Here is a 42148-nt window from a genome sequence, read left to right on the forward strand (position 1 = left end):
CCAACTCCTAGCAGACACAAGAATCCGTCTTTAGCCTTGTACCCTAACGTCATAGAGGTTGATACCTAAAAGACAGCAGCTGGGGGCTGCCTGGTCACTCATACAGTGACCGGGCAGCCCCCAGCTCTCTCTTACCCCCTATCCCCTCATCCCTTTGGACTTCAGCGCTCACCGGTGTTATCGGAGGTAAACCTATTTCCACTTCTCCATATAGTCAGCACAGGTTAGTTCTATATTGGCAAGTAGCTAAAACAGCATTAGAGCAGCTGATTGAAGCACCGGCGAAGGTGCCCCTCCAGCTCTCACGGCACACATTAGCAACCAGACAATACCTAGATGGCGGCATTACTCCAACACATCAGAAGTCATTGAAGGGCAATTACAAGACCTGACATAACCAAGAATCTCGTTACTACGGGAAAACTGCAGACCCTTCATTGAATTTTTGGATCATAGCTGTGGGAGTCAAAGCGCTACCTCCCGAAAGCGTATTTACCTCAAACTGCCGTTAACGTTCCACCTAGTCCCGCGCCCGCCAGCGCACCCCCGCCGCCGTGTCGGGCGCTCCAGGTAGGGTTCGTGAGGGGCAGCAGGAGCGCGATATGAGCATCCCAGCACCGGCGCGTAAATTCGATAGGCACCCCATCCGCCCGCTATGCTCAAAAGATGCCTTCCAACAAGCACAACACCCAGATCACCACCCTCACCCGCCGCGCCGCCCTCACCCTCGGCGGCATGTTCCTCTTCACCGCCTGCGGATCCGCCGCAACCGAACAGAAACACCCCGAAGGTTCCGCAAGCCCCACCGGCAGTGCAACCGGCAGCCCCACCGGCACCGCCGAGGTGACCGCCTCCGCAACCCCGAGCGCCACCCCGACCCTCGCACCCGCACTGCCCGAAGCGGAACAGGAACAGCTACGTGCCGCCCTCACCGCGCTCTTCGCGGACGGCACCTACCCGCAGTACAGCCTGCTCGTCACCGGCATGGACGGCAACCTGCCCAGCATCAAGGCGGCCACCGCGCCCGCAGACCTGTACGCCGCCAACGCCGACACCGCGCGCGTGCCCGCCTCCACTTTTAAGGTGCTGACCCTGTTCGCGCTCAACCACTACGCGAACCTGCAGGCGCGCCTGCGCACCCGCGTCACCCGCGACGCTGCCGGAGTGTACCTCATGGCAGGCGGCGACACCCTGCTCAGTGCGGGCGCCTCCAACCCGAAGCAGATTGTGGGACACGCAGGCCTGGGCACCCTCGCTGAGCTGACCGTGAAGGCGCTCCTTCAGGGTGAGAAGCCGACCGCGGCACTGCCCGTCTACTTTGACGGCACCTTCTTCAGTGGCCCCGGCGTGAACCCCGGCTGGGATGACGCCGACGTGGCATCCGGCCAGATCACGCCCATTCACCCGATTGCGCTCGAATCGCACACGGTGCCGGGCAAGTCCACCGCAAGCAACCCGGTACGCCCGGATGATGCGGCGGTTGCCGCCCAGCAGGCGTTCGTGGATGCGCTCAACACCGCCGGCAAGGAATCCGGCATGAGCTTCACCCTCGCGGAGCGCCGCACCGCCCCCGCGGAAGCGGTTGAAATCGCCGCGGTCGAATCGGCAACCCTGCTGGAGCAGGCGCAGCACATGATGCTCGAATCCGACAACGTCCTCGCCGAGGTGCTCGGCCGTTGCGCCGCCGTTGCCGCCGGTAAGGAAGGCAGCGGCGAGGCGGCACAGCAGACCGTGCGCCAGGCGCTCGTGGATGCCGGCGTGAACATTGAAAACCTGGTGCAGGCAGACGTGTGCGGCATGTCGTTGACGGACCGCGTGACCGCCCGAACCCTCGTGCAGGTTGTGGCTCTGCTGAATGCTGATGAGCATGCGGAGCAGCTGATGAGCACGTTCCCGGTCGCGGGCGTGAGCGGCACTCTGTCCGGTCGTTTTGGTGCGGCGAACGCCGTGCACGCACGCACTTTTGTGCAGGCGAAGACCGGCACCCTGTACACGGTGTCTTCGCTGTGCGGTGTGGCGACCCGACCCGACGGCACCCGCCTGATTTTCGCGATTATTCTGAACGATTTGGGCGGTGCGGATGCACTGCCCGCCGCGAAGGAACGCGTGGACGCTGCCGCGGCGGCGATTGCGAACCGTTCGACCGCGCCGAGTGCTTCGGAGGCGGCTTCGGCACCCGCTTCGGAAGCGGCTTCGGCGGCAGTTTCTACCGCGGCTGCGGCGGGTGCAGCCTCCTAGCGTGTGTGCCCGGATAACCCCGAAAGCCCCTAAATCATCCCGTGCAGGTTGATTTTCTGTAGTGTTTCACGTGAAACCTGAAAATCAACCTCTCTGGGTGAGGGGTGGCACGGAGTGCTCCTGCTTCTCTCAAGTGGGGCTCGTCCCCACCCCCTGCGGCGGGGCTTCGCACCCGTCTTGTTTCTCTCTCCTCCAGCAGAAAAGTCACCATGGACCTTACCTTCACCCTCGCTGATCTGACCGCAACCTCCGCCTGCGAGCTGCGGCTCTACACCGAGCTTCAGGAACGTGCGCAGAAGCAGTCTGCCCACCCGGCCCCCGAGAAGTCCGAGCGCGCCCGTGAGGCATACCGCGAGTGCCTGCGAGTACTGACCGAGGGCGGAATGGTCGGCAGTGGGGTGGTCACCGGTGAGCATGCGGGCGGTAAGGCGCGCCCGGTGCCCCTGGCGGCAACCTCCGCGGCGGGGCTGACCTACACGGTGGAGCTCGACCGTCTGGAGTACTCGCCTGAGAACAGCACCTCCGAGAGCAATACCGCCCGAATCGTCTGCACCCCGCACCTGGGTGAGGCGGCGCATCGGGCGTTGCTGCGCGGTGCCCTGGCGGCGCACCTGCTGGCCGCCGGGGTCGCCAAGAGCGCCGAGAACGCGGTGCGCCTCGACCTGGAGCACGGCACTGAGGGATACGGCGCTGAGGAGTACGGTGCAGAGTCCGAATCGGCGACCCCGGAGCACCACTCCCTCGTTCCTCAACCTCACCGGGTTGATTCGGTGCGTATTCTGCCGCTGATTCGCCTGCAGGAGCAGCGACTCCTCCTGCTCACCCAGGCGCTGAACGAGGGCACGGAACCGGCGGAACTTGCCGAGCGCATCCCGCATTTTCTGACCTGCGGCGAGTGCCCGGCATGCCTGAACGCACACCTGAACACAGCGGCATCTCTTGCCCTCGCAACCGAAGCCCCGGAACTCGTCACCGAAGACGCTGCAGACGCCGCCGAAGACCCCGAAATCGAAGAGCATCCGGTCATGTACAGGGTGCCCGCCGCGGTGGAGAACGACAGCGAACAGTACCGCCTGCAGTGCCTGCTAGATGCCCAGCTCGCATCCCTGGAGGAGCACGCGGCGGAGCACGGCTGGGGTACCGGTGAGCTTGAGGCGGCGATGCTGCTGTCCATGACGAATTATCACCGCCGCGAGCGTGCCCCGTTCTGGCGTGAGCACATTCGCCGTCTGGAGGACGGCCCGACGGCGTGGGTGGCGAGCCGCGATTATGCGTACCTTGATCGGGTGCAGGTGCTTTCGGTGGAGCATGCGCATGCTCTTCTGAATACCCCCGCAGACCTGGAGGCGCTTGCCGCCGCCATGAAGGAGCCCGCCGAGGTCGAAGATGCCCCCGGCTGGTATCGTGTGCGCGGCGCGCAGGTGCGCCTGTTGCGTGCGCGAATTGAGGCTGACCCGAGCCTGGTGATTGCGCCCTCTGACCGTGCGGTTTTTTGTGCGTATGAGGCGGGGTTGAGCCCGCAGATTGCGCTGGACCGTATGGAGTCGCAGGTGAATTATTTCCGTGCGTCGAATCCGGGTGAGCGTGTGCCTGCCGAGTTGACGGCGACGGGTTTCTTTGGCTTGCGTGTGCTGGCTGTGACGCAGGGCGGTTTCGGTGCCGGTTCCGTGGATTCCGCAGATTCTGCAGATCCCGAAGAGGCTGCCGCAGAGTCCGGCAAGTCGACCGGCGAATCGGCTGGCGAGTTCTTGGAGGTGCTTCTGCAGGAGCGCATCCGCGTGAAGGATGAACCGCACGGTGCCCTGCCTTCGGGTATTGGTCCTGGCGATCCGGTGTCTACGGCGACGATTGAGGCGGCTCTGCAGGCCGATGTGCACGGGCTGCTGTTCAACGGCACCCTCATGCCGAGCGACCCCGTGCTTAATGGCCCCGTGCCCGGCGAGGGTTCCGAAGCTTTCAGCGAGTCCTCCGAGACTCCTGACCCGCCCCGCGCCCTGCCGAGCGTACTCGATGCGGCGGCTTCGCTGACGGGGGTGGAGAGTGCCTCCGCGGATTTGCTGTTCCGCCGCGCACCGCGCCTCAAGAGGAGCGCATCTAACGCCAAAAATGCAGAAAATCTACCCCGTGAGGTTGATTTTTCCGGCTCTAACCTGCCCACGGTGGATGCCGTGCACGCGGCGGTTCGCGCTCTCGATCATTCCTATGTGGCGGTTCAGGGCCCTCCGGGTGCGGGTAAGACCTTCCTCGCCTCGCACGTGATTGCGCGTCTGGTGGCTGAGGGCGCAAAGGTGGGCGTGGTGGCTCAGTCGCATGCGGTGATTGAGAATCTCATATTGGCGTGCTGTGCCCGTGATGGTTTTGATGTTTCGCGTGCGGTGCGTCTGCGCGGCAAGTCGGTGACCCCGGACGCCCCGTGGTCCGAGGTGTCTGATGCTGAGCTGGTGGAGCTGATTTCCGGTGAGGGCGGTCTGCTGTTTGGCGGCACGGTGTGGGATTACGTGAGTGAGCGTCGCGTGCCCGCCGGGTCGCTGGATGTGCTGGTGGTTGATGAGGCTGGCCAGTTCTCGTTGACGAATACGGTGGCGGCGGCTCGTGCGGCGCGTTCGGTGCTGCTGCTGGGCGATCCGCAGCAGTTGCCGCAGGTGTCGACGGGTGTGCATCCGTACCCGGTGGATGTTTCGGCACTGGGCTGGTTGTCTGATGGTGCGGCGGCGCTGGATCCTCGTTTTGGCTATTTCTTGGGTGAGTCGTGGCGCATGGATTCGGCGTTGTGCGAGCGGGTTTCGTGGCTGTCGTATGATGGCGCGTTGGCGAGCGCGGCGGCGACCGCCGGTCGTGCCCTGCAGGGCGTTGAGCCGGGTCTGGTGTCGTATCCGGTGGAGCATGTGGGCTGTTCGGTGCGTTCTGTGCAGGAGGCGCAGGCGGTGGTGGATTGCGTGCGCGAGTTGTTGGGCAGTGAGTGGGTTCCGGCGGCTGGTGCTGAGCCGCGCCCGTTGGCGGCGGAGGATTGCATTGTGGTGGCGGCGTATAACGCGCAGGTTGATTGTGTGCGTGAGGCGCTGATTGCTGCTGGTTTGGCGGATTCTTCAGGTGCTGGCGTGCGTGTGGGTACGGTGGATAAGTTCCAGGGTCAGGAGGCTGCGGTGGTGTTGGTGTCGTTGGCATCGTCGCGGGTTGATTCTGGGCGCGGTGCCGGGTTTGTGCTGTCGCCGAATCGTTTGAATGTGGCGGTGTCGCGCGGTCAGTGGCAGGCGGTGTTGGTGCATTCGCCGTGGGTGGCGCGTTCGGTGCCGCAGGATGTTGAGGAGGTGCTGGCTCTGTCGGGCTTCGCGGGCCTGGTGGAGTAGCACCCCTAGTGCGGCCCTTATTCTGCGCTCTTCTACACTCCCCCACCCGCTGCGTTGCGGGGCTGACTGTAACAGGGTCTGGCGGTGTGGATTGGCGGAGCCTGGTTGCGGGCGTCTTTGGTGTGCCCGGAATCGGGTCAGCCGGGTTTAGTCAGGGCTCAGCCGGGCGGAAGCACCAAGAATGAATTATAGTCAAACTAACCCTAATGTCAATACTCAAAATGAGGAAAGTTTTTCAACCAGCGTTCATGTATATGATTAACATCTCTTATAGAATCTAAAGTATCGCGCGACACACTTCTTGTGCGGGGGTGGCTCCCGATGAGCCGCCCAGTGCATCCTCAACCACCCCGTGATGACCGGCGGGCCCGTCATGACCGGCGGGCACAGGCGAAAACAAGCGAATACAGGCAGGCACAGCCGGCTGTCGGGGTATTCACTCATACGATTGCGCGCTACGAATTGCGCACAATGAACTACGCACGACGGACTGCACGCCGCGCGACACCCAACCCCATCGTGGAGGTCCCCCATGAGTGTCAACACCGAGCTACTCAAGAATAGAGATTTTCGAAATACTCTCTTTGCCATTGGAGCCAACCAGCTCTCAGACTCGATGAGCTATATCACCACGCCCATCATTATTTTGGCGCTGACCGGCTCCCCCGAAGCTGCGAGTATCACCCTCTTCGTCGCGGGTGTTCTCGCCACCTGCGCCGGAGCAATATCTGGAACGTGGGTCGACAGAATCGGCCCCTCAAAGTGCCTGGCACTGTCCTGTATCGGCCAGTCACTGTCCTGGATAGCGATTCTTCTCTACCTCGTTTTCAACGTCACCAATATTTACGTTTTGGTGATCACGATTTCTCTCGCCGCTATCATTTCCACCTTTGACTACCCGAGTGAACAGTCCATCATCACCCGTGTAGTCCCCAAGGAACACCTGGGGTACGCCTCCGGTATGGGTGAGACGCGCGAGTCCACCGCTAACCTGCTGGGCGGCCCGGTCGCCGGTATCATTATCGGCTTCTCGACCGTGCTCATGACCGCAGTTCACGCGGTCGTCAACCTGCTGGCATTCATCGTCGCGCCCAAGAGCTACGGCGCTAGTCGGCAGCCCGCAGAAGAGGAGGAAGGCGAGAAAACCAGCTTCTGGCAGGACTCAAAAGCCGGTTTCGAGTACATCCTGAAGAACAAGGTGCTGGTGTCAATTGCGTTCGTTTCAACGCTTGCGAACTTTGGAACGGTCGGTATTCCGCTCACCTTCATCTACTACTACACCCTGGAGGGCGCACACCCGCTCTTCATCGGTATCTTTGCGAGCGCCTTCGGCGTGGGCGTGCTGCTCGGTTCGTTCCTGGTCGGTCCGCTGACCGAGAAGTTTGCGCTCGGCCCGCTCGGTATCACCTCCCTGGCCATCATGTCGGCGTGCTACCTGTTGCTGCCGGTGGTTCATTCGATGCTGTGGGCGGTGTGCCTGCTGATTGTGCTGGCGGGTATTGTGCTCCCTTCCTTCAATTCGAGCATCATTGCGTACATTAACGCATCCACCCCGGAGCACATGATCGGTCGCGTGCACTCGGTGCAGGGCATCCCGAATATGGCGCTGACCCCGCTGGCTGTTCTGCTGGCAGGCTTCCTCATTGTTGATTGGGGTATTACGTACACGGCGCTGTTCTACGCGGTGTTCATTTTCCTGTCGCTGGTGGTGATGGTATTCCAGAAGCCGCTGCGTCAGCTGCCGCATATCTCGCAGGTAACGAACGCACAGTAGTTCCGCGGTAGCCCCGTCTATCAACTCCACTCAACGCCCCCGAAAGCGAATAATTCAACGTGCACTTGCATGAAAATTATTTTCCTTTCGGGGGTGTTCTACGTCCTTTCGAGGATTTCTGCACACAGTGCATGCTCACGATAATTCCCCTTATCAATGCGCATTTTTAGGGGTTTAAATGTTGCCGGTATTACGGCGAACCTTACGCCGCTTGTTGAAGGTTTTACGGCATAATAGGAAGGTGTTCGTTCTAACCTTTATTCAACGTTCCGCACAGCACTCACTCACTGCACTGTCGGACGAACTCGCAAAGCTCAACCCGCGTGTTGCCTTCGCCCAGACATACCCTGACGAAATTCAGGGCGCCTTCGACCGCGCCAGCGACGCACTCCACGCGGCGCTCATTGCCGCGCGCGATAACGGCTTCTGGGTCGGCATCGGAATCGGCGAGCTCAACATCCCCCGATTCGCAGGCGCACTCGGCGCCGTCAGCACCACCGACTGCACCGGCGACGCCCTCGAATTCTCACGCCTCGCCGTCGAAGAAGCACAGGGAGGCGCACCCGTACGCTGCATCAGCGTCAGCGCCGACAACCGCCATCTCGCCGACCTCGCCGCAGGCTCCGCACGCCTGCTCTACCGCGTATGCGCCGACCGCACCGACGCCGAATGGCGCGTAGTAAACCTGCTCGTACCCGGCGTACGCGGCCAGCAGAAGGCCGCCGCAACCGCACTCGGCATCACCACCCAGGCGGTCAGCCGCACCCTCGTCCGCTCCCTCTGGCATGAGGAGCAGGCGGCACGCGGTGCGCTCATCGAGCTGCTGACCCGTATTGACCGTTCGCGCCGCCGCGCCACCTAACCGCCGCCGCGCCCCCCTCATTCTTTCGCGCCTGTCAGCCTTCGTACCTGGTACCTGCCAGCCTTTAGTGCCTGCCAGCGCGGAACCGAACACCTGATCCCGCCCGTGATGGTCGCCCCCTGCCAGGGGTGAACTATCCGGGCGGGACGCTTTTTAAACCCGCGCTGAATACCCTGCAGCTCGACGGGCAAAACCAGAGAAAAGGTAGACTTATCTTTATGCCTCTCTCAGAACTTTCCGTCAGCACCCAGAACTATCTCAAGGAAATCTGGAGCCTCGAAGAATGGACCAAAACCCCTGCCACCGCATCCGCCCTGGCAGAACGCATGGGTCTGCGCATTTCTTCGGTATCTGACGGCCTCAAGCGCCTCGCCGCCGCCGACCTGATTGAGCATCAGCCCTACGGCGCTATTGAGCTCACTGAAACCGGCCGCTCCTACGCGCTGGCGATGATTCGCCGCCACCGCCTCATTGAGACGTTCCTCGTGGAGACCCTCGGCTACACCTGGGACCGTGTGCACGACGAGGCGGAGGTTCTGGAGCACGCGGTATCCGACTTCATGGTGGACCGCATCGACACCCTGCTGGGGCACCCGACCCGCGACCCGCACGGCGACCCGATCCCGGACTCTTCGGGGCATATTAGTTTTCCGCAGACCGTGCCGCTGAGCCAGTGCGAACCCGGCGAAACAGTCGTGCTCGAACGCATCAACGATGACGACCCGCGCCTGCTGCGCTACCTGCAGGGCCACGGTTTTGTGCCCGGCGTGCGCCTGCACATTGAGGAGGGTGCGCCCTTCTCGGAGGCGGTGAACGTGAGCGTGGTCGGTGCCGGTTCCGGCAACCTGCACGAGACGGACGCGGCCGGTGCGGTGAAGCCCGGCGGTACCATTATTCCGTTGGGTGCGGAGGCGACCGCCTCCCTGTTCGTGTCCCGCACGGTGCGCTAGATACAGGGCGGTAGCGGCACCCTAGAATTTCAGAAAATAGCGCTAGGCGGAGGTCCCATGAAGGGCCTCCGCCTAGCGCTGTATTGAGTTAGTTTTAGGAAGCTGAGGGCTCAGTTTTCGTTGCGGCAGTGCTGAGTCGGCGGGCGCGCATCCTGCCCAGCAGACCGTAGCGCGGGGCGAATACGTACGCCAGGGCGAACAGTATGCCCTGCGTGACGACCACGGCACCACCGGGGGATACGTCCGCGTAGTAGCTGGCGTACAAGCCGGTCAGCGTGCCCACCAGGGAGACTCCCACGCTCACCGCGAGCATCGGCACGAACCGGTCCGTGATGAGGCGCGCGGTGGAGCCGGGGATGACGAGCATCGCCACGACCAGCACCACACCCACGATCTGCAGTGCCACCACGGAGGTTAGCGCCAGCATAATGAGCAGCAGCGCGCCGAGCAGACGCGGACGCAACCCCACCGCCTGCGCAAAGCCCGGGTCGAAGGCGTACAGCACGAAGTCGCGGCGCTTGACCAGCAGCACGGCGGCAACAATCACCGCGAGGATGGCGACCTGCCAGACGTCCGACCAGGACACGCCCAGCACGTTACCGAAGAGAATATGGTTCAGGTCGGTATTCGACGGCGTAACCGAAATCAGCACCAGACCGAACGCAAACATGGTCGTGAACACGATGCCGATCGCGGCGTCCTCGCGCACGCGGCCGCTGCGCCGCACCCCGCCGATAAGAGTTACCGCCACGAGGGCGGCAACCACCGCACCCACTGCGAAGGGCGCACCAAAAATATAGGCGAGCACCACACCGGGTAGCACCGCGTGCGAAATGGCATCCCCCATAAGTGACCAGCCGAGCAGCACGAGCCAGCAGGAGAGCAGAGCGCAGACGGCGGCGGCAAGCACGGTGACCACGAATGCGCGGAGCATGAAGGGCAGGGTCAGCGGCTCCACCAGAAAGTTGAGGATGTCCATTTAGTTCTTCCCTTCCACAGAGCTGATCGTAGTAGTGCCGGAGGTAGCAGCGCCGGTAGCGACCGACGCGCCGGCGTCCACTTCCATGCCGAAGGCACGCACCAGGTTCTCGGGGGCGAGCACCTTCTCGGGGGTGTCGTGCATCAGAATATCGCCGCGTAGCAGTAGCGCCTCGTCGGCGAACTGGCGCAGGCTCGCCAAGTCGTGCGTGGAAACCAGCACGGTCGCGCCCTCGTCACGCAGCTGTTCGATGACCTGAATGAGCATCGCTTCGCTACGCTTGTCCACGCCGGCGAAAGGCTCATCCAGCAGCAGCAGCTGGGCGCCCTGAGCGATAGCGCGTGCCACGAAGGCGCGCTTACGCTGACCGCCCGAAAGCGCCCCAATCTGACGGTCGGCAAGGTCGGTCAGTTCCACGCGGGCGAGCGCCTCATCCACGGCGGCACGGTCTGCGGCACGCAGGCGGCGGGTGATGCCGAGGTTGCGGTAGCGTCCCATGCTGACCACCTCGCGCACGGAGATGGGGAAGGTCCAGTCGATTTCTTCGCTCTGCGGCACGTAGCTGACGAGCCCGGCGCGGTGATGGTGCGCGTTCTTGCCGCGGCTGCCACGGTTACCGCCGACGGGCTGCCCGTCGAGGGTGATGCTGCCGGCGTGCATGGGTACGACCCCCATGATGGCTTTGAAAAGGGTGGATTTGCCGGAGCCGTTCATGCCGATCAGGCCGCAGATACGCCCGGTGTCCAGGGTGAAGGATGCGCCAGTGAGGGCGCGGACTGGCCCGTAGTTCACGTGCACATTTTCGCAGCTGAGAAGAGTGCTCATTCCTTGTGTTCTTTCTGGTGGTCACCGTATGCGTGGGGCGGGTGTACTTGCTTGCGTGTTGCTGAGTGGGTGCTGTGTGAGCGAGTGTTAACGGCGTGGGAGGAGCGGAGCCAAGAAGGCGACGCCCCTCCTATCCTATCGGGGGTTTGGGGTTTACCCAGGGTTTTCGATGCCGGGGTTGGCCCGGGTTTATGCCGGGTTTATTCGGGGTTTATGCCGGGTTTAGGAGTTGCCCTTGAGGCCCGCAACGATGGTACGTGCGTCGTAGCGGATCATGTCCAGGTAGGTGGGCACGGGGCCGTTCGCCTCGGAGAGCGAGTCCACGTAGAGCACGCCGCCGAATCGTGCGCCGGTGGCGTCTGCGACCTGGCGCATCGGGTTATCAGAGACGGTGGATTCGCAGAACACGGCGGGAACCTGGTTCTCGCGCACGTAATCGATCGCGGAGGAAATCTGCGAGGGGGTCGCCTGCTGTTCGGAGTTGACCGCCCAAATGTACTTTTCCTTCAGGCCCGCGTCTGCCGCCAGGTAGGAGAAGGCGCCTTCGCAGGTGACCAGTGCGCGCTGGTTCTCGGGCAGGGTAGAGATTTCCTTGACGAGCTCGTCACGCACGCCCTGCAGCTGCTTCTTGTAGGCTTCACCGCGGGACTTGTAGTCGGCGGCGTGGCTCGGGTCGAGGGCGCTAAATTCGCGAATCATCACGTCCACGTACTTCTGTACGTTGCTGGGGCTCATCCAGGCGTGGGGGTTGGGCTTGCCCTCGTAGGCATCCTCGGTAATGGAGATGGGCGTGACCCCCTCGGAGACGGTCACGTGCTTAGCATGGGATTCTTCAACGAACTTCGCGAACCAGGATTCGAGGTTCAGGCCGTTGTCGAGCACCAGGTCGGCGGCGTGCGCCTTCTTCAGGTCGGAGGGGGTGGGCTCGTACTCGTGAATCTCGGCGCCGGGCTTGGTGAGGGATTCGACATTCAGGTCGTCGCCTGCCACGTTGCGGGCGATGTCTGCGAGCACGGTGAAGGTGGTGAGCACGGTCTTCTTGCCGCTGCTGCTCTTAGCGCCTTCGGTGGTGCTGGCGGTGCTACCGCAGCCGGTGAGTACGAGTAGCAGGGTGAGTGCGAGGGCGGCGCAGAGCGCCTGGATGAGGCGGCGTGCGTTGCTGCCTGCGGGGGTGAGAGCGTTCATGAGGCATCCTTCATTGGAAGTCACGGGTTTGAGTATGTGGTTGATGTGTGGAATTTGCCGCGCCGGGACGCTAGGGACACGGTTGTGTCTGCGCAGGCATCATAATGCGCTTTTGCCTGTCGTCCCGGGCGGAATTTAACAATAGTTCGGCTAGCCGAACTTTTCAACTAAGCCACACAGAAAACCTTGAAATATTGGCAGAAACCCAGGGGCAGGCACGCAGAAACACAGGGCAGAAGCACCAGCAGATACAGCAAGGAGGCGAGGGACCCCTCCCCCGCTTCCTTACTGCACGCGGTTCTACGGCAAGCTATACGCTCCGTTTAGTCGGCAATCTCAACCACGACCGGCGTGTGGTCGCTTGCGCCTTCACCGGCGCGCTCCACCTTATCGATCCAGGCACGTTCCACGCGTGCGGCAAGCGCAGGCGAGAACAGCTGAAAGTCAATGCGCATGCCCTCATCCTTGGTGAAGCGGCCCGCCTGGTAGTCCCAGTAGGTGTACTCGCCCGGAGTGTGCGGGCGTACTACATCCACCATGCCCTCTTCGAGTAGGGCGGCGAAGGCGCGGCGTTCGGGTGCGGAAACGTGAGTCATTTCGTTGCGCAGGAAGTAGTCAATATCCCACACGTCGGCGTCTTCGGGGGCGACGTTCCAGTCACCGACCAGGGCGAGCTGCGACTGCGGGTTAGCAGCCAGTTCGTTGTGCACGTTCTGACGCAGCGCCTCCATCCAGCGGAGCTTGTAGTCCATATGCGGGTCGGTCAGGCCGCGGCCGTTGGGCACGTAGAGGCTCCAGACGCGCACGCCGCCGCAGGTCGCACCGATCGCGCGCGCCTCCAGCACCTCGGGTTCGCCGGGCTTACCGAAGTGCGGCTGATTATCGAAGCCGCGCTGCACATCTTCGAGGCCAACTCGGGAGGCGATTGCCACGCCATTCCACTGATTCAGGCCGAAGTGCGCAACCTCGTAACCCATGAATTCGAAGAGGTCGAAGGGGAAGGTTTCGTCCTTGGTTTTGGTTTCTTGCAGGGCGAGCACGTCAACGTCGTGTTCGTCGAGCCAGTCTTCGACGCGGTTCTCACGGGCGCGGATTGAGTTGATGTTCCAGGTGGCAATCTTCATGCCTTCTAGCTTAGCGGGTGCAGAGCAGGCGCCTCTCATTGCGCGGAGGCGATTGCGCGGCGGCATGGGCGCTCGCAATCAACCAGAACAGCACACCGCCCGCCTGCGTAACCCATTGGGTCGCACCGGCGGGCGGTGAATATATGCGCTAGTCAGCGCTGAATCTAGTTAGCACTGAATCTGGTCGGTATTACTCCTAGTCAACGGCGGGAGTGCCCACAACCTTCAGGCCCTTATCGCCGTACGCCTTGAGCATGTACAGGGCGTCGGAGAAGTACAGGGGGCTGGCGGGGTCCACCACGTCTGCCGCGCCGTCACCGTCGCGGTCCACTTCGGGGTAGGCGCCGAGCGTGCGGGCTGCCCAGCGGTTTTCGGTCTTGAACTGCTCAGTCTTCTTGACTTCGGCACGTAGCGGACGGCGGATCTGGCGCAGGCGCGCGGCACCGTCGGGGCTACCTGCGGCGCGATAGAGGAACGCGGCGAGGGTGTGGCGGGTGGCGTAGTCGTCCGGGTGGAAGAGCCCGTCATCCCAGCCGGAGGTGATGCCCGCGTCCGCCGCCCAGATGTAGGCGGGGTAGTCCGGGTCGGTGGTTGCCACATCCTTGTAGGGGGAGGTCTTGGGCAGGTTCTTGACGGTCGGCGATCCCGCCATGCGGTAGAGCATGCGCACCAGCTGGCCGCGGGTGACGGTTGCGGTGCTGTGGCGGCGAGTGACGGTGTATTCTTCGCTGTCGAGGTAGCCGTGGCAGACCGCCCACACGCCGGGGGTGGCACTCATGGTGCCAAGGAAGTTGGCGACGCATTCTACGTAGCTGGGATCGTCCTTGGGCTGCTCTGTCTTGATGACGAGCTGCAGGTTCACTGCGGGTTCTGCAGCGTGGGCGGCAGGCTGTGCGCTCACCGCGGAGGTGACGGGTACGGCACCGAGGGCGAGGGCGAGGGCGAGAGCGAAGGTGCGGCGTGCGCGAGTGGTGGGTGTGAGTGCTCGGGAGATAACCGGAAGCATGGGCTGTCCTTATGTAATTGTGGTTGGGAACCGGCCGGAAGGAACCGATTTTTGGGTCGACCGCGGGGTCGCCAATGGAGCGAATAAGAAAAGGGGAAAGGAGTGCGTTGAGGAATAGTGAGAAGCGGCAATGAATAGGGGCTGACGTGCGGCGATACGCGGTTTTGGTGTGCACCAATGATGTGCGTGTTCCACATACTGTCGCACGGCTATGGCGGTGCACAGTGAATGGACTGTTTTACACCGCCATAGAAAGTTTAAAGTACATATTAATATTTTATTCAATATTTAATTGAGACTTTTATCAACTAAAAATTAAACATTGTTCTAAACGACAAAGCAGCTGCGAATGGTATGTATTCCATTCACAGCTGCTTTGATTTTTAGCTGATATATAGCGGTATAACGCGCCCACTAGGGCACACGCGCCTCCCTCACGATTCACAGGAAAGTCCCGAACCGGTTCGGGCGTGTCTAGTAGCGACCGTCAGCCTCTACTAGCCGCGCATCACGTTATAAGCTTCCTTGGTGAGCTGACCGGCGGGCGAGGTGGAGTGGCGCAGTTCCTCAACCTCAATGACCACGTTCGCGCCAATCTCGCCGGTGATGTACACGCGGCGGCCGAGCATATTACCCTCACCGATGCGGTCGTCCTTGGCGGTACCTTCAGTGATGCGCAGGTCGTAAATCTTGTTTTCAATGTAGAAGCCGTACAGGGAGGCAGGCTTCTCCGGCGGGTTGTAGGAGACGGGCGCGACCATGCGGGTACCGCGCGCGTTACGGCTGATGTACCAGTTGGCGGCCTCGTCGGCACCGGCGGCACCGCTGACGGTGCCAGCCCAGCTGGAGCCTTCCGCTTCGCATCCGATGAAGACGTTGTGCGCCCACTCAACGATCCAGCCGTGACCCGCGTTGGAGCGGGCGGTGCAGCCGATGAACATGTTGCGTTCACCCTGCACGATCCAGCCTGCGCCGGCGTGGCGGGTGGCGGGCTCGTAGAGGGCGTACTTGTTGCTGGTGCGGTGGTTGCTGTTGCTGGAGCAGTTCTCGAACTTAGCCTGCGCCGCGTACACCTCGATACCGGCGTAGGAGCCGCCGCTGAGATTCGCCTCGGCAACGTCGATACCGCGCAGCTTATTGTCTGCCGCGCCGGAGTTCTGGCCTTCGTTGGGGCGGCGGGGGTGACCGGCGGGCTTGCCGAGCAGCAGGCCCTGGTTGAGGGTGCGGCGGATGGTCACGTCGTCAATTTTCATGCCCTGGTCATCCAGACCGAGCACGGCAACGCCGATGGCGGTGTCCCAGACTTCCACACCGGCGATAACGGGCACGATGTCCGGTTCGTTGAGCAGGTCGCCGGTCAGGTGGGTGTGGAAGATGACGCCGGCGACGTTATTCAGCGGGGCAGTGTGCGCATCGAGCGGGTAGCTACTGATGGGGGTATTTGCGGCGTTGGTGCGGATGTGCAGGTTGCGTACGCCCATACGCATGGGCTTGTTGGCGTTGTAGTTGCCGTAGACGGGGGTGGTGTAGCTGCCGACGTGGAACACGCCGGTGTATTCGGTGTGGCCGTTGGCGGTGGTGGGGATGGCGCGGTCGGAGTGCGCGATGACGACGGTTGAGGAGCCGTAGCCGAAGATTTCGACGCGGTGCTTGATGTCGATGAAGGGGTAGGAGACGCGGTAGATGCCGCGGGGTAGTTCTACGGATCCGCCGCCGCGTGCGGCGACAGCGTCGACGGCACGCTGGATGGCTACGGTGGAGTCTTTGGCACCGGTGGGGTCTGCGCCGTAGTTGATGGCGTTGATGCTCATGGGCGTATCGGGCATGAGGGGCTCAATTCTTTCGATGGATACCGCGTTCGGTGCTGAAGGCGGCGTGGTGAGTGAATTGAGTGAATACGGCAGTATGCGGTGAATACGGTGCTGCGTGGGTGCAGTGTTGAGTTTGTGTGGTGCGGTGTGTTGGGCGCATTTCTGCGGGTGTGTTGGCGTGTGCGAGTCTGTGCACCGGCAGACCTGCCTTCTGCTCAAGGGTACCGCATTGGGCGTGTGGAGGCGATGACCGGGCACTGTGATGCCCACTCCTCTGCCGCCTCACGCGGCTCTCGCCAGCGCCCTCTGCCGCCGCATCGTGCGGGGCATTAAACGCCGAGGGGCGGGGATTACTCCCCGCCCCTCAGGCGTATGCGTTTTAAGATTTTGTAATCACGAGCCTCAGCCCGCGTAGCTCAACCCGCGAGGGTTAGCCCATGAACACGCCGTTGCCGCGCTTCTCCAGCTGCTTCGGCGCGAAAGTCGCGTGGCGAATATGATCCACCTCGATGAGCACGTTATCGCCCATAGCACCGGTCACGTGAACACGGCGGCCAATCATGTTGTTCTCACCAATACGGTCATCCTTCGCGGACGCAGTCGTAATGTGCATATCGCGAATGTTGTTCTCAATGTAGAAGCCGTACAGGGAAGCCTTCGCCCAGCTGTAAGGGTTGTGCGAGCGAGGAGCCACGAAGCGGCTACCGCGTGCGTTACGGCCAATGTACCAGTTCGCTGCCTCGTCGCCTCGAGCAGCGCCGGTAACAGCATCCTGGAAGCTGGAGGACTCGCCCAGGCAGCCAATGAACTGGTTGTTGCCCCACTCCACGAGCCAGCCGTGACCGGCGTTCTCCTGGGCGGTGCAGCCAATGAACATGTTGCGGGTGCCCTGAATGAACCAGCCTGCACCCACGTGGCGGGTCTTCACTTCGTACAGGGCGTTCTTACCCTGGTTACGCTTGTTGAACCAGCTGGTGGACGCCTCGAACTTGGACTGAGAAGTGTAAATCTCGATGCCCGCGTAGGTGCCGAAGCTCATGTTTGCGTCAGAAACGTCAATCATGGAGAACTTGTTATCTGCCGCACCGGGGGTGTCACCCTCACGGGGGCGCAGCGGGTGGCCGACGGGCTTACCGACCAGCAGGCCCTGACGCAGGGTCTGACGGATGCGCAGCTTGTCAATCTTCATGCCCTGGTCGTCCAGGCCCAGGATCGCAACGCCAATGGCGGTGTCCCAGATTTCGATGTTGGACAGGGTGGGCACTGCGTCCGGCTCACCGGGGTTAGCGTCCGCAATGCGGGTGTGGAAGATGACGCCTGCAACGTTGTCGACGGGCTGGGTGTGCTTCTCCAGGAAAATCTGGTTGCTCTTGGAGTCCAGCGGCAGGTTGTACTTGTTGGTGCGGATGAACAGGTCACGCACGCCCATACGCATGGGCTTGTTCTGGTTGGTGCCACCGCTCATGGGGGTGGTGTAGCTACCGGTGTGGAAAACGCCGGTGCATTCGTAGCTACCGTTCTTGGTGGAGGGAATACCCTTGTCGGTGAAAGCGACGATTCGGGTTGCCTGACCGTGGCCGAAGATCTCGACGCGGTGCTTCATTTCGATGAAGGGGTAGGAGACGCGGTACATGCCGCCGGGAATCTCCACAGAGCCGCCGCCCTGCGCAGCAACATCATCGATAGCCTTCTGGATAGCACTAGTGGAGTCTCGTACGCCGGTGGGGTCAGCGTTGTACTTGGAATCGCATACGTTCACGCTCATGATGGTAGCCATGGAGTGTCCTCTTTCTTGGCGGATACAGACAGCGATTAGCGCATAGATAGAATCTAAGCGCGTCATTAAGCTGAGTGTATCCAGTTGTGTTTGAGTGAATAAATGGTTTTGAGCTTCCTTCCGGTTGAGGGAGTGAGTCTCTTCCGGTGTGGGATGCGGGCGGGGAGTGAATCCGCTGCATCAATGCTCGTGGGCGGTGTGAGGGAGTGAATCTCAACCATTCCCATGTGAGTCATAAATTCTTGCATACAGGATGCAAATCTGTCTAACCCATCGACAAAATATTCTAGGGCAAAATTGGGGCTTTTTCGCCGCTCAACACCCGATAGTGTTGATTGTCTCGCCGGTCACTTTGATGCAATAGAGTGCACATAACCCACAGAAAACCAACTGACCAGTACAAATACCATATTTTGCACACAAATGCACTAGTCAGAGAGTTTTTCGATGAATGCGCGCTATATCACTTCATAGACAGGTCATCCAGTCCCAAAGAACCCATTAAAACCCCTCATCAGAGGCTTATCTCACAGGCTCAGAGGCCCCCAATAGCACCCGCCGAGCACCCCGGCAGATAGGGTTCAAGCCCCTACTGAACTTCCTTCGCGGAGGCGGCACCCACCACATCCAAGCGCGCATAGCGGCCCGCAAGCCAGGTACAAATCATCAACTGAACCTGATGGAAAATCATGATTGGCAGCATCATCAGACCCAGCGAGCCCGCACCAAAAATAATGATTGCCATCGGCAGGCCAGCCGCCAGCGACTTCTTCGAACCGCAGAACTGAATCGTAATGCGGTCGGCACGGTTGAACCCCAGGCGCTTAGCCAGCTGGTCGGTCAGCCACAGCATGAACACCACAATAATCGCCATGAGCACAACCAGCAGCACAATCTGCCACCACGCCACGCGCGTCCACACACCCTGCACCACCGAGGCAGAGAACGCCGAATACACAATCATCATGACCGAGAACTTATCCAACCACTTGGTGGTCGGCTTCTTGGCGAACTCCCCCACCCAGCGGCGCGTCAGCTGACCGAGCACAAACGGCAGGAACAGCTGAATGGCAATGTCCAGGAAGACCGTTCCGGAGAACTCAATATGGCCCGTGTTCATCAGCATCATGGCGAGCAGCGGGGTCGCCACCACACCCACAATCGAAGAGAGCGAGGCGCTCACAATCGCCGCCGCCACGTTACCGCCGGCAATCGAGGTGAACGCAATCGACGCCTGCACGGTCGAGGGCACAAAGGTCAAGAACAGAATGCCCATGTACAACCCATCACCGAGCACAAGACGTAGCGGTGAAAGCGCCAAACCGACCAGGGGGAACAGCACGAACGTGCAGCTCAGAATCATCAGGTGCAGACGCCAGTGGGTCAGGCCGCGAATAGCCTCCGCGGTGGAGAGGCGAGCGCCGTACAGGTAGAACAGCAGGGCGACCGCGAACTTCGTTCCGGTGCTGAACCATTCGGCGAAGTCGCCGCGCGCCGGCACAATAATTGCGAGGATGACCGCGCTAATGAGCATGGTCAGCAGCGGGTCGAGTTTGATGGAGCGAAGTGATGAAAGCATGCTGTCCATTCTAGACCTGCGCCTATGTGAAGGTGCCGGGGTGCCGGGTACATCTCAGCTACAGGGCGGGGCGGAGGTGAAGGTTACGGGCGGCTGTAGCAACCTACTGCGAGCCTGTGAGGAGGCGGTTAACAACCGAACCCACCGGAGCGCCTAGGCACCCCGACGGGTTCGTGAAGGTTATTGAGCTGTGCGGCCCAGATGAGGCGCTTAGAGAGCGCCCGGGCGGCTACTAGCTACTTCTTATCGCCGTCGAAGCCATAACCGTACGAGCCACCCTCAGAGGAGCCGCTACCGTACTGGCCGTAACCGTACTGCTCAGGAGCAGACTGGCCATTAGAAGACTGTCCGTTAGGCTGACCATTAGAGGACTGCTCAGGGGCGGGCTGGCCTGCACCGTTCTGGGCCGCACCATTCTGACCTGCGGCAGGCTGACCGAAGCCGGGCTGCTGACCGTAGGCAGGCTGATTAGGTGCGGGCTGACCCGGTGCGGGCATCTGCGGGCCACCGGGAGCACCCGGTGCCGGCACGCCACCGGCGGCAGCGTACGCATCCCAACGCTGACCGTGGAAGGCACGAGCCTGCTCGGTGAGCCAGCCAGCAAACAGCGTAGAGTTCGCATCAAACTCGGGGGCGTTCTCGGGCTTGGAGTACACGTCCACGGTTTCCAGGGTGTGGTCAGCCCAGGTGTCCTGGTGCTCACGCATGAACTCGGTGGACTGAATCGGGTCAGGCCACATGTGCACCGGCTCCGCCGCCGGAATCAGGACAGGAACGCGCGGTGCGGCGTCCTTGACCGGGTTCTCAGTCGGGCGCCAGAACAGGCGGCCGGGCTGGGTGCGGTCACGCAGCGCATGCGCACGCCAGGTGAGGATGGGGTGGCTTGCCAGGAGGTTCACGTACCAGACGGCAAGGCCGCGGTCGGTGACGGCACGGTCGGCAAGCTCATCGAAGTTGACCTGCTTGTTCAGGTACTTACCTGCCGCAAGCACCTTGACAGCACCCTCAGCACCCTCGGGGCAGAAGCGGTAGCCGAAGTTGTCGGCGGTGTACTCCTGCGAGCGGGACAGCGCACTCGACAGCACCGGAATCTGGTTGAACAGCGTGGTGAAAATCAGACGGAAATAACCGACGTGACCTGCGGCGATGTGGCCCACCTCGTGGCCAATGATGAAGCGCAGCGCCTGCGGGTCACGGGACTTACCGCCGATCTCGAACAGGTCAGAGTACAGGCAGATGTAGCGGCGGAAGCCGTGACCTGCCGCGAAAGCGTTCATCACGCCGTTACCGAGGATGACGTACGCATCCGGCACGCGGCGCAGGCCTGCCGCCTCAGCTGCTTCGGCGAGCATCTGGTACGCCTCAGGGAACTGGGTCGGGGTGATGCGCACACCGCGAACACGCTGCTGCGCGTAGTAGATTGCACGAACAATGAAGATGGCAATCGGGCCCAGGATGAGCAGACCAACCGTCTGGAAAATCAGGTCTTCCAGGCTTGCGGAGGTGCTACCGGAAGGTACTCGAACCGAGCCTTCACCGGTTGAGCTGAAGACGTAACGCATCATCGAGCTAAACAGGTCAGCCAGCGCCATGAACAGCACAATGTAGCCGACCGCGGTGACCGCGTAGGCGGCGACCAGCCACGGAATTTCGGAGGGGTGACGCAGCGCGTGCAGCACCTTCGGCGGCAGCATCGACTGGTAGGCGAAGAGCTTCGGCTGGGGCAGGGGACTGACCGGCTTCTGGCGCTCGTCTTCGGGGAGCCAGCCGGCGGAGAGGTCCTGCGGGAGGGGCTCACCGGGGGCGTGGAATGCCTGCTGGCCGGGCTGGGCGTTGAACTGCCCGCCGGGCTGCTGGTGGTTTTCAGGGGGTTGAGTCATGTCTCGTCCGCTTCGTATCGAGTGTTATCTGATTCCACTCTATCGTTTTTGGGCACTTACTAGTGAATGTGAATGCGCTTTTTCTCATAGAATGCCCATTCGCGACGCTACAGCACGCCCCAGCACCGGAATACACAGTATCGGAATACACAGCGCCGGGGCGCACAGTGCAGAGACTCCGGGACACACAGTGCAGGGGGCGCACCGCCTTGCGGGCATAAGAAATCCGCCGCAGCACCCATATGACGGGACGCTACGGCGGATTACTTTACGCTGAGCCGCCTACACGGCGGGGTGCGTGGGGCTTAGAGGCTCTTGACGAGTTCCTCGGTAGCCTCAGCGATAGCCTTCTCCTCGTTGGTGGGGATGACCAGCACCTTGATAGCGGAATCCTCGGTGGAAATCACGCGCGGCTCGGGGGAACGCTTAGCGTTCTCTTCCTCGTTGTACTTGATGCCGAGAGCGCCGAGGCGGTCCAGGACCAGCTTGCGGAAGTCGCCGGAGTTCTCACCGATACCTGCGGTGAAGATCAGTGCCTGCGCGCCGCCAACAACCAGGTTGTAGCCGCCAATGTACTTCATCAGGCGGTAGGAGGTCATGTCCAGTGCGAGCTGTGCACGCTCGTCGCCGGACTGTGCAGCCTCAACGACCTTACGCATGTCGTTGGAGCCAGCCAGTGCGAGCAGACCGGACTCCTTGTTCAGGATGGTGTCCAGGCGTTCACCGTCGATGCCTTCACGGGACAGGATGGTGGTCAGTGCCGAGGGGTCGATATCGCCGGAGCGGGTACCCATGATCAGGCCAGCCAGCGGGGTGTAGCCCATGGAGGTGTCGACGGACTTGCCGCCCTTCACAGCGGTCACGGACGCGCCGTTACCGAGGTGAGCAACGATGCCGTTGAACTCGTCGCGTGCAATGCCGAGCATGTCAGCTGCAACGTGGGAGACGTACTCGTGGCTGGTGCCGTGGAAGCCGTAGCGGCGGATGCTGTACTTGTCAGCCAGGTCGTAGGGGATTGCGTAGCGCCATGCTTCTTCGGGCATGGTGGAGTGGAACGCGGTGTCGAAGATTGCAACCTGCGGCAGGGAGGGCCACTTGTGCATTGCTGCGCGCATGCCCTGAGCGTGTGCGGGGTTGTGCAGCGGTGCCAGCGGGGAGAGGTCGTCGATCTGCTGGACAACTTCCTCGGTGAGCAGGGCGGGGTGGGTGAACTTCTCTGCACCCTGCACCACGCGGTGGCCGACTGCCTGCAGCTCACGACCGTGCAGGACGGGCTCGAGCTTCTCGGACATGATGTCGAATGCGACCTCGTGGTTGGGCACGTCGGTGCCGATGTTTTCGACGAGGCCGGAGGTCAGCATCTGCTCTGCCTCGGGCAGGGAGGTGTCACGCACCTGGTACTTCAGGGAGGAAGAACCGGCGTTCACAACGAGAATAAGCATGAAAGTATCTTCTTTCGTAGTTTTCTTTTCTGCTCCATTCTCGCACTTTTCGAGCCTGCGTGCGAGACGGCCCCGACCGCGTTTTTAACGGGGGTTTTTGTCGCGGGCAGTATCGGGGCATTATCGGGGGCAGGAGGGGCGGGTGTGCACAGTGTGGCGCCGTACTCGTTCAGAACTGCCACCGACGAATCGGTCCAGGCTATAGGTTTGGCCCTATAGATTCGCGTTTCGTCCTCGATAGTTCTTGGAGAAAAACGTAGTACTTGGGTCAGCTCACGCATCTAAATTCACCACTTCTTTGAAACGATCAAGGTTAGAGCGCGAGTGAAGGACAATCACAACCTGCTTGTCACTGCCCTCGATAGCGCACGCCATCGATTCGAGCTCAGCGCGCTCCTCTGACGGAGTGAGACTCTTCAAGGTCTCATCAAGCAACACAAGCCGGGCAGCGCCGTCACGTAACACGGAACGCGCAAGCATGAGCCCGCTCGAATTCGATGCTTCAGATGCGAACGGATCGATATCTGGTACGATTACCACTTCGCCTTGGGGATACCGGCGGTATAGAGCATCAAGCATGACGGACTTCCCCGCGCCAGTTGGTCCAATCAAGGCAACCATAGAACACCCAGAGTCAAGAACGCTCTCAAGCAGAGCCAGGTCAGCAGACCGCACGGGCGGATAAGAACGGTCGGCCCGGTACTCTTCAAGCATCCGAACACGCTCCGCAGTCAAGCTGACTACACCAACCTGTTGCAGCGTCTCCACCGTAGATTGGATGCCAGATGACAGAGTTACTGCAAAATATATTACGACCGCGGGAGCAACCACTGAGTTCGATCCTTCGACCATCAGTGCCAATACCGCTGCAGAAACATTCAGTGACAACACAAGCGACTGAATCAGTCCCGTACGCAGTGCGTAGGCGTTCGCCAACTGAATCGAGCTGCTGACGTATGCAGCCTCCGAATGAGCGTAGGCTTCTTCTCCAGCCCGACGCAGCCCTGCACTGACGGGCACAGCGTGTAAGCCAGCCTGGGCACCAACCACCCCGATGAAGTCACCTCGGCGATTGGCAGCCGTCGTCGAGGCAGGGAGAATCCACTTTGAACCCTGACGCATAGCAAGCATCGCTAGGGGTGCTACCGCCAACACAACGATTATGAACAGCGGGGCGCCAGCCACTGCGCCTCCGATGAGCATAAAGGTCTGTAGAATGACCATAAATACCGAACCCAGGGCGCTAGGCACCGACATCTGAAGGTCGGAGAAGTCTTCACCCATCCGCCCCATGACCGCACCGCTTGTTCTAGGACTAGCGAATCGATCGAGCCTCCGTATAATCCGGTCGTGCAAATCGCTCAGCCTAGCGATGGGAGCCCAGTAGAGCGGGCCAAAGAACATGACGGACCCAACAATTGCTGCCAGTGCGCAAGCAGCTGACACTCCAGCAACCTGAGCAGACAGCCCATCACTGTGAGCAATCGTCAATGCAAAAGCAACTTCGGATCCGCTCAAGAGTAGGGCGCCACACGTAATCCACACCAAATGCGGTCCAAACAACAACAGGGCCGATCGTCGGAATGTGGCACGCTTCGGCTCAGGGTCAGGAAGGTCCTGTCCCTCGCTCACATCCGTCGAACCAGCATCTGCCTCCTTAGCTGCCCCGGGGCTATGAGCCTGCAACTCAAGAGGGTCTACCCTCGCATCATTGCCGGAGGTGAAGGCACTCGGTACGTACTCCTCCGAGCTTGCCAGAAGTGTGCACGTTGGCACGCACTCTAAGATCCTCTCGGCAACCACTTCTCGTGTTACAGGATCAAGCGCTGCGAACGTATCGTCCAAAATTAGCCAGTCCGGTTTGTCTGCCAAAACGATAGCGACAGCAGCACGGTGTCTCTCTCCTGACGACAAGGTTGTTGCGTCTTGCCAGAACCGCCCGATCACATCCTCAGTGAGCCCCATACCTAAAGCGAGGCTAGTGAACCGGGATACCTGATGTGGCGAAGCAGAAGCTCGCCACGCTGACAACACCGAATGGGACACTTCCGGGTTGCGTGGTACGAAAGCAGAATCGGGGGTGGTCACGGATGTGCGCAATGCTTCAGCGCGCTCAGACGTAGATGCAAGCACCTCTCTAGAATTTGAAGGCTGCCCCACCAAGTCCTGCTGTTTAACCGTGCAATTTGGAGACGACTCGAGCTTGTCGAGCTCACGCATCATTGGCACAGCGAGCCGAATAACCCGATAGTTTACGATGTTGTTCTGCACCGCTGCGTACAGGTAGCGGGCTGCCAAAATAATTCCAATACCAAAATGAGCGGATGGCCAGAGCCACGCGCCGAGAACCGCAACCACAGCGAGCACCGCAGTTAGTGCTCCCCGTTCAAGGAATCCATTCAGGACCTGCAACGGGACCCGTCTGCGCAGAAGCTGCTCTTCGGTGTTTCGGATGCTAGCGACCTTGTCCAGGGCGGTACCCCAGCTGGGGATGCTTCGCCCTCGAGGCAACGCGTTTGCTACACGCTGGATCCACTGCCTACGCTCTCCCTCTAGAGCGACGTACTGTTCCCATAGTCGGCCCACCAAGTTGATGAGACGGACGCTGACGAATACCAATCCAGTGATGAGCAACGTAGCGATGGCGCCGCTTGCACCATATAGCGCGAGCGAAGCCGCGAGAAAGGCAATAATCTGAACGGTTGAAACGGCGAAATCAACAACGAAGGCAAACTGGCTGATCTGTCCTGGGTATGTGAGAACATGCCCGTGAGCTTCCGGCGGATGGGATGACCTACTAAAGATGTCCCGGAAACGGCGGTATGTGAGCTGTCGAACCGCGATCGTGAGAATAAGCTCTTGGCGTTCCTTCACCCAGTACCCTAGGCTTTCAGCCAGGAAAGCGAAGATGAGTAACCAAATAGCACTGCCTGGGGTCCTCTCACCTGACGTTACCTGGCCGATACCTGCCGTAATCATCAGAGCCCCTGCAACATTCAGTAGGCCAGCGGTGAAGACGGTGAAACTCGTGCTCGTTGGCGCGAATACCAAAGCAAGCCAGCGGATCCGTCTCGGCAGGTTCCGCGCTATCCTTTGATAGCGTACATACAAGTGCTCGATGGGCATGTCTCTCAGATGCAGGCTAGGAGCGCTCTGTGCTTCGCCCCGTCGCTTGTGATTAATCACCATTACATTTCCAGTCATTCGGTATTCGAGTTCAGGTGTACGGCCTCGTTAATAAGTTCGTCGTTCGGAAAACGGGCTTGGAGGTCGTTGAGAGCTACCTGGACATCTATGCTCGGTTCGAGCTCAACCGTGCGTCCTGCCTCTACCGCTGCTTCCTCAAAACGGCCCATATCGCTCAAGAACGACGCGAAATCCTGGTGGTATTCGGCGAACTCTGGGTCCATCGCGATGGCCTCTCTGAACAGTCGCTCCGCCTCTTGAAGATCCCCCATTGACTTCACAACTCGAGCCAAATTCGATGTAAGCACTGTGTGATGCAGTCTATAATGAACAGCCAACGTCGGCTGAGATGCTGCCTTCTCGGGCATGCACCGAAATTGGGTACGGGACAAATATACAATAATGTGACCAAAATCCAACATATAAGCGTGTCTGTCGGGCTCATCCCCGCGCATACGGGGAACGCGGGGAGGCTCAGATTAGGCGGCTTGATGGAATGGGCTCACCCCCGCGCATACAGGGAAAACCCACCGCCTTACCAATAAGGTGGCGGACATCCGCGCTTTAATGCCCTCATCGGGCATCTGCCCGAGGTGTATTAGTGGCCTGACTACGCGTCACACGGCACAGTAATGATGCCGAACAGCTGATGCAGCTCCTCCGGATGCACCTCAAAATACCCGCGATCCGGGCCGCTAAACATCGAACTCTGGTTCCAGCCGCGGCGGCCAGCACGCGCATAATCAAACCGGAAATTACTACGCGCCGCCACATGATCCATAAAAATGCGGGTCGCGCGGCCGTTCCCCTCGCGGAAAGGGTGCGCCTGGTTCAGGTGCGCAAAAATCGCGGCGGCAACCTCCACAAACTCCTGATGGTTCAGGCTCGCCCAGTCAGTCGCGCGGCTAGTGGCGAAAACGTAGTCGAGGTACCGGTCAATACTCAAGGGCCCGCGCTGAACGCTCGCGAAAGCACTCACACCCTTGGACATGTCCACGGTGCGGTACTCCCCCGCCCAGTCGTACACGTCCTGGAAGAGATAGCGGTGAATGGCCTTGAGGTGCTCGGCGTCGAAGGTGCGGGCGATAAGCTCGGGGTTCTTGGTGAGCTCGTAGCCTCGTCGGGTGATGATACGGTGCTCGTAGAGCGAAAGTGCCGCGGGGTCCTTGATACCCGGCTTGTTCCGCATGACGTGCTGGTAGGGTTCGGGGTAGAAGTACGCCACCCAGTTCTGCTGATGATTCACGGTTTATTCGCCCTCCTCTGCGTGCTGGTCCACGTTTTGGCTTGTCAGCACCTGGTAAGCGAGCGCCTTCGCTAGTGCCTGCCAGTCGTATTCTTCCGCGGTGATTCGCCCGAGCTCGTAGTCGATGAGTAGCGTGACGTCTTCGCGGGTGGGGTTGTCGCCCTCAAGCCAGGATGAGGCGAGGGGCTGCATGATGTTGCGGCGCTGCTCTTCGGTGAGCGGCTCGAATAGTTCGGGGTAGCGCAGGTGCAGGTCAAAACGATCTGACACTGTATGTTCTCCTCGCAGGTGGGGTTGGTGATTGTCTGTCAGCAGGAGCCGCCCACTACCCCGTGGGCGGGATCCCTCTACGTTTTTCTTGTGGGATTTTAGACGCGGCGGTTACGCTTTCGGGCGCGGTGCGCCGCCGTTTCAATTCCGAAAGCCAGGATGAAGACCGCGCAAATCGGCAGGCACGCGGCAGGGGCAAGGGGTGAGCACACTACGACAACGGCAAAGATACCAAGATACCAGGCGTTACTCTTCAGGTAGGTCACGACTACTACTTACGTCTAGGATTGAAGGTACCCCGCTTTCAAGATACTAGGGTTATTGTGAAGGCGGGGTGTTTCAGCGACATCCATGTGCCGAAGCCCCCTCCCAAGCGTTGCGAGGCACCTCGTATATTCCAGCCTAACCCAGGTGCCGAAAACAGGCACTGCCCGCGGTCATTCTGGGGAGGGCACCGCCAAAATGACCGTATGCGGTGGCGGCGGGTTTGCGTGATGAGTTCGTGGAGGCGCGTTTTGAGGGTCAGGACACCGGCAGGAGTGCACGCCTTGCCGAGGTGCTGGCGACTGCAAAGATAGATTCCACGACTCTGCCAGCTATGCGCGAGATGCGTTCCCGATTAAGGAACCGCCAGCGGGTCTCTTCGACATGCTGAATTAACCAGCAGAAAGGCGCGCCCCACGGGGTGCGCCTTTTCTTGTCTCGCGCTCTCTTCATGAGAGAATGACCGTCCGCTCAGCGCCCTGACGGTAGGCATGCTAGGGTATCTTTTGACGCTCATATGAGAGCACCCAGTAGCCGGTGATTCCGCTTCCTAAGGCGGCACCTCACATGGGGATGCTCTACTGTCTCCACTCACTCTCAACCAGTAAACACCGCCCCCAGCGCCGAGGGGCTGGCTCAGTCTATAACCCACCGCCGGGAAGATACGATTGGAGACTCGTGAAAACATATAACACCGCATCAGGTCCAGCCATTCCCCGCGCGCTCATCGGGTTCTTCTACATCATTGGCCTGCTACTCCTCGGGCTCACCCTCCTGTGGGTGCCGCGAGGAGGCGCCTCCCCCAACGAAACCCTAGAAGCTAAACCCGGCGTCGTGATTGAGCCCGGCACGTGCGGTGCTGGAGCATCCGCAGACAAGACCGTCCTGAAAACCGCCCCGAAAGACACCCAGTGGGTGACCACCGAGTCGGGGTGGACCGGACCCGTCTCGCAGACCGCCGGCCCCGTTGTAGAGTCCCCTATTCGCAGCTGTTTTGAGCACTCTGCGCAGGGTGCCCTGTACGCAGCCGCGTGGGCGGTCATCCATGTTAATGACAGCCCGGAGGCGTACATGCCGACCGTCATCGGACCCGGCGCTGAGCAAATCACCAAGGAACGTCTGCAGGACACGAAGACCCGCACCGTGGTTCGTATCATGGGGTATCGCTACATGTCGTACACCCCGGAACGCGCAGTCATCCGCATTCTCTTTCAGACCCCGTCAGGTACCTACCGTTACTTTGAGACGACCCTGGAATGGCACAACGGCGACTGGGCTCTGTGGGTTCCCGCCGAGCAGCCGCAGGTGACTGACGAATATGACAAGGGCAAGTACGTCACCTGGAAAGCCGCCTAGTCAGAGCTGAAACCGCCGCACCGGCTGAATAAAACACCGATTCACACTACGAAAAGGGCACACCAATGTCGCAGACCCCCATGTCGTCCAGTAGTCCCACCCCCATCCCGGCACCATCCACTCATTCCCCGATTCCGCAGGAGCAGATGCATCAGCGTCAGGACCTGCTGGAACACCTCCGCCAGGTCAAGCAGCTGGTGGATCGCGCAGCACCCTGGGCGGCTTCTTTGAAGAGCGCCCAGGAGTCGTACGTTACCGCTGTGCCTAACCCGCCTCGCATCAAAATCACTAAGCTCTTTGTAGCTTTCGTGAAGGTCCTCGCCTGGACGTACCTTATTAGTGCCCTCATCATGATGGTGACGTACCTGCGGTATCTTGTCGCTAACCCGCAGATTCACTCCAGCGACATTCCGTGGCACACCATCCACGTCCCGGCGTTGGTTTCTGCCGCTGCTATCGCGGTTGCCTGGTGGCTGTGGAAGTACTTCGGCATCTACCCGCTGGCAATGATGAGTGTGGAGCGAGAGAACCTGAAACGCCAGGCACACAACGAATCTGTGTGGCGCGAGTATGAGGACCCGGCACGTGCGGAACTATCGAAGGTACATAAGGAGTACATGGAGCGTTTCTCCCACTGGTACCCGGAAGACTACCTGTACCCGTACGCCTCGGACAGCCTGTACAAGTACGTGCGGCAGGGTCGGTCCTTCACCCTGCAGGATGCGCTGAACCTGTTCGAGAAGGAGAAGCACGAGCTGTGGGTTCGCCTCAGCATGGAGCAGCAGGCTGAGGAGCAGCGAATCCATAACGCTATTGTGGAGGACCTGATGAATCAGCAGCTGTATGAACAGCGCAAGGCGAACGTTCTGCTTACCGGCATTCTGGCAGCGACTACAGCTACCGCGGTGGCTGCCTCGACTCCTCGTTATCACTATCACTACCACTACTAGGAGTTACGGGAAACAACAGTTTTTAGGGGAGGGGACGCACTCCGGTGCGTCCCCTCCCCTGTTTCTTATGCTCGTGGGCTATTCTTCGTCATCATCAACGGCGGGCAAGTCTAGCAGGGCGGTTCCCGCCTCGGTGAGGGACCAGCGCATCGTGCGGCCAGCCTTCACACCCTCAACAAGCCCAAGCCCCTGCAGCAGTTTGAGTCTATCGCGCAGAGTCGGCGCCGTAACACCCAACACCTCCTGTAGCTCGCTTGAGGTGGGGGCGACTGGCGCACGGAAAATCTGCACCTGCCCCAGCAGGTACAGCAGCCGCAGAACATCATCAAGCTTCTTCGAAGTCAGCCCGGGGGTGCCACCCGTCCAGGTGCGGCTGCCCTCCAGCTCAGCGATACGCCTGCCCAGGGCACGCCACGCACGGTCGCGTGACTCCAGTTCGTCTACCAGGTGCTCCTGAGCCTGCTCGATCAGCCCCAGAAAAACATGCAGAAAACCGGTCACCTCACCGTAGTTGAGGGGTTCTTCCGCCGCGCTAAACGCCTTGTAGTAGCGGCTCTTCTGAATGTTGAGCGTGCTCGGCAGGGTGAGGGTCGTCAGCCGGGTGAGCGTCTGCCCCAGGTAGGCTACCAGCAGGTACCTGCCCAGGCGGCCGTTGCCGTCGTAGAAAGGGTGCGTGTACTCCACCATGAAATGCGTGGCGATTGCGGAGAATAGCGCCGGCACGTTCGGGTTGAGGGCGTGGTTGAGTGCAACCTGCACGTTGGCGATGATGGTTGCTTCGCTGTCGGGGGCGCGGTGATTTTCGCGTGTGTTGTCGTGAATAACCACGGGTTTGGTGCGGAATAGAGCCCCGTCTGGGCGGTCTTCTTCCGCGAGGTGCCCTCCGAGTAGCGTGTCGTAGAGGCTGCGCACCTGCTCAACTGTGGAGGGTGGGCGGCCTGCCCCCAGGTCCTTGAGGAGGTTCACGAATTCGACGGCGCGCTTGGCGCGGGGGTCCTCGCTGTCGCCGGAGGTGAGTGCCTCAGAGATGAGCTGGCGTGTGGTGTGCACGCCCTCGATGCGGTCGGACGCCACGATACTGCGTACTGCCAGGTCGAGTAGGTAGCTTTGCATAGCGATGCTGGGCAGTTGGGAGCTCAGCTGTTCGATGTGCCGTTCACGGCGCATGATGCGTTCAAAGGCTGCGAGCGCAGTGCGGTCTGCCAGGTAGAACAGGGGGTGCTCCCCTACCGTGAATTCGTTGAGGAGGTAGGTGGAGTGGCCGTTGCGGCGTGCCTGCAGTTCGGTTTGTGCGGCGGCTTTGCCGCGTTCGTGGAAGATGCTTTTGAGGGTGCGGTACCTTGTGCCGGTGGTGTTCACGTGTACCCTCCTTGATGGTGTAAAAAATCGCGGTTTTTTTCATTATCCTCCTGATTTTCAGGAAATAGTGAAAAAATCCGCGATTTCTTTCATAATCCAGGTCACAAATAGGTAGTTAGGGTGCCGGATGGGCTCCCCCGATTTAGACCCCTGCAGGGGCGCATCCTAGTGGGAAGCCGCACCCACCGCTTATTTGTTCTGTTCCTTCATTCGTTCCTTCACAAAGCTGTTGAAGCCCTGCGGCTCAAGGATATGAGACGCCTTCCACTTGTCGGGCCGCTCCGCGGTACGGTGCAACCGCACATAGTAGGCGGGGCTGATACTTCCTTCGACCTTCACACAAACCGTGAGCCAGTAGGGGTTGTCGCCACCAGGAACCTTCAGGGTCGGGTCATCAACCAGTTCAGCATTGGTGACGGTTCCCTTGAAAATATCAATACGAGAGTTAGGTCCATACTGGTTTTGCAGTTTGGGATCAATCATGGGGTAAAGCTCTTCTGACCATTCCTTGTACGGCTTGCCGCTGGTGTAGGCGGTGACAATTGCTTTCGCGGTTTCAAGCGCGCGACCACGGTCTTCGTCAGTGATGCTATTGAGGGTAGGAACGCTGGAGGGCTGCTGGGGTCCACCACCGGTTCCCGCCAGGGGTGAAGGGTCAAGGCTCACGGTCGGGGTCGGGGTCGCTGCCGCAGTGGTGGATGCCGCGGTGGTGCTTTCCGTCGCGCTCGGGGAGGCGGTCACCTCGGTGACGGTGGGGGTGCGGCCTGCGGTGGTGGTTGCGGGTGCAGGAGTAGTAGAGCTGGGGGTGGGGGTGCTGGTGGCGGTAGAGGTTCCGCTGGTGATGAGGGTTCCGCCCGGTGCGGAGCTATCGGTGCTAGCAGAGCAGCCGGTAGCGAGCAGTGCGAGGGCAGCGGCGGTTGCGGTGATTTTGCGGGTCATGGAGAGGGGCTTTCTCTGATGAACGGTATCTATGTATCGGTGTGATGCGTCTAGGCGGGGCATATGCTGGGCTGTGTAGCGTTGCGACCGCCTGCGGTTGGTGTCTGCGTCGGGCGTTGACGCATAGTGGGTGCACGGTTAGGTACCGGATTAGCGGTATGAATTCGGTTCTTTTTCGTGCAGTCCAGCTCATATCATGGTAGCTCAGGGCGAGCGCCTGCAGGATATCTGTAGGCATGATAGGGTATCTTTTGACACCGATAAATATGTGCCGCCGTGTTTTTGCGTCTTGCAGTCCTCGATGTTGTGTTCTGGCTCAGATGCTTTTCCTGCGGTACCGCATAGTTTCTCATCACTCATTCAATCTCTGCCCTCCTGCTGGGGGTGGGTTTGTCGCGCCCCGAATTGTGGGGTCTACGTATTTTGGAGATTGTTATGGAGAACAAGGGCGGAGTAACTATCCCCCGCTGGGCTTTCGGACTGGCAGCAGCTGTCGTCGCCCTCCTCGTTGTACTGGTCATCGTGCTGATTCCGCGCGGCGGCGATAATTCCAACACCTCCGCTTCGGGCGGCTCGAACGGTGCGGCTCAGTCGAAGGCCACCTCAACGGTAGCGGCAGGCACCTGCGGTGCTGGCGCCTCAGACGACCAGGCGGTACTGGATACCGCCCCCAAGGACACCACGTGGGTAACCACCGATGAGGGTTGGATTGGCCCTGTCTCGAAGACTGCCGGCCCCATGGCAAACTCCCCGATTCGCAACTGCTTTGAACATTCAGCTGAGGGTGCGCTCTACGCTGCTATGTGGGCAACCATCGAGATTAACGAGGCACCAGAAGCCTATATGCCGACTGTCGTTGGTCCGGGTGCTGAAAAAATTCGTGAGGACCGACTGAAAGATACTAAAACCCGCACTGTAGTGCGTATTGCTGGCTACCGCTATATCTCCTACACCCCGGAGCGCGCGACTGTGCGTCTGCTCTTCCAGATTCCCTCAGGCGCATACCGTAGTTGGGATGCAGTCATGGAGTGGCACGACGGTGACTGGCACTACTGGGCTCCCACGACTATTCCTGGAATTAGCAACGTTGACCCCGACGAGTTCATTACCTGGGAAGCCTAAAAACTAAAAACCGGCACAACCGATAAAAACGCGGTGGGGCACGACCTTTCATCAGGTCGTGCCCCACCGCGTTTATACGTTTAGCCCGCTAAAGCACCTCGGGGTGGACCGCCACCTCCACGGCGGCAGGCAGCACACGTGCGCTAATGCGGTACGCCGACGGTGCCGGGTCGCCATCCACCTCAACCGGCTGCGCACCATCCGGGAACTCCAACACCACCTCAGACCCCACCAGGTGGCGAATCACCGGTAGCTCAATGCGCGGCGAACCCAGAATCGTGCGGCGCGTAACCTTCGCCATCAGCAGGCCCCACTCCACCAGGTCACGCGGGGACGCCACAATCACCTCAAGCTTGCCGTCGTGCACATCCGTCATATCCGCCAGGCGAATACCGCCCTGCAAGCGGCCACAATTCGCAATCAGCACCGAACGCATGGGCAGGATGCGGGGCTCCCCACCGTCCACGCTGATGCGCACCGGATGCGACCTGCCCAGCATATGCTTCATGCCGGACTGCACATACGCCACCCAGCCGAACTTCGCCTTAATCTCCTCGTTCGTGTCGTTCATGACGAGCGCGTCGAAGCCGGCACCACTCATCACAAAGAACGTGTGTTCGGTTTCTTCGCCGGTGGTGCCCGTAGTCGTCATCTCAATCGCGTCAACGTCCTGACCCGCGCCGTTGAGCGCAATATTCACGCACGCCGCCACGTCACTCACCGGGATGTACAGGTTGCGCGCCAGCAGGTTGCCGGTGCCCATCGGCAGAATACCCAGGCGCGGCTTGGGCCCCTCGTGATGCGCCAGCGCCGCCGCCACGGCACGCACCGTGCCGTCACCACCTGCGGCAATCAGCAGGTCAACGCCCTCGGCAATCAGCTCGCGGGCGGCCTCTGAGCCGGGCTCGTCCACGCGGGTGGTGCGCACCAGCGCCTTCGGGTGGCCGTTCGCCGCGAGGATACGTTCCAGAATCTCAATAGCCACCGCAACGCCGGGCTTGCTCGGGTTGTACACCACGCCCACGCGACGACTGGGGCCGGTAGGCAGGGTCGGCAGAACGCCGAAGGGCGCACCCAGTTCGATAGCGCGTCGGCGCGCCTTCTTGCGGGCACCAGTGGCGGAGGCGGTCAGCGCCGCCGCCGCAGAAACACCAAGGAGTTTACGGTAAAGAGGCATAGTTCTTAGACTACCTGCCCACGCAAAAACCCGCCCACCGTTTACGCGGTGAGCGGGTTTTTCAGCTGGTTGTGAGATTACTCAGCAGCGACTGCCGGGATAACCTCGGCGCCACCCATATACGGGCGAAGAGCCTCAGGAATCACAACAGAACCATCAGCCTGCTGGTGGGACGGAGGTGGGGGATTCCGAGCGCGCGAGGCACCAAATCCCCCGCCGGAGTGGAGACTCACTCCAGCAGGCATCCCTTATTCAGCGATAGCCGGGATGACCTCAGCGCCGCCCATGTAGGGGCGAAGAGCCTCAGGAATACGTACAGAGCCGTCAGCCTGCTGGTGAGTCTCCAGGATGGCAACCACCCAGCGAGTCGTCGCCAGGGTGCCGTTCAGGGTCGCTACGGAGCGGGTGCGGCCCTTACGCACGTTGCCTGCCTCATCCACGGTATCCGGGGTGCGCTCGCGGATGTTCAGACGGCGCGCCTGGTAGGTGGTGCAGTTCGAGGTGGAGGTCAGCTCGCGGTAGGTGCCCTGGGTGGGGACCCACGCCTCGCAGTCGAACTTGCGGGCTGCGGAGGTGCCCAGGTCGCCTGCGGCGGTGTCAATCACGCGGTATGCGAGGCCGCAGCGCTGCAGCATTTCCTCTTCGAGGGACAGCAGCTTCTCGTGCATCTCTTCTGCCTGCTCGACGGGGCAGTAGACGAACATTTCAGCCTTGTTGAACTGGTGCACGCGAATGATGCCGCGGGTGTCCTTACCTGCGGAGCCTGCCTCACGGCGGTAGCAGGAGGACCAGCCCAGGTACTTCTTCGCGCCCTTCTCGAAGTCAAGAATTTCGTCGGTGTGGTAGCCGGCGAGCGCCACCTCGGAGGTGCCGACCAGGTACAGGTCGTCGCGTTCGAGGCGGTAGATTTCGTCGTCGTGCTTGACGTTGAAGCCGGTGCCGTTCATGATTTCGGGGCGTACCAGGGTGGGGGTGGTCATCATGGTGAAGCCGTGCTCGGTTGCGAGGTCGAGCGCCATCCACATGAGTGCCTGTTCGAGGCGTGCTACCTGGCCCTTGAGGAAGTAGAAGCGTGCGCCGGAGACCTTTGCGCCGCGTGCCATGTCGATGCCGTCGACGAGTTCGCCGATTTCGAGGTGGTCGCGCGGTTCGAAGCCTTCGATGGTGAAGTCGCGGGGGGTGCCGACTTCCTTGACGACTACGTAGTCGTCTTCGCCGCCGACGGGTACGCCGTCGATGATGAGGTTTTCGATGCTGCTGATCAGTTCCTCGTATTCGGCGGTTTTCGCTTCGGAGGCTGCCTTTGCTTCGTTGACGCGGGCTGCCAGTTCCTTCGCCTGTGCGACGAGGGCGGGCTTTTCTTCCTTGGGTGCCTTTGCGACGGTCTTGCCGAAGGCGTTCTGTTCGGCGCGCAGGGTCTCGTATTCGCCGATGAGTGCGCGGCGTGCGGTGTCGGCTTCGAGGATGCGGTCGACGTGGGTTTCGTCCTTGCCGCGTGCTCGCTGGGAGGCGCGGAAGACGTCGGGGTTTTCGCGGAGGAGGTTAATATCAATCACTGTTTTATCCTACCTAATCTTGCGGTGGGTTGTGGGCGGGGTTTGCGCGGGTGGGGCGCGGGTAGGTGCGGGGGTGTCTAGCGGCGGCCGGCTTGGTGCCGCCGGTGGTGTTGTAAGTGGTGCTGCTAGTGGCGCTGCAGCTGTGCGGGGCGGCCGTTCGGGAAGAGCGACTCGACCCATTCGTGTGCGGCGTCGAAGGAGCCGTCGGAGTGGATGCTGTCGACTTCGGTGTTTTCGTGGTCGGCGCGCGGGTAGGAGCCGAGGAATTTCAGCGTCGGGGAGACGCGGTGCAGGCCGCGCAGGGCGTCGCGCATGCGTGCCTCGTAGATGTGGCCGTCGGCGTCGATGCTGAACGAGTAGGAGCCCATGCCTTCGCCGGTGGGGCGCGATTCGATGCGGGAGAGGTTCACGCCGCGCACGGAGAACTGTTCGAGCAGTTCGAGCAGGGCGCCGGCGCGGTTGGTGGGCAGCGGCACGGTCAGGGTGGTCTTATCGGAGCCGGTCGGTTCGGGGATGTCGGCGGTGCGGGAGAGCAACACGAAGCGGGTTACGGCGTTCTTGTTGTCGCCGATGTTGTCCTGCAACACGTGCAGTTCCGGGTGGTAGTTCAGCAGCGCCGGGGAGCAGATTGCCGCATCGTAGGTGCAGCCCTCTTCGAGCAGGCCGACAGCCGCCGCGGCGGTGGAGGAGCCGGGCAGGTAGGCGGCGGTGGGCACATTCTCCTGCGCCCAGCCGCGCACCTGCGCCCAGGCGTGCGAGTGGGTGGAGATGGTCTTAACGTCTTCGATGCTGATGGGCTTTGCAGCGACCAGCACGAAGCGGATCGGTACGAGCACCTCGCGGATGATGCGTACACCCTCGCTGGCTGCGATAGCGTCCAGGGTGGCGCTCACGCCGCCCTCCACGGAGTTTTCGATGGGCACCATGGCGGCGTCCGCCTCGCCCGCGTTCAGGCGTGCGAGCGCGTCGGGCACGCTGGTGGCGGGGATCCGTTCGGCGTCGGATGCGCCGGGGACGCTCAGCAGGGCGGATTCGGTGAAGGTGCCGGAGGGGCCAAGGTAGGTGTATCGCATGCCACTATAGTAGCGTCTGCTGTGGAGGGGGCACCGAATTTGGCGATAGGTTAGTGACTTTGGCGGTAGTTAAAAGCCCCCACCAAAGTCACTAACCTATCACCGAAAAACCTAAGCCATGGCCGAAAGACCTAAGCCATGACCAGAAAACTTAAGGCCGCCACCGAAAACCCAGGCAACAGCTGAAACCGTTACCTCACGAACTGGCGTACACGCGCGGTGTCCCAGTACTGGGCGGGCACGCCTCCACCCATGAGCTCACGGGCGATAGCGGCAGCCTGCACGGAACCAGCCTCCGGCAGGGGCGCGTGCGAACCGGCAATAATGACGTTGCCACGGCGGCGGCCATTCAACATTGCCGAATCCGCCACAATGCACACGTACTCAAACACCTCAAGCAGGGCGGATGCCTCCGCGCGGGCACCGGTCAGCGCCGGCCCGTCACCGCAGTTCAGGATGTACAGGCCACCGGGTGCCAGCGACTCGGCGACGGTGCGGGTGAACTCGACGGTGGTGAGCGCCTCGGGGGTGGTGTCCCCGGCGAATACGTCACGAATCAGCACGTCGCGGGATGCGGGCGCGAAGGTCGCGGTGACGGCACCCGCCTCACCCACACGAATCTTCACGCGCGGCGCCTTGGGGATATCGAACCAGGCGCGCACATACTCGGCGAGCTTGGCATCCAGCTCAACAACCGTGTTGCGGCTGGTCGGGTACAGGTCAGCGAAATAGCGCGCCATCGAGCACGCGCCGCCGCCCAGGTGGGTGATGCGCAGCTTCGCAGCGTCCAGGTGCTCCTCCACGTGCGAGGAGACGACCGCGGCAATCCAGCGCATGTACTCAAAATCCAGCTGGCGGGGCTCACCCACAATCACGTGGGAAGACTGCACACCATTAATGAGTAGCAGCCAGCCGTCGGCATGGTAGCCGTCAGGGACCAGCTCCGCCTCACCCGTAGAAATCGGGTACACGCCAGCGGCGGCACCCTGCACGGGGGTGTTCTCGGTATCGTCGATGCGGTTCTTCTGCTGCTTCTGGGCTTTCTGCGCCTTTTGGGACTTCTTGGGTGCCCTGCTCTTTTTCGCCATACCCACTAGCCTAACCGACAGCCCGCACGCCCCTAGCGTACGCACCCGCGGGAGCCCGCCTCCACAGGGGCTGGCTGAGTAGACTAGAACCCATGGGATTTGTATGTCAGGGCCGCTACGCGCTCGCACCGATTGAACCGACCGACGCCGAAAAATACGTCAACCTGCAGCTGGACTGCATGGAGCAAACCTACGACCCAATCTACTTCGACGCGCTCGGAGAAAGCTTCACCGCCCGCCACCGCGCCGAACGCAACGAATACCTCGAAGACTTCCACCGCCACCTCTCCTCCCCCACCGTGCGCGGCTTCTTCGCCTATGAGGTGCCCGGCTGGACCCCCGACGGCGGGCTCTCCTGCTCCATCGGCGCACGCATCGACTGGGATAAGCCCGTCGGCCTGGCGCTCTCCCTGTGTGAGCCCTCCTCCTGGGAACTCGAACGTACCGACAACCTCCCCGAACTGCCCGCAGGCACCCGTAAACTCGTGCACCTGTACACCCTCAACCACACGCACGGCACCGGGCTCGGACAGGCACTCTACGAATCCGTCATCTACCCGGACGAAAACTCCTACCTATGGGTCATGGCAGAAAACGAACGAGCGCTCTCCTTCTACGAGCGGCTCGGCTACCGCAACGAAGGCGTGTACTTCCAAGCACGCGGCTCCTGGGCGCCCGGCCACAGCGTCCGATACACGCGCATCCTCAACCCCTAAACGGCACACCACAACAGGGAAACAGCCCACCCACATGACGCAGCGCACCGCACCCCCTGTTAGGCACCGCCCCCCACAACGCCTTAAGATAGAAGATGACATATAAGCTCGACGCACCCGCGCACAGGAGCACATACACCCCTGCGCAACCGCGGGACCCAGCGCCGAACATCGCATAGAAGGACAGTAAAACAATGACCACCGGTCTTTACCTCTCCGCTATGTCCCAGAACTCGGGCAAGTCCCTCGTAGCCCTGGGTCTAGCAGACTCCCTCATCAAGCGCGCAGACCGCGTCGGCTTCTTCCGCCCCGTATTCGACGGCGCAACCATCTCCGACGACCCCATGGCACGCCTCATCCGTGAACACTTCGGCCTGACCGAAGAGCAGGTCGGCGGCGCAGTCTCCATGACCGACGCACTCGCACTCATCGCAGAAGGCGACACCGAAGAAATCTCCGCACGCGCAGTCTCCGCCTACGAAAAGGTCGCAGCAAACAGCGACGTCGTAATCGTCGACGGCGTCTACCTGCCCGCCAACGCGCTCTCAGTCGAATTCGACCTGAACGTCCAGATTGCACGTGACCTTGGCCTGCCCGTCGTCGCAATCGTCGGCGCACAGGAAGAAACCGTCGAAGAAGCAGTCACCGCAGTCGACGTGGCACGCACCGAACTGCTCGCCTCCAAGGTAGACCTGCTCGCAATCATCGTCGGCCGTGCAGAACCCGAACTGCGCGACGAAATCGAAAAGTCCGTCAAGCGCGGCGACGCAAACCTGCCCGTCTACGTACTGCCCGAAATCCCCGAACTGAACGCACCCACCGTCGGTGAAGTTGCCGAAGCCCTCAAGCTCGACACCGAAGGCATCAAGGCAGAAGACCTCAGCCGCGACATCCACGGCATCAAGGTCGCAGCAATGAACGTCTCCAACTTCCTCAACCAGTTCGTCGACGGCGACTTCGTCATCGTCCCCGGCGACCGTGCAGACATCGTCGCAGCAACCCTCGCATCCGCACTGGCACCGACCTTCCCCGCACCCTCCGGCGTGCTGCTCACCGGCGGCCTGGACGCGCTGCCCGGCAAGAACACCGCAGTCGGCTCCCTCATCGACAACGCGCCGTTCCCCGTGCTGTCCACCACCAAGGACACCTTCAAGTCTGCACGCGCAGTCTCCCGCGTCCGCGGCACCCTCGAAAGCGGCCACCAGCGCAAGCTCGCAGCGGCAATGGGCGGCTGGGACGAGCACGTCAACAAGGACGAACTGCTGGCACGCCTCGAAATTGAGCGCCCCGCATCCATGACCCCGCTGCGCTTCCTGCACAACCTCATCGAGACCGCACGCGCAAACCGCCGCTCCGTGGTCCTGCCCGAGGGTTACGACGTGCGTATCCTGCGTGCATCCGAAATCATTGCACGCCGCGACTTCTGCGACCTGATCCTGCTCGGCAACCCCGCCAAGATCGCAGAGATCTGCCGGGCCGAAGGTATCGAACTGCCCAGCACCATTCGTATCATCGACATCGAAAACAACGAGTACACCGAGGACTTCGCAGCAACCTACGCTGAGCTGCGTGCACACAAGGGCGTCACCATTGAGGCTGCTCGCGAGCGCATGACCGACCCCTCGTACTTCGGCACCATGCTCGTCTACAAGGGCATCGCCGACGGCATGGTTTCCGGTGCAGTGAACACCACCGCGAACACCATCCGCCCCTCGCTCGAGTTCATCAAGACCCGCCCCGGCACCAAGATCGTCTCCTCCGTCTTCCTGATGCTGATGGAAGACCGCGTTCTGGTCTACGGCGACTGCGCAGTGAACCCGAACCCCAACGCAGAGCAGCTCGCCGACATTGCGAAGGCATCCGCAGAGACTGCACGCCAGTTCGGCGTCACCCCCAAGGTTGCTATGCTGTCCTACTCGACCGGCACCTCCGGCGCCGGTGCGGACGTGGACGTTGTGCGTGAGGCAACCGAGCTCGTGCGCGCATCGAACCCCGACTTCGCGGTCGAGGGCCCGATTCAGTACGACGCTGCATCGAACATGTCCATTGCGTCGACCAAGCTGCCCGGCAGCGAGGTCGCCGGTCAGGCTACCGTGTTCGTCTTCCCCGACCTGAACACCGGTAACAACACCTACAAGGCTGTTCAGCAGTCTTCGGGTGCTGCCGCTGTGGGCCCGGTTCTGCAGGGTCTGCGTAAGCCCGTGAACGACCTGTCCCGCGGTACCACCGTTGAGGACATCATCAACACCGTTGCGATCACCGCAATTCAGGCACAGAGCCTGTAAGGTGCACGCGGCGCTGTAGCGTGAAGGCTGCGGCGTTCCGTTGATATAGAAATCTCCCGCACTGGGGGGCATGCCGTGAAGGTGTGCTCTACCCGGTGCGGGAGATTTTTTGTAATTACAGGGTTTCTTGTAGTGCCATTCCCCGGTTAGTCCTTGCGGGTGCGGCGGAGGCGCACATAGTTAATCACGCCAAGACCAGCCATGCCCACGGCGGTCAGAACCGGGCCGAGGGCGGGCGGGAAGAGCCAGGTGAGCCCCGCCTCCACGGTGTAAGAGATGAGGCGGTAGGCAAGGTAGGTGCACACCGCCACGAAGAGGGCGTAGGCGACGATGATGCCGACCGGGCGGGGCTCGTAGCCTTCTCGCCGGGCACGGAGGGCGGCACCCAGCGCGTTACCCAGGTACAGGGCGAGAGCGCCGACGACGACCGCGACGGTGAGGGCACCGTCGAGGAGCGTGCGTGGGGTCAGCGGTGCGGTGCCTGCCTCAGCGAAGAGATTGAGGATGCGCACCGCGGCGTAGGCGTAGCAGAAGATGACTGCCGCGCGGATGGTGAGGGGTAGGTTAGTCCAGAAGGTTTTCATGCGGCCCCTTTCGAGGTGGAGGGCGGGCTTCTGTCTGGGTGTTACCCCAAGGATACCTAAGAACGCCGGCCTGTGATGCGAATCAATAGCGTTTGGGCTGGTGTGTTCTGCGTGCGGGGCGCTGTTTTTATTGCACCGAGAAGCCACATGTGTTTCGAAAAGCAACGTTTTTGGTGGCTTCTCGAAACACATGTGGCT

The 42148-nt window shown here is 61.2% G+C and carries 33 protein-coding genes (1 of these 33 running past the window's edge); 11 read left to right on the forward strand and 22 right to left on the reverse strand.

All coding sequences use genetic code 11. From position 1 onward, the window contains the following. The 6 genes from HMPREF2879_RS01520 to HMPREF2879_RS01545 form a co-directional block, all read left to right on the forward strand. Positions 1 to 11, forward strand: partial view of a hypothetical protein gene (locus HMPREF2879_RS01520; RefSeq protein WP_049359970.1) — the 3' portion only. It extends 532 nt beyond the left edge of the window; the window shows 11 of its 543 coding nt (coding positions 533-543); the start codon falls outside the window, past its left edge; it ends in the stop codon at positions 9 to 11. Positions 12 to 666: 655 nt separating this feature from the next. Then, a complete protein-coding gene (gene dacB, locus HMPREF2879_RS01525) occupies positions 667 to 2238 on the forward strand; it encodes a D-alanyl-D-alanine carboxypeptidase/D-alanyl-D-alanine endopeptidase (RefSeq protein ID WP_070634655.1) in 1572 nt (523 codons plus the stop codon). A 209-nt stretch (positions 2239 to 2447) separates the two neighbouring features. Next, on the forward strand, positions 2448 to 5585 hold the full coding sequence (locus HMPREF2879_RS01530) for a DEAD/DEAH box helicase (protein WP_070634656.1): 3138 nt from the start codon (positions 2448 to 2450) through the stop codon (positions 5583 to 5585). Positions 5586 to 6117: 532 nt separating this feature from the next. After that, complete coding sequence (locus HMPREF2879_RS01535; RefSeq protein WP_070593038.1) at positions 6118 to 7359, forward strand: MFS transporter; 1242 nt, start codon at positions 6118 to 6120, stop codon at positions 7357 to 7359. A 241-nt stretch (positions 7360 to 7600) separates the two neighbouring features. Beyond that, complete coding sequence (locus tag HMPREF2879_RS01540; protein WP_005507641.1) at positions 7601 to 8221, forward strand: hypothetical protein; 621 nt, start codon at positions 7601 to 7603, stop codon at positions 8219 to 8221. Positions 8222 to 8439: 218 nt separating this feature from the next. After that, the gene (locus HMPREF2879_RS01545) at positions 8440 to 9171 is read left to right on the forward strand and encodes a metal-dependent transcriptional regulator (RefSeq protein ID WP_005504316.1); all 732 of its coding nucleotides are present in this window, start codon (positions 8440 to 8442) and stop codon (positions 9169 to 9171) included. 94 nt (positions 9172 to 9265) lie between these two features. Here the strand turns inward: HMPREF2879_RS01545 and HMPREF2879_RS01550 are convergent, their stop codons facing one another. The 15 genes from HMPREF2879_RS01550 to HMPREF2879_RS09400 all read right to left on the reverse strand — a co-directional run bounded on the left by HMPREF2879_RS01550 (position 9266) and on the right by HMPREF2879_RS09400 (position 27747). Further along, entirely contained in the window at positions 9266 to 10150 is an 885-nt protein-coding gene (locus HMPREF2879_RS01550) for a metal ABC transporter permease (RefSeq protein WP_049346253.1), read from the reverse strand. Continuing rightward, positions 10151 to 10975: a metal ABC transporter ATP-binding protein gene (locus tag HMPREF2879_RS01555; protein WP_049346251.1), complete on the reverse strand. Its 825-nt coding sequence runs from the start codon at positions 10973 to 10975 to the stop codon at positions 10151 to 10153. Between the two features lie 222 nt (positions 10976 to 11197). Beyond that, positions 11198 to 12160, reverse strand: a complete 963-nt coding sequence (locus HMPREF2879_RS01560; protein ID WP_070634657.1) for a metal ABC transporter substrate-binding protein — start codon at positions 12158 to 12160, stop codon at positions 11198 to 11200. A 323-nt stretch (positions 12161 to 12483) separates the two neighbouring features. Next, complete coding sequence (locus tag HMPREF2879_RS01565) at positions 12484 to 13284, reverse strand: exodeoxyribonuclease III (RefSeq protein ID WP_070634658.1); 801 nt, start codon at positions 13282 to 13284, stop codon at positions 12484 to 12486. Between the two features lie 196 nt (positions 13285 to 13480). Beyond that, positions 13481 to 14290, reverse strand: coding sequence for an S-layer homology domain-containing protein (locus HMPREF2879_RS01570; RefSeq protein ID WP_070634659.1), 810 nt, complete (start codon positions 14288 to 14290; stop codon positions 13481 to 13483). Positions 14291 to 14787: 497 nt separating this feature from the next. Further along, positions 14788 to 16116, reverse strand: a complete 1329-nt coding sequence (locus HMPREF2879_RS01575) for a glycosyl hydrolase family 28-related protein (protein WP_070634660.1) — start codon at positions 16114 to 16116, stop codon at positions 14788 to 14790. 415 nt (positions 16117 to 16531) lie between these two features. After that, entirely contained in the window at positions 16532 to 17878 is a 1347-nt protein-coding gene (locus HMPREF2879_RS01580; RefSeq protein ID WP_049352715.1) for a glycosyl hydrolase family 28-related protein, read from the reverse strand. A gap of 589 nt (positions 17879 to 18467) precedes the next feature. After that, the gene (locus HMPREF2879_RS01585; RefSeq protein WP_371325814.1) at positions 18468 to 19466 is read right to left on the reverse strand and encodes a bile acid:sodium symporter family protein; all 999 of its coding nucleotides are present in this window, start codon (positions 19464 to 19466) and stop codon (positions 18468 to 18470) included. A 227-nt stretch (positions 19467 to 19693) separates the two neighbouring features. Then, positions 19694 to 21337, reverse strand: a complete 1644-nt coding sequence (locus tag HMPREF2879_RS01590; RefSeq protein ID WP_070634662.1) for a M48 family metallopeptidase — start codon at positions 21335 to 21337, stop codon at positions 19694 to 19696. Positions 21338 to 21642: 305 nt separating this feature from the next. Then, positions 21643 to 22779 (reverse strand): acetate/propionate family kinase, encoded by a 1137-nt coding sequence (locus HMPREF2879_RS01595; RefSeq protein WP_070634663.1) that lies wholly within the window; start codon positions 22777 to 22779, stop codon positions 21643 to 21645. Positions 22780 to 23052: 273 nt separating this feature from the next. Next, complete coding sequence (locus tag HMPREF2879_RS01600; protein ID WP_246822885.1) at positions 23053 to 25905, reverse strand: hypothetical protein; 2853 nt, start codon at positions 25903 to 25905, stop codon at positions 23053 to 23055. A gap of 74 nt (positions 25906 to 25979) precedes the next feature. After that, positions 25980 to 26420: a tetratricopeptide repeat protein gene (locus HMPREF2879_RS09590; RefSeq protein ID WP_082245193.1), complete on the reverse strand. Its 441-nt coding sequence runs from the start codon at positions 26418 to 26420 to the stop codon at positions 25980 to 25982. A gap of 155 nt (positions 26421 to 26575) precedes the next feature. After that, positions 26576 to 27211 (reverse strand): Fic/DOC family protein, encoded by a 636-nt coding sequence (locus HMPREF2879_RS01610; protein ID WP_049326770.1) that lies wholly within the window; start codon positions 27209 to 27211, stop codon positions 26576 to 26578. 3 nt (positions 27212 to 27214) lie between these two features. Then, positions 27215 to 27481, reverse strand: a complete 267-nt coding sequence (locus HMPREF2879_RS01615; protein ID WP_070634665.1) for an antitoxin VbhA family protein — start codon at positions 27479 to 27481, stop codon at positions 27215 to 27217. Positions 27482 to 27579: 98 nt separating this feature from the next. Next, on the reverse strand, positions 27580 to 27747 hold the full coding sequence (locus HMPREF2879_RS09400; RefSeq protein ID WP_168165094.1) for a hypothetical protein: 168 nt from the start codon (positions 27745 to 27747) through the stop codon (positions 27580 to 27582). A gap of 676 nt (positions 27748 to 28423) precedes the next feature. Here HMPREF2879_RS09400 and HMPREF2879_RS01620 point away from each other — a divergent pair. Together HMPREF2879_RS01620 and HMPREF2879_RS01625 are read left to right on the forward strand one after the other, a co-directional pair. Continuing rightward, entirely contained in the window at positions 28424 to 29101 is a 678-nt protein-coding gene (locus HMPREF2879_RS01620; protein ID WP_005504289.1) for a DUF8175 domain-containg protein, read from the forward strand. A gap of 65 nt (positions 29102 to 29166) precedes the next feature. Beyond that, positions 29167 to 30051 (forward strand): hypothetical protein, encoded by an 885-nt coding sequence (locus tag HMPREF2879_RS01625; protein ID WP_141753017.1) that lies wholly within the window; start codon positions 29167 to 29169, stop codon positions 30049 to 30051. A gap of 78 nt (positions 30052 to 30129) precedes the next feature. Here HMPREF2879_RS01625 and HMPREF2879_RS01630 read toward each other — a convergent pair whose 3' ends face one another. Beyond that, on the reverse strand, positions 30130 to 31410 hold the full coding sequence (locus HMPREF2879_RS01630) for a Fic family protein (RefSeq protein WP_070634667.1): 1281 nt from the start codon (positions 31408 to 31410) through the stop codon (positions 30130 to 30132). A 189-nt stretch (positions 31411 to 31599) separates the two neighbouring features. Beyond that, positions 31600 to 32349, reverse strand: a complete 750-nt coding sequence (locus HMPREF2879_RS01635) for a carbonic anhydrase (RefSeq protein ID WP_070634668.1) — start codon at positions 32347 to 32349, stop codon at positions 31600 to 31602. Between the two features lie 435 nt (positions 32350 to 32784). On the opposite strand from HMPREF2879_RS01635, the gene HMPREF2879_RS01640 reads away from it, so the two are divergent. Further along, positions 32785 to 33471, forward strand: coding sequence for a DUF8175 domain-containg protein (locus HMPREF2879_RS01640; protein WP_070634669.1), 687 nt, complete (start codon positions 32785 to 32787; stop codon positions 33469 to 33471). 88 nt (positions 33472 to 33559) lie between these two features. Here the strand turns inward: HMPREF2879_RS01640 and HMPREF2879_RS01645 are convergent, their stop codons facing one another. From HMPREF2879_RS01645 to HMPREF2879_RS01660, 4 genes are all read right to left on the reverse strand, one after another. After that, a complete protein-coding gene (locus HMPREF2879_RS01645) occupies positions 33560 to 34648 on the reverse strand; it encodes a diacylglycerol/lipid kinase family protein (RefSeq protein ID WP_070634670.1) in 1089 nt (362 codons plus the stop codon). A 248-nt stretch (positions 34649 to 34896) separates the two neighbouring features. Further along, on the reverse strand, positions 34897 to 36204 hold the full coding sequence (gene serS / locus HMPREF2879_RS01650) for a serine--tRNA ligase (protein ID WP_070634671.1): 1308 nt from the start codon (positions 36202 to 36204) through the stop codon (positions 34897 to 34899). A gap of 125 nt (positions 36205 to 36329) precedes the next feature. Then, the gene (gene pheA / locus HMPREF2879_RS01655; RefSeq protein WP_070634672.1) at positions 36330 to 37277 is read right to left on the reverse strand and encodes a prephenate dehydratase; all 948 of its coding nucleotides are present in this window, start codon (positions 37275 to 37277) and stop codon (positions 36330 to 36332) included. A gap of 191 nt (positions 37278 to 37468) precedes the next feature. Further along, positions 37469 to 38365, reverse strand: a complete 897-nt coding sequence (locus tag HMPREF2879_RS01660; protein ID WP_070634673.1) for a spermidine synthase — start codon at positions 38363 to 38365, stop codon at positions 37469 to 37471. Between the two features lie 92 nt (positions 38366 to 38457). Between HMPREF2879_RS01660 and HMPREF2879_RS01665 the strand changes: the two genes are divergently transcribed. Further along, entirely contained in the window at positions 38458 to 39081 is a 624-nt protein-coding gene (locus tag HMPREF2879_RS01665; RefSeq protein ID WP_070634674.1) for a GNAT family N-acetyltransferase, read from the forward strand. A 194-nt stretch (positions 39082 to 39275) separates the two neighbouring features. Continuing rightward, positions 39276 to 41366, forward strand: a complete 2091-nt coding sequence (pta, locus tag HMPREF2879_RS01670; protein ID WP_070593238.1) for a phosphate acetyltransferase — start codon at positions 39276 to 39278, stop codon at positions 41364 to 41366. Positions 41367 to 41512: 146 nt separating this feature from the next. On the opposite strand, the gene HMPREF2879_RS01675 is transcribed toward pta, so the two are convergent. After that, positions 41513 to 41950, reverse strand: a complete 438-nt coding sequence (locus HMPREF2879_RS01675) for a hypothetical protein (protein WP_049353188.1) — start codon at positions 41948 to 41950, stop codon at positions 41513 to 41515. Between the last annotated feature and the right edge of the window lie 198 nt (positions 41951 to 42148).

This window comes from Rothia sp. HMSC069C04 (assembly GCF_001812895.1).
In the GTDB taxonomy this organism is placed as follows: Bacteria; Actinomycetota; Actinomycetes; order Actinomycetales; family Micrococcaceae; genus Rothia.

Bases quoted from the DNA above. Each gene is read 5' to 3' on its own strand.
- HMPREF2879_RS01530 (WP_070634656.1), top strand. From the start codon at position 2,448: ATGGACCTTACCTTCACCCTCGCTGATCTGACCGCAACCTCCGCCTGC.
- HMPREF2879_RS01640 (WP_070634669.1), top strand. From the start codon at position 32,785: ATGGAGAACAAGGGCGGAGTAACTATCCCCCGCTGGGCTTTCGGACTG.
- HMPREF2879_RS01660 (WP_070634673.1), bottom strand. From the start codon at position 38,365: ATGGCGAAAAAGAGCAGGGCACCCAAGAAGTCCCAAAAGGCGCAGAAA.
- HMPREF2879_RS01625 (WP_141753017.1), top strand. From the start codon at position 29,167: ATGTCGCAGACCCCCATGTCGTCCAGTAGTCCCACCCCCATCCCGGCA.
- pheA (WP_070634672.1), bottom strand. From the start codon at position 37,277: ATGCGATACACCTACCTTGGCCCCTCCGGCACCTTCACCGAATCCGCC.
- HMPREF2879_RS01675 (WP_049353188.1), bottom strand. From the start codon at position 41,950: ATGAAAACCTTCTGGACTAACCTACCCCTCACCATCCGCGCGGCAGTC.
- HMPREF2879_RS01570 (WP_070634659.1), bottom strand. From the start codon at position 14,290: ATGCTTCCGGTTATCTCCCGAGCACTCACACCCACCACTCGCGCACGC.
- HMPREF2879_RS01545 (WP_005504316.1), top strand. From the start codon at position 8,440: ATGCCTCTCTCAGAACTTTCCGTCAGCACCCAGAACTATCTCAAGGAA.
- HMPREF2879_RS01585 (WP_371325814.1), bottom strand. From the start codon at position 19,466: ATGGACAGCATGCTTTCATCACTTCGCTCCATCAAACTCGACCCGCTG.
- HMPREF2879_RS01645 (WP_070634670.1), bottom strand. From the start codon at position 34,648: ATGCCTCTTTACCGTAAACTCCTTGGTGTTTCTGCGGCGGCGGCGCTG.
- HMPREF2879_RS01560 (WP_070634657.1), bottom strand. From the start codon at position 12,160: ATGAACGCTCTCACCCCCGCAGGCAGCAACGCACGCCGCCTCATCCAG.
- HMPREF2879_RS01635 (WP_070634668.1), bottom strand. From the start codon at position 32,349: ATGACCCGCAAAATCACCGCAACCGCCGCTGCCCTCGCACTGCTCGCT.
- HMPREF2879_RS09590 (WP_082245193.1), bottom strand. From the start codon at position 26,420: ATGCGCGGGGATGAGCCCGACAGACACGCTTATATGTTGGATTTTGGT.
- dacB (WP_070634655.1), top strand. From the start codon at position 667: ATGCCTTCCAACAAGCACAACACCCAGATCACCACCCTCACCCGCCGC.
- HMPREF2879_RS01555 (WP_049346251.1), bottom strand. From the start codon at position 10,975: ATGAGCACTCTTCTCAGCTGCGAAAATGTGCACGTGAACTACGGGCCA.
- HMPREF2879_RS01665 (WP_070634674.1), top strand. From the start codon at position 38,458: ATGGGATTTGTATGTCAGGGCCGCTACGCGCTCGCACCGATTGAACCG.
- HMPREF2879_RS01550 (WP_049346253.1), bottom strand. From the start codon at position 10,150: ATGGACATCCTCAACTTTCTGGTGGAGCCGCTGACCCTGCCCTTCATG.
- HMPREF2879_RS01575 (WP_070634660.1), bottom strand. From the start codon at position 16,116: ATGCCCGATACGCCCATGAGCATCAACGCCATCAACTACGGCGCAGAC.
- pta (WP_070593238.1), top strand. From the start codon at position 39,276: ATGACCACCGGTCTTTACCTCTCCGCTATGTCCCAGAACTCGGGCAAG.
- HMPREF2879_RS01580 (WP_049352715.1), bottom strand. From the start codon at position 17,878: ATGGCTACCATCATGAGCGTGAACGTATGCGATTCCAAGTACAACGCT.
- HMPREF2879_RS01595 (WP_070634663.1), bottom strand. From the start codon at position 22,779: ATGCTTATTCTCGTTGTGAACGCCGGTTCTTCCTCCCTGAAGTACCAG.
- HMPREF2879_RS01565 (WP_070634658.1), bottom strand. From the start codon at position 13,284: ATGAAGATTGCCACCTGGAACATCAACTCAATCCGCGCCCGTGAGAAC.
- HMPREF2879_RS01600 (WP_246822885.1), bottom strand. From the start codon at position 25,905: ATGCCCATCGAGCACTTGTATGTACGCTATCAAAGGATAGCGCGGAAC.
- HMPREF2879_RS01590 (WP_070634662.1), bottom strand. From the start codon at position 21,337: ATGACTCAACCCCCTGAAAACCACCAGCAGCCCGGCGGGCAGTTCAAC.
- HMPREF2879_RS01535 (WP_070593038.1), top strand. From the start codon at position 6,118: ATGAGTGTCAACACCGAGCTACTCAAGAATAGAGATTTTCGAAATACT.